The following is a 50,784-nucleotide window of genomic DNA, read 5'->3' as shown; positions in this document are numbered from 1 at the left end:
CCGGGAATCCGATCCGTACCGATTCTCAGGCCGCGGCGACGGTCGGGCTCAGCTTCGTCGAAGCGAGGAGGGCTTTCGTCGCGTGCGGCGGGACCGGCGTGCGGCGCAGGGGATAGGCGCGTTTGCTCCGGAGAGTGGGAGGATTGCGATGCGTATGATGTTACCGGCCGTGCTCGGCCTTGCCTTCGTTGTGGCGAGCGTGCCGGCGTCGGGCCACCCCGCCGACGGGGCGCTCAACCATCTCTACGAGACGATCGCCGCCGGCGTTGCCGTCAATTCCGGCGAGCAGGTGACCGGCGCCTTTGCCGCCGATGCGATGGTGCTCGATCCTCGGCCTGGGCCTCCGGCGAGCGGCGACGCGTTTCGCACGGGGATCGCCAGGATGGCCGAGCGGCTGAAGGCGGACGGAGCCGAGGTAAAAGCGGATTACCGCATCGTCCGCCGCATGGTGACGGGCGATGTCGCGGTCGACGTCGGCTACCGCAGGCAGAGCATGGCCGTCACCAGGCCGGGCGGACCGATGCCCGGCACGCAATATCAGAAATTCCTGGTCGTCGCGCAGCACCAGGCGGACGGCGGGTGGAAGATCGTCCGCGACGCCAGCCTGCCCGCCTCCAAGGAGGCATGGGACGCGGCGGAGCGGACGGAGGGTTTGAAGTACGACCTTTGAGGAAGCCCTAGCCGGCGACGGCGTCCGACATCGACGCGTTGGCGGCGGCCTTTTCGGCTTCGGCGCGGGCGCGGTTGGTGTCGCTGCGGAGCGCCCGGGCGGCCATGGTTTCCCAGGCCTCGGCGGCGCGCAGGCAGCGCTCGCGGACGTTCGAGAGGCTGGTCGCCGCGGCCTCCTTCTGCGCCTCCTGGGCGCGGGCGCGGTAGAACTCATACTGGCTGGACATCGGCAGGCTTTCGTTACGTGTCAGGAGCGAGTCGGCGCCTAGCACGGCTCTCGCTTTTCCGCGAATCCGCCGGATGCCTCGGAGGGGTGGGCTTTTGCCGCCGCAGCGCCTATTTCGCCGGCGCGATGGACCTCGATTTCGACCTTGGAAAGCCGGCCGCACAGGCGCGGATCGTCGTCGCCATGTCCGGCGGCGTCGACAGCTCGGTGGTGGCCGCGCTGGCCGCCCGCTCCGGGGCGGAGGTGATCGGCGTGACGCTGCAGCTCTACGACCACGGCGCCGCCAGCGGGCGGGCCAAGGCCTGCTGCGCGGGGCGGGACATCGCCGACGCGCAGGCGGTCGCCGCGAAGCTCGGCTTCGCCCACTACGTGTTCGATTACGAGAGCCGCTTCCGCGACAGCGTCATCGAGCGGTTCGCCGACGAATATGCCAAGGGGCGCACGCCGATCCCGTGTGTGTCGTGCAACCAGGGGGTGAAGTTCACCGATTTGCTGAGCCTCGCCCGCGACCTCGGCGCCGACTGCCTCGCCACCGGCCATTACGTCCGCCGGGTGATGGGCCCGAACGGCGCCGAGGTCCACCGCGCCGCCGACGCCGCGCGCGACCAGAGCTATTTCCTGTTCGCAACGACCCGCGACCAGCTCGATTATCTCCGCTTCCCCCTCGGCGGCCTCCCCAAGCCTTTGGTCCGCGAGATCGCCCGCGACCTCGGGCTCGGCGTGGCGGCGAAGCCCGACAGCCAGGACATCTGCTTCGTCCCCAACGGCGACTACGCGTCCGTGGTGAAGAAGGTGCGGCCGGAGGCGGCGCAGCCGGGCGAGATCGTCGACCGGGACGGACGAGTGCTCGGCGCCCATAGGGGCCTCATTCATTACACGGTCGGGCAGCGGCGCGGGCTGGAGATTGGCGGGCAGGCGGAGCCGCTCTACGTCGTGCGGCTCGAGCCGCAGGCGCGGCGGGTGGTGGTCGGGCCCAAGGCGGCGCTGGCGGTGCGCGCGGCGCGGCTCTCAGGGCTGAATTGGCTCGGCGAGGGGCAGCGGGACGGGCTCAGCGCCAAGGTCCGCTCGATGGCGAAGCCGGCCCCGGCGCGCTTCGACGGCGCGGCGATCCATTTCGAATCGCCGGAATATGGCGTCGCGCCGGGCCAGGCCGCCGTGCTGTACGACGGCGACCGCGTTCTCGGCGGCGGCTGGATCGAAGAAACCGTACCCGCCGAACTGGAGCTTGCATGACCGACGATCGAAGCAATCTCATGAAAGACATCGTCTCGAAGGTGCCGGCGGTGACGCTCGGCTTCTGGATCATCAAGATCCTGGCCACGACGCTGGGCGAGACCGGCGGCGACACGGTTACGATGACCTGGCTCGGCGAGACGACGTCGGAGGCCAACCCCAACGGCTATCTGATCGGAACGGCTTTGTTCGGCGTGCTGCTCGTCGTGCTGGTCGCGGTGCAGATCAGGGCGCGGCGGTTCAACGCCTGGCTCTATTGGGCGACGATCGTTGCCTCGACCACCTGCGGGACCACCCTCGCCGACTTCGCCGACCGGTCGCTGGGCATCGGCTATACGGGCGGCTCGGCGCTGCTCCTCGCCTGCGTGCTCGCGTCGCTCGGCGCGTGGTACGCGACGACCGGATCGATCCGCGTGGAGACGGTCGCCACGCCGAAGACCGAAGCCTTCTACTGGCTGACCATCACCTTCTCGCAGACGCTTGGCACGGCGCTCGGCGACTGGGCGGCGGACGATGGCGGCCTCGGCTTCGGCGGCGGCGCTTTGCTGTTCGGCGCCGCGTTGGCCGTGCTCGCCGCCCTCTATTATTGGACGAAGGTCAGCCGCGTCTTCCTGTTCTGGACGGCGTTCATCCTCACCCGGCCGCTCGGCGCGACGGTCGGCGACCTGTTCGACAAGCCGCACGACAAAGGCGGCCTCGATGTCAGCCGGCCGGTGGCGAGCCTGATCCTGTTCGCGGTGATCGTCGGGTTGATCCTGATCCTGCCGCAACGACCCGGACAGCATCCCGCCGCCGAAGCGGAGGCCTGAGCGTCTCTTCCTCCGGGTTGATGTACGTCAGTAAGGCTGGGTGTTCCCATTGCCCCCGAAGCTGTTAGGCTCATTGCGGGGAAATGGAGGGGGATCTGAGAAGGCTGATTTCCATCGACCTGCCGCGTCGGCTGTCGCCGCGCGTCCCGAGGCTTGCGACCGAGGTGGCGACCGCCGCCGCGATCACGGCGGCGATGGTGCTGATCCGCGCGTCGCTGCGGCCGCTGCTCGGCGATGCCGTCCCCTTCTCCTTCACCTTCCTCTCGGTGGTGCTGGCGACGTTGGTCGCAGGCTGGCGTAGCGGCCTCGTCGCGCTCCTCGTCGGCGAGCTGCTCGTCTGGTATTTCGTGCTGCCCATCCATGGCAGCTTTGCTTTCGCCGATCCGAAGATGGCGTCCTGGCTGATCGTGGTTGGGCTCACCCAGCTCCTGATGGTCGGCGCGATGGGCCTGTACCAGAGCGAGGTGCGGCGCGGGCAAATGGAGCGGACGCGGCGGATCAACTTCCTCGGCCATGCCCTGCGGGAGATGGACCACCGCACCCGCAACAATTTCCAGATCGTCACCAGCCTCCTCCAGCTCCAGTCGAACCGCTCGGCAAGCGAGGAGGTGAAGGCGGCGCTCAGGGAGGCGAGCGAGCGGCTGCAGGCGGTCTCGGCGGTCTACGCCGCACTGGCGCCGAGCAGCCAGAACCTCGCCGCTATCCGCCTCCAGGACCAGCTCGAGGAGATGTGCGGGCAGATCCGCCGCGGCATCCTTCCCGAAGGCATCAGCCTCACCACCGAGCTGGAGCCGATCCTCGTCCCGCACGAGACGGCGGTGGCGATCGGCATCATCGTCAACGAGCTCGTCACCAACGCCTGCAAGCACGCCTTTCCCGACGGCCGTGGCAGCATCGTCGTGCGCACCAGCAAGGGGCCGGACGGCGCCGTCATCGAAGTCGCCGACGACGGCCGCGGGTTGGCGAAGGGGCCTGAGAAAAAGGGGCTCGGCACGCGCCTGGTCGCCGCGTTCGTGCAGCGGGTGCGGGGGACGAGCGACGTGCGCTCGTCCGAGGCTGGGACTGTCCACATCGTCACGGTGCCGCTGCCCGCGTGAGGAACGTCAGCGCCGGCATCCTCCTTTATCGCCGCGTGGAGGGCGGGATCGAGGTGCTCCTGATCCGGCCGGGCGGTCCCTTCTGGCGCGGGCGCGACGAGGGGGCGTGGATGATCCCCAAGGGCGGCATCGACGCGGGCGAGACGGCGCTGGAGGCGGCGATCCGCGAGTTCGAGGAGGAGATGGGCAGCGCTCCCGCCGGAACGCCGGTGCCACTCTGCACGGTGCGGCAGAAAGGCGGCAAGTGGGTCGAGGCCTTCGCGCTGGAGGGGGAGTTCGACCCCGCCGCGCTCTCGAGCAACAGCTTCACCCTCGAATATCCGCCGCGCTCCGGCCAGTATCGCGACTTTCCCGAGGTCGAGGAAGCGCGGTGGTTCGGGCTGGAGGAGGCGCGGGCGAAGATGCTGGCGAGCCAGCTGCCGATCCTGGACGCGCTCGCCGAGCGCCTCAGCCGTCGAACAGATGCGGGTACTGGCGGGGCTGGCAGCGCAGATACTGGTTCGCCGCCTTGACCTTGGCGCCGAGATGGGCGGCGGCGTGCCAGGGCCAGCGCGGGTCGTAGAGGAGGCCGCGGGCGAGCGCGATCGCGTCGGCGTCGCCGGTTGAGACGATCGCCTCGGCCTGGTCGAAGCCCGTGATGAGGCCGACCGCCACGACCGGGATGCCCACCGCCTGCTTGACCGCCCGGGCGAGCGGGACCTGGTAGGAGGGGCCGACGGGGATCTTCTGCGCCGGCGTCAGGCCGCCCGAGGAGACGTGGATCGCCGCGCAGCCGCGCGCCTCCAGCGCCTGGGCGAACGCGACGGTCTGGGCGATGTCCCAGCCGCCCTCTGCCCAGTCGGTGCCGGAGACGCGCATCGACACCGGCTTCTCCGCCGGGAAAACGGCGCGGACGGCGTCGAAGATTTCGAGTGGGAAGCGCATGCGCTTTTCGAGGCTGCCGCCATAATCGTCGTCGCGGCGGTTGGAGAGCGGCGAGAGGAATTGGTGGAGGAGATAGCCGTGGGCGCCGTGGAGCTGGATGGCGTCGAGCCCGAGCCGCGCCGCCCGCTCCGCCGCCGCGACGAAGCCGTCGCGGATGCGGGCGAGGCCGCCCTGGTCGAGGGCCTCGGGCGGGTGCTCGCTGTCGAGGAAGGGGAGGGCGGACGGCGCGACGGTCTGCCATCCCGCCGGTGCGCCGGGGGCGATCTGGGCGCCGCCTTCCCAGGGCACGCGGGTCGAGGCCTTGCGGCCGGCATGGCCGAGCTGGATGCCGATCGGCATGTCCGACCAGCGCCGCACGCTCTCCAGCACCTTGGCAAGCGCCGCCTCGTTGGCGTCCGACCAGAGGCCGAGATCGTCGGGCGAGATGCGGCCCTCGGCGGTGACGGCGGTCGCTTCGAGCATCAGCAGCGCCGCGCCGGACAAAGCGAGGTTGCCGAGGTGGATGAGGTGCCAGTCGGTGGCGCTGCCTTCCCCATCGGCCGAATATTGGCACATCGGCGCGACGACGATGCGGTTCGAAAGGGTGAGGCCGCCGACGGCGAGGGGGGAGAAGAGGGCGCTGGTCATCGGCGGCAAGTAGGGCCGGGGACGCCGCTTACAAGTGGAACTTGCCCTCGATCACGGTGACGCACGTGCCGCCGAGGATGACGCGCTCGCCTTCGCGGCGGCACTCGAGGAGGCCGCCGCGGCGGCTGGCCTGCCAGGCAGTGAAGCTGTCGCGGCCCAAGCGCTCGCACCAGAAGGGGGCGAGGGCGGCGTGGGCGGAGCCGGTAACCGGATCCTCGTCGACGCCCCAGGCGGGAACGAAGACGCGGCTGACGACGTCGTGCTGGCCGTCGCCCTTCGCGGTGACGATGGCCATCAGGTCGATGCCGCGCAAAGCCGCCATGTCCGGCGCGCAGGCCCGCACCGCCGCGGCGTCGGGGAGGAGGATGATCGCCGTCCCCTCCGGCCCCTTGTAGCTGATGAACACTTCGCCGGCCGGGGTTCCGAGCGCTTCGAGCAGGCGGGCATGATCCTGCCGCCGCACGAGCGTCTCGGGAAGATCGAGTGTGAGCGCGTCGCCGTCGCGGCCGACGACGAGCACGCCGGCCTTGCGGGTGCGGAAGCGGACATGCTCGCCTTCGATGAGAACGTGGCCGCTCGCCAGGGTCGCGTGGCCGCACAGCGCCACTTCCGTGGTTGGGGTGAACCAGCGCAATTCGTAGTCCGCTTCGCCGTCCGCGCACGGCACAGTGAAGGCGGTTTCGGAAAGGTTGTTCTCCTCGGCTATGGCCTGCATCGTCGCGTCGGGCAGCCACCCCTCGAGCGGCACGACGGCAGCCGGATTGCCGGTGAAGGGGCGGTCGGCGAAGGCGTCGACCTGGACGATGCGATAGGCGGTCATGGCTCTTCCTGGACTTCCTGGATGACGTCGGTCTCGACAAGGGCATTGCCGGGATGGTCGACATGGCCCTCCGGATCCGGGTGGATCAGCACTTCGCAGCCGGGGAATTCGGCCTCCAGCTTGTGCTCGACCTCGTCCATTACCTTGTGGACTTCGGCAACCGTCATGTGCGGATCGACCCAGACGTGGAACTGGACGAAATCGTGCATGCCGCTGGAGCGGGTCCTGAGGTCGTGGATGCCCTTCAATTCGGGATGGCGGGCAGCGACGTCGATGAAGCGGCGGCGCTTCTCCTCGGGCCATTCCTTGTCCATCAGCTGGTCGATGGCGTGGGCCGAGGCGCGCCACGCGCTCCAGATCAGCCAGGCCGCAATGGCGAGGCCGAGGATCGGATCGGCGCTGCGGAAGCCGAGATACTGGTCAAGGAGCAAGGCGACGATGACCGAGCCGTTCAGCAGCAGGTCGCTGCTGTAATGGGCGTAGTCGGTCTTGATCGCGACCGAGCCGGTGCGGGCGATGACGCGGCGCTGGTAGAGGACGAGGGCAAGGGTCGCGGCGATCGCCACGAGCGACGCGGCGATGCCATATTCGGCGTGGGCGGTGGTATCGCCATGGGCGAGCCGCTGCACCGCCCGCCAGGCGATGCCGAAGGCGGAGAAGGTGATGATGCCGACCTGGAAGAGCGCGGCGATCGCCTCTGCCTTGCCGTGGCCGAAGCGGTGGTCGCGGTCGGCCGGCATCGCGGCGAGGCGGACGCCGTAGAGGGTGATGAGCGAGGTGACGAGATCGAGCGCCGTGTCGGCGAGGCTGCCGAGCATCGCCACCGATCCGGTCGCCCAGGCGGCATAGCCCTTGAGGAGGAGCAGGCACGCCGCCATCGACACGCTCGCCGTGGCGGCGCGGGCGGTGAGGTCGCCATGGGCCTGGTGCTCGGGGTGGATGTCGCTCACGGGTAGAGCAGGCCTTCGGACCAGGTGCCGTCCGGGGCGCGGGTGAAGAGGCGGCGCTCGTGGAGGCGGTGCGGGCGGTCGGACCAGAATTCGATTCGCTCGGGGACGACGCGCCAGCCCGACCAGCGCGGCGGGCGGGGCACCTCGCCGCCGTCGAAGCGGGCGCGGACCTCCTCGTAGCGGGCCTCGAACGTGGTGCGGGCATCGAGGGGGCGGGACTGGTCGGAGGCCCAGGCCCCGAGCTGCGAATCGCGCGAGCGGCTGGCGAAATAGGCGTCCGCCTCGGCCTCGCTCACGGCTTCCGCGCGGCCCTCGATGCGGACCTGGCGGCGCAGCGACTTCCAGTGGAAGAGCAGGGCGGCGTCGGGGTTCGCCGCCAGTTCGACGCCCTTGCGGCTGTCCAAGTTGGTGTAGAAGACGAAGCCGCCCGGGTCGTGGCCCTTCATCAGCACCATGCGCACGGAGGGGCGGCCTGCGGTGTCGGCGGTGGCGAGGGCCATCGCCTCCGGATCGTTCGGCTCGGACTCGCGGGCCTCGGCGAGCCAGATTTCGAACAGAGCGTGCGGGTCGTCGGCCATGGCTGCCCTTTGCCGCCGCCCGCCCCGCGGCACAAGCGGTGCCCGCGATGGAGGGTCGCGGTTTGCTCTATGGAGCCTGGTGAGGGGCAAAGGCCGTTCAGATAATGTTCTTGACAATCCGTCGCAGTTCCGCTAATGTTCAACGACTCGAGTCGGTCTTTGACATTGTGAATATCCACTGTTTCCGGGCGGCGCGTCAGGCGCCGAGGCCGCCGTCGATGGCGAGGACGGCGCCGGTGACGAAGGCGGCTTCCTCGGACGCGAGGTAGGCGACGAGTCCGGCGACTTCCTCGGGCCGGCCGTGGCGCGGGATCGCCATGCGGCTGTGGAAGAGGGCGGCATCGGCAGTGTCGGCCGGGTTGCGCTCGGTCTCGATTACCCCGGGCTGGACGAGGTTTACGGTGATGCCCCGCCCGCCGAAATCGCGCGCCAGCCCGCGGGTGAGCCCGCCGAGCGCGGCCTTGCTCGAGGCGTAGAGGCCGGCGCCCGGCCCCAGCGTCATCTCGGCCATGACGCTGCCGATGGTGACGATCCTGCCGCCGTCGCGCAGGATCGGCGCTGCCGCCTGGATGGCGAGGAAGACGGCGCGGACGTTGACGGCGAACTGCCGGTCGAAGGCGTCTGGCGCGAAGCCGGCAAGCGGGCCGACGATGGCGAGGCCGGCATTGTTGACGAGGATATCGAGCCCGGAGAGGCGCTCTGCCGCGTCCGTCACCGCCTGCCGAACCGCCGAGGGATCGGCGCAGTCCGCCTGCAGCGCAAACGCCTCGCCGCCTGCGGCGCGGATCGCCTCCCCATGCGCCTCCGCCTCCTCCGCCCGGGACAGATAGGTGAAGGCGATTCGTGCGCCCTCCGCCGCCAGCCGCGCCGAGATGGCCCCGCCGATCCCGCGGCTGCCACCGGTCACCAGCGCCGTCTTGCCCCTCAGCCGCTGCACCATGTCCTCCCTGCGGGCCGAGGCTAGGCGCAGGAGGGCAGCAGGGGAAGGGCGGGGCAGGGGGTGAGACCGGACAAGCCCCTCCCGTCATCCCGGCGAAAGCCGGGATCTCCAGTCGGAAACGCCATGAGACCCGGCTTTCTACAAACGCCGCAAGGATGCGGCGGGGGTCTCGTGGAGAACCCGGCTTTCGCCGGGATGACGATGTTGCCCTGCGGGGTGACGGATGAGTGTGCCGGAGTAACGGGTTGTTCCGCGGGAGCGAGCGTCCGCCGGCGCTTGCCAATCGCCGGTGCCTTACCCATGTGACACAGTGTTGCCGCGCGGCAATGCTGGACATTTGGAACCGGGTGGAAGAACGAAGCGAGCGATGGCGGATCTTTATTCACAATTGGGCGTGAAGCGCGACGCGAGCGAGACCGAGATCAAGAAGGCTTATCGCAAGCTCGCCAAGGAGCTGCACCCGGACAAGAACAAGGACAACCCCAAGGCGACCGAGCGCTTTTCGAAGGTGACGCAGGCCTACGACCTCCTCACCGACAAGGACAAGCGCGCCCGCTACGACCGCGGCGACATCGACGAGGACGGCAATCCCAAGGCGCCGTTCGGCTTCGGCGGCGGCGGACCCGGCGGCGGCGCGGGTGGCTTCCGAGGCCATCCTGGCAACGGCCCCGGCCAGTTCGGCGGGGCAGCGGAGGAGGTCGACCTCTCCGAGATATTCGGCGACCTGTTCGGCAATGGCGGCGGCGCCCGGCGCGGCGGCGGCGGGCCGTTCGGCGGGTTCGGGGGCTTTGGCGGGTTCGGCGGCGGCGGCCGCGCGGCGCCGCCCGAGAAGGGCGCGGACGTGCTCTACCGGCTCCCCGTCCCGTTCGAGGACGCGGCGGCACTGCGCGAGCAGCGGGTGACGCTCGAAGGCGGCAAGACGGTGTCGATCAAGCTCCCCAAGGGCGTCGAGGAAGGCGCCAAGATCCGCCTCGCCGGCCAGGGGCGACCGGGGCCGGGCGGCAATGGCGATGCGATCGTCACCATCTCGATCGCCCCGCACCGTTTCTACACGCGCGAGGGCGACAATATCCGGCTCGAGCTGCCGGTGCGGATCGACGAGGCCCTGCTCGGCGCCAAGGTGAAGGTGCCGACGGTCGAGGGGCCGGTAATGCTGACGGTGCCGAAGGGCGCGACCTCGGGGAAGACGCTCCGCCTCAAGGGCCGCGGCTTCACCGGCAAGGACGGCGTGCGCGGCGACCAGCTCGTCACCTTGATGGTCGACGTGCCCGCCGACGATGCCGAATTGCAGCGTTTCATCGAAGGCTGGAGCGGCAAAAAAGGAAACCCGCGAAGCACCTTGGGCGTCTAGCAAGGGGCCCGAACCGGGAGCTAAAGAGGTTGTGATGGGATCAAAGCGGGATGATACGGCAGGAGAAGCCGCGAAGGCGTGGCGGCACCACGTCGAGCGGCTTCGACGCACCGGATCGCCCGCTTTGATCCCACCCGCAGGGCAAGGGCAGATTTGGCCCGCCGCAGCGTTGCTCGCTTGCCCGATAGTACCACTATCGGCCGCGCTCGCGCCTCGCGGCGAGCCAAATCTGCCCTTGTCACGACCTCTTTAGCTCCCGGTTCGGACCCCATCATGCTGCCCGAACCGTCTTCCGAATCCCCCGAGGCAAGACGGCAGAGGCTGGTGCGCACCCGCGCGCATTTCGGCCGGTTCCGCGCGAAGATGCGGCCGGGCCAATATCCCTACGAGGTGCTGAAGCGGGTCGCGATCGGCGTCTACACCGACGGCTTCATTCATGCCGGCAACCTCGCCTACCTCGCGTTGGTGACGGTATTTCCGTTCATCATCGTCGCGGCCGCCGTCGCCCATCTGTTCGGGCAAACCGAGGGTGGCGCGCGCGCCGTCGCCTCGCTCCTCCAGACGATGCCTTACAACGTCGCCGAAGTGCTGAGGAAGCCTATCCACGACGTCCTCACCGCGCGCTCGGGGAACCTCCTGTGGCTCGGCGGCCTCGTCGGGTTGTGGACGACGGCGAGCTTCATCGAGACGATCCGCGACATCCTCCGCCGCGCCTACGGGGTGAAGGGCAGCGCCGCCTTCTGGGAATATCGGCTGATGTCGATCGGCCTGATCGTCGCCTCGGTGGTGCTGATGCTGATCGCCTTCGCCGCCTCCATCCTCCTCTCCGGCGCCGAGCAGTTCATCTTGAACCTGGTGCCCCAAGCGAAGGGGCTGGCGGGGCTGCTTGGCCTCCTCCACATCGTGCCGGCGCTGGTCCTGTTCGGCTCGATCTACTTCATCCTCGTCTCCCTGACGCCGCGACGCTACCGGCGGATGGGGTGCCGCAAATGGCCGGGCGCCCTGTTCATCACGATCTGGTGGGTGGCGACGTCGACCCTCCTGCCGGTCGTCCTCAGCCATCTCGGCGGCTACGACCTCACCTATGGCAGCCTCGCCGGCGTCATCATCGCGCTCATTTTCTTCTTCGTGATCGGTTTGGGCGTGGTAATCGGCGCGCAGCTCAACGCGGCGCTGGCGGAACCGCCGGAGCCGACGCTAAAGGAAGTCGCCGAAGCCCGCCGTGACGTAGCGGTAGAGGCGGCTGCGGACGGGGCCGAAGGGGAGACTGCATGACGGGTTTGATGGCGGGCAAGAGGGGGCTGATCATGGGCCTCGCCAACGACAAGTCGCTCGCCTGGGGGATCGCGCAGAAACTGGGCGAGCATGGCGCCGAGATGGCCTTCTCCTACCAGGGCGACGCGCTGAAGAAGCGGGTCGGGCCGCTGGCGGCGCAGGTCGGCTCGGACTTCCTCATCGACTGCGACGTGTCCGACATGGCGGCGCTCGACCACATGTTCGCGGAGCTGAAGGCGCGGTGGGAGACGATCGACTTCCTCGTCCACGCCATCGGCTTTTCGGACAAGAACGAGTTGCGCGGGAAGTATGTCGATACCAGCCTCGACAATTTCCTGATGTCGATGAACATCTCGGTCTACAGCTTCACCGCCGCCGCCCGCCGGGCGCGCGAGATGATGCCGAACGGCGGCAGCCTGCTGACGCTCACCTATTACGGCGCCGAGAAGGTGATCCCCCATTACAACGTCATGGGCCTCGCCAAATCGGCGCTGGAGACCAGCGTCAAATATCTGGCGATGGACCTCGGGCCGGAGAATGTGCGGGTGAACGCCATCTCCGCCGGCCCGATCAAGACGCTGGCGGCCAGCGGCATCGGCGACTTCCGCTACATCCTCAAATGGAACGAATATAATTCCCCGCTCCGCCGCAACGTGACGATCGAGGACGTCGGCGGCGCCGGCCTCTACCTCCTTTCCGACCTGGCCTCGGGCGTGACGGGCGAAATCCACCATGTCGACGCCGGCTACAACGTCATCGGCATGAAGGCCGAGGACGCGCCGGATATCAGCGTTGCCTGACGCGGTTGGTTTGGCAGCCGGGCAGGTCGTCGCGGTAGCCGGCGCAGCGATCGTGACTGCCTGCTGCTTCCTCGCGTCGCGTAAGCCACAGTTGTGCAATTCGGATCGTTGGGGTCGCGCCTATCAGGCAGGTTGGTGCGCCTGGCTGTTTCTGGCGCTGTGCAGTCCGGCTTTGTGGGTGTCGATGAGGCTCCACGACAGCCCAGCTCTCGCCTTTGGTGTGCCGATGGCTGCCGTCCTGCTGGCGAGCTACGCCAGCTCCAGGACGCAATGGCGGGTACGGCGCTGGGTACAGGCGCGAATCGACCGCCGATGAGCTTCAACACGTTCGGCCGCGTCTTCCGGTTCACGACCTGGGGCGAGAGCCATGGCCCGGCGATCGGCGCCGTGGTCGACGGGTGTCCGCCGGGGCTGGGCCTGTCGGAGGACGACATCCAGCCGTGGCTCGACAGGCGGCGGCCGGGGCAGTCGCGGTTTACGACGCAGCGGCGGGAGCCGGATGCGGTGCGGATACTCTCGGGGGTCTTCGAGGGGCTGACGACCGGGGCGCCGATCAGCCTCGTCATCGACAATGTCGATGCCCGCACGAAGGATTATGGCGAGAGCGCGCCGCCTTACCGGCCCGGCCACGCCGATTATGCCTATGACATGAAATACGGCCATCGCGACTGGCGCGGCGGCGGGCGGGCCTCGGCGCGGGAGACGGCGATGCGGGTCGCCGCCGGCGCCGTGGCGCGGCTGGTGGTGCCGGAGGTGACGATCCGCGGCTACCTCGTCGAGCTTGGCGGCGACCGGATCGACGGGTTCGATGCCGACGAGATCGGGCGCAATCCCTTCTTCTGCCCGGACGCGGCGGCGGCGGCGCGCTGGGAGGGGCTGGTCGATGCGGCGCGCAAGGCGGGGAGCTCGCTGGGCGCGGTCGCCGAATGCGTTGCGACGGGCGTGCCGGCGGGGTGGGGCGCGCCCGTCTACGGCAAGCTCGACGCCGATCTCGCCGCGGCGGGCATGTCGATCAACGCGGTAAAGGGTGTCGAGATCGGCGCCGGCTTCGGCGCGGCGCGGCTGTCGGGCGAGGAGAATGGCGACGCGATGCGGCCGTCGCCGCACGGGGGGGCGCCCGAATTCCTGTCGAACCATGCCGGGGGAGTGGCGGGCGGGATTTCGACCGGGCAGCCCGTGGTGGTGCGGATCGCGTTCAAGCCGACTTCGTCGATCCTGACGCCGGTCGAGACGATCGACGCTGCGGGCAATGCCGCCGAGGCGGTGACGAAGGGCCGCCACGATCCCTGCGTCGGCATTCGCGGCGTGCCGGTGCTGGAGGCGATGGTGGCGCTGGTGCTCGCCGACCACAAGCTCCTCCACCGCGCCCAATGCGGCTGAACCTCTAGCCGCGCGGCGGGTTGACAGGCGCGGACGCCGGGAGGAATGGTAGCGCTACCAATAGTCGTGGGCAAGTGCCGTGGAAAGACAGGCGGAGAGGGTGGAACAGGCTTTTTCGGCGGCGATGCTGCCGGTCGATCTCGACGACGCGATTCTTGCGGGCCGGCTCCAGCTCGAAGCGGGGCCGACGCCGGTGCTCGTGCGCGGCGGCGAAGTGTTCGACGTCTCCCGCAGTGCCGCAACCGTCTCGGACCTTCTCGACTTTTCCGATCCCGCCTCCGTAGATGGCGAGCGGCTGTTCTCGACGGACGAGATGACCGCCCGCGTCGTCGCGTCCGAACCCGGCGCCTTCCTGCTCTCGCCGGTCGACCTCCAGGTCGTGAAGGCGGCGGGGGTGACGTTTGCCGTCTCCGCGGTCGAGCGGGTGATCGAGGAGCGGGCGCGGGGCGATTCCGACAAGGCGGCCGGCATCCGCGCGATGCTCGAAGAGCGGATCGGCGGCGGCATCCGCGCGGTGGTGCCGGGCTCCGACGAGGCGATGCGGCTCAAGGCGGCGTTGCTCGAAGAGGGGATGTGGTCGCAATATCTCGAGGTCGCGATCGGGCCCGACGCGGAGATCTTCACGAAATCGTCGGTGCTCTCGACCGTCGGCTGGGGCGGCGAGATTGGGGTGCGATCCGACTCGACCTGGAACAACCCGGAGCCCGAGGTGGTGCTGATCGCCGACAGCCAAGGCCGCGCGAAGGGCGCGACGCTCGGCAACGACGTCAACTTGCGCGACTTCGAGGGGCGGAGCGCCTTGCTGCTCTCCAAGGCCAAGGACAACAATGCCTCGTGCGCGATCGGGCCGTTCATCCGGCTGTTCGCGGGCGGCTTCTCGATGGACGACGTGCGCGGCGCGGAGGTCGAATTGGTGGTCGAGGGGCGGGACAATTTCCGGCTCGAGGGGCGTAGCGAGATGCGCCAGATCAGCCGCGATCCCGAAGAGCTGCTCCGCCAGGCGATGAGCGAGCATCATTTTCCCGATGGCTTCACCCTGTTCCTCGGCACGCTCTTCGCGCCGGTGCAGGACCGCGACGAGCCGGGGCGGGGCTTCACCCACAAGGAAGGCGACGTGGTGCGGATCGCGGCCTCGCGGATCGGCGTGCTGCAGAACAAGGTGACGACGTCGAAGGCGGCGCCGCCGTGGACCTTCGGGGTGCGCGCGCTTATGCGCAACCTCGCCGCGCGCGGCCTCCTCTGACGCTTACGAAAAACAGAAGAAAAACAGACGAACAGGGATTGGGAGCGGACGTGAGCGAAGCGAGCGACAAGAGGGCGATCTATCCGAGCCTCGAGGGCAAGAGGGTGCTGATCACCGGCGGCGGATCCGGGATCGGCGCGGGCCTCGTCGAGGCGTTCGTCCGCCAGGGCAGCGACGTCATCTTCTTCGACATTGCCGATGAGGATTCGAACGCTTTGGTCACTGGGCTGGGCGTAGGAAACTTGCGCTACGAGCATGTCGATCTGACCGACATTGCGGGGACCCAGGCGACGATCCGCCGGCTCACGGAGGAGGGCGGCGGGTTCGACGTGCTCGTCAACAATGCCGGCAATGACGACCGCCACGATTGGGAGCAGGTCACCGAGGACTATTGGGACCGTCGGATGGCGGTGAACCTGAAGCACCTCTTCTTCTGTAGTCAGGCGGTGGCGCCCGCGATGAAGGCGAAGGGCGCCGGGGTGATCGTCAATTTCGGCTCGATCTCCTGGCACCTCGGCATCCCCGAGCTCGCCGTCTACCAGACCGCCAAGGCGGCGATCGAGGGCATGACCCGCGCCCTGGCCCGCGAGCTGGGGCCGGACGGCATCCGGGTGAATTGCGTGGTGCCGGGGAATGTGCGGACGCCCCGCCAGCTCCAATGGTATACGCCCGAGGGCGAGGCGGAGATCGTCTCGGCGCAGGCGCTGAAGGGGCGGCTGGCGCCGGAGGACATCGCTTCGCTGGTGGTGTTCCTCGCATCGGACGACGCGCGGCTGATGACGGGGCATGAGATTTTCATCGACGCGGGATGGCGATGAGATGAGCGAGCCGAGCAACGTCTGGGACCTCCATTGCGAGCTTGGCGAGGGGCCGGTCTGGGTCGGTGGGGCGCTGTGGTTCGTCGACATCAAGAAGCAGCACGTCCACCGCTACGACCCGGCGACGGGCGCCAAGCGGAGCTGGGACGCGCCGGAGCAGGTCGGCTTCATCGTGCCGGAAGAGGGCGGGGCGTTCGTCGCCGGGCTGCAGAGCGGCCTCCACCGCTTCACGCCCGAGACGGGCGCCTTCGACCTGATCGCCGAAATGGAGCCGGAGCGGCCGGACAATCGGCTGAACGACGGCGTGTCGGACCCGGCCGGGCGGCTGTGGTTCGGGACGATGGACAATAAGGAGCGGGAGAAGAGCGGCGCCTTCTACCGCTACGAGCGCGGCGCGGTGGTGCGCACCCACATTGAGGGGATCGCCATCACCAACGGGCCAGCCGTCTCGCCGGACGGGCGCATCCTCTATTTCGTCGACACGCTGGCGGGCACGATCGAGGCGGCCGATATCGACCGGCACGGGGCGCTCGGGCCGCGGCGGCCGTTCGTGCGGATCGATCCGAAGGAGGGGCATCCCGACGGGCCGACGATCGATGCCGAAGGGTGCGTGTGGATCAGCCTCTATGCCGGCTGGGAGACGCGGCGCTACTCGCCGGCGGGCGAGCTTCTCCAGCGGGTGCGGTTCCCGGCGGCGAACATCACCAAGATCGCGTTCGGCGGCGACGATTTGCGCACCGTGTGGGCGACGACGGCGCGGCAGCTTTTGAAGCCGGAGGAGATCGAGCGGCAGCCGGAGGCAGGCGACCTGTTCGAGTTCCGGGTCGACGTGCCGGGCGTGCAATGCCCGCTGGTGGCCCGGTGAGGTTCGCCGCGGCAGCGCTCGCGGCCCTGCTCCTTGGAACCGCGGCGGGGGCGGCGCCGACCTTCCACCCGCTCTTCTCGGATCACGCCGTCCTCCAACGCGACCGGCCGATCCATGTCTGGGGCAAGGCCGATCCCGGCGAGCGGCTGGTCGTGACGTTCGGCCAGGGACGCACCGCCACTGTCGCGGGCGCGGACGGGGTGTGGCGGGCCGAGCTGCCGGCGATGGCGGCGGGAGGACCTTACCGGCTCGAGGCGACCGGCGCCAATGGCGCGCGGGCGGGGGCGGATGATGTGCTGGTCGGCGACGTCTGGCTCTGCTCGGGCCAGTCGAACATGGAGCTGCCGCTGACGCGGGTGCTCAACAACGACAGCGAGATATCCGGGGCCAGGGACCCGGAGCTGCGCATCCTCACCGTGCCGAAGAAGACGGCGGTCTCGCCGGCCTACGGATTCGGCGGGCCGGTGACGTGGACGGCGGTGACGCCGCAGTCGGTGCCGGGCTTCTCGGCCGCCTGCTATTTCATGGCGAAGGAATTGCGCGGATCGCAGCACGTCCCGATCGGCGCGATCAACGCCAGCTGGGGCGGGACGGCGATCCGCTCCTGGCTCGACGAGAGCGCCAGCCGCGCGGTGGGCGGTGCGGACGTCGACCTGCTGGCCTTGTACCGGCATGATCCCGTCGCCGCGAACCGGCAGTTCGGGACTCGTTGGCAGGGCTGGTGGGAAGCCCATGCCCACCAGGCGCCGTGGCTCGACGCCGCGTCGCTGGCGTGGAAGCCGATGCCGAAGATCGCTTATTGGGAGACGTGGGGCGACCCCGCCTTCGCCAAGTTCGACGGTATCGTCTGGGCGCGCAAGCGGGTGACGCTGACCGCCGAGGAGGCGGCGCGGGCCCAAACCCTGTCCTTGGGCGTCATCGACGAGATCGACGAGACCTTCGTCAACGGGGTGCCGGTCGGCAACAGCTTCGGCTGGGATGTCGACCGCGATTACACATTGCCCAAGGGGCTGCTCCACGCCGGCGAGAATGTCATCCTCGTCAACCTGCTCGACGCCTACGGCTTCGGCGGCTTCCAGGGCCCGGCGGAGAAGCTGCGGCTCGGGCTTGCCGGAGGCGGCGTGACACCGCTCGGCGACGGCTGGGAGTATTCGGTGGTGCCGGCCGGCATCGGCGATCCGCCGCGCCCGCCCTGGGACGCGGCGGCGGGGCTGTCGCTGATCTACGACGGCATGATCGCGCCGCTCGGCGCCTACGGCTTCAAGGGGGCGGCATGGTATCAGGGAGAGACCGACGCCGGTTCGCCCGCCGGGTATGCCGACAAGCTCCAGGCGATGATGGCCGGCTGGCGGCGGCAGTTTGCCGCGCCGGCCATGCCGTTCCTGATCGTCAGCCTTGCCAATTACGGCGGGCCACAGGTCGGGCCGCATGCCAGCGGCTGGGCTGAGATCCGCGAGGCGCAGCGCGCTGCGACGGTGCGCGACGGCCATGCGGCGATCGTGGTGGCGATGGACCTCGGCGACCGGCTCGATATCCATCCGGCCAACAAGCAGGAGGTCGGGCGGCGTCTGGCCCAGGCCGCGCGGGCGCTGGCCTATGGCGCCACCGTGCCGCCGTCGGGCCCGGAGATCGTCTCGGCACGGCGCACGGCGGACGGGATCGTGCTCAGCTTCCGCGGCGTGAAGGGCGCGCTCCACGCCTGGAGCGGCGCGCGGCCGCTCGGTTTCGAGCTCTGCGCCGAGACCCAGGACAGCTGTCGCTACGCCGAAGCCACGGCCGCCGGTGCAACGGTCCGCCTCGCCGACGACGGCGGTCCCGCGACCCGAGTCCGCTACGCCTGGGCCGACGCGCCGGTGGTCAACCTGTACGACGAGGCGCCGCTGCCGGCGGGGCCGTTCGAGGTGCCGCTCCGGTAGCGAGGGAACGGCCGCGGAGCTCCGACAGCTTAATTCGGGCCGCCACGCAGCTGTGCGATGACCTTGAGGACCGTGCCGCGGATCGCCGCGCGAACTCCGGGAGGCACGTGCGTCGTGGGAGGTGCGCCCTTGGGAGCCACGGCGGTCATCGCCGCGACCATGCCCCGCTCCCCTTGGAGGCAAGGGGCGAACGCGCGGTCGGCGACCCTTTCGGCGGAGTCGGCCCCGCTTGCCTCCCGCCGCGCCTCGCCCAAAAGGCAATCCACCCATGCCTGGGCGGCCCCGTCGAGTGCCGGATCGCGACTGGAGCCGGCCGAGATTCGCCAGGTGATCTTCTGCGCGTAGGTGTCGCGCACCGGGCGGCCGCGCCGGTTGTGCGCCGGCGTGAAATGCGCCCGCTCGATCATCAGCCGGCAGGTACTGGTGTCGAGGCTGTCGGAGCCGCTCGAAGTGGTTACGGTGCAGGAGGAAACATTGCCCTTGGGATCGACCTCCAGCGCGACGGCGACCGTGCCCTGCTCCTCGTTGCGGAGAGCCGCATTGGGATAGTCCTCAGTGGTGATGAGGCTGACGAGGCTCCCGGCGACCGGTGCGGCCCGATGTGCCGGCGGCGCATGCGGCGCGGCGGCGAGAAGAAGCGAAAGGCCGGTCGCGGCGAGGGTGGCGTGCATGGGCGTGGTCTAGCCTGGCGCATGCACGATGGCGATCCGTCAAAGACTGGATGCGTCGCCGCGGCCGAGCTGACCGCGTTCTGGTCAGCCCTCTATCCGCAACACCACGACGCCGTGCGGCTGGACTGCAGTGGAGAAGGTGCCGGCGCGGCGGGGGAGGTTCTTGTGCTGCCAGAGGTCGCGGATGCGCGTCTTGAGGCGGGCGGGGTAGCCGATCTCATCCCAGCCGAAGCCGATCTCCGCCGGGGCGGCGCCGCGGTTGAGGAGGAGGATGGCGCGGGCGCCGCCGGCGAGGGGCTTCACCCACACTTCCTTGTCGCCGTCCTTGCGGACGCGGCGGCCCTGGACGCCGAGCCGGTCCTGGTCGACGGCGATCACCTCCTTGTTCAACAGGATGGCGCGGGTGGCGTCGGACATGTTCGCCACGTCGTTTCCGGCGATGAGGGGTGCGGCCATCATCGCCCACAGGCTGAAATGGGCGCGATATTCGGCGTCAGTCATGCCGCCATTGCCGACCTCGAGCATATCGGGGTCGTTCCAGTGGCCGGGGCCGGCATAGGGCCAGAGCGGCTCGTTCCTGTCGACGATGTCGAGCATGCCGAGCGAATAGGTGCGCGGGCCCTGCCAATGATCGTAAATGTCGCCGGTGGTGCGCCAGAGGTTTCCGACGTTCGCCGCCCACAGCCAGGGCTTGGAATTGCCCCATTCGCACAGGCTGAAGACGATGGGGCGGCCGCTCGCCTTCAAGGCGTCCGACATCAGGGCATAGGCTTCCTCGGCGTTGCGGGTGCCGGTGTTGCACCAATCGTACTTCAGATAGTCGACGCCCCAGGCAGCGTAGGTGAGGGCGTCCTGATATTCGTGGCCCTGGCTCCCCGGGCGATCGCCGCAGGTGCGCCGGCCGGCGTCCGAATAGAGGCCGAACTTGAGGCCTTTGGAATGGATGTAATCGGCAAGCGCCTTGATGCCGCCGGGGAAGCGCTTGGCGTCGGCGGTGATGAAGCCTTGGGCGTCGCGGGGGCCGTGCCAGCAATCGTCGATGACGACATAGAAATAGCCGGCGTCCCGCACGCCGGTCGAGACCATCGCGTCGGCGGTGCGGCGGACGGTCTCCTCATTGACGTCGCAGCCGAACTTGTTCCAGCTGTTCCAGCCCATCGGCGGGCTTTGGGCGAGGCCCTTGGCGGTCCGCGCCGGGATAAGCTTGTTCGGATCGCTGCTCGCGTCCTGCGCGAGCGCCGGCTGCCCGAGGAGCAGGGCCGCGAGGAGCGCGAGCAGCCGCATCAATGGTTGTGCCGGGGCGTCTTCTGGGACGTGCCGCGGTAGCGGAGCGCGAAGTCGAGGGTGCCGCCGTCGGCGAGCTGGCCGGTCTTCTCGCGATAGAGCTGCTCCCAGGGCGTGTTGCTCTCCGGCAGGTCCGGCGGGCCGGCGGCAATGCGGCGGGCGATCTCGTCCTTGTCGACGAGGGCGTCGCAGCTGCCGGCGTTGAGGTCGATACGGATCCTGTCGCCGGTGCGGAGCCAGGCCAGGCCGCCGCCCGCGGCGCTTTCGGGGGAGGCGTTGAGGATCGAGGGGCTGTCCGAGGTGCCGGATTGGCGGCCGTCGCCCAAGGTCGGAAGGCTCTGGATGCCGCGCTGGAGGAGGTGGTCGGGCGGCTGCATGTTGACGACCTCGGCCGAGCCGGGCCAGCCCAGGGGGCCGGCGCCGCGGATGACGAGGATGCAATTCTCGTCGATGCCGAGCGCCGGGTCGTTGATGCGGTGGTGGTAATCGTCGGAGCCGTCGAAGACGATGGCGCGGGCTTCGAATATGCCTTCCTGGCCTTCCTGGCTGAGGTAGCGGCGGCGGAAATCCTCCGAGATGACGCTCGTCTTCATGATTGCGAAGTCGAAGAGATTGCCCTTGAGGACGAGGAAGCCGGCGCGCTCCTTGAGCGGGTTGGCATAGGGGCGGATGACCTCGCGGTCGGTTGCTTCGCGGCCTTCCAGATTCTCGGCGATGGTGCGGCCGGTGACGGTCAGCTCGCCGCCGTCGAGCTTGCCGGCCTGGAGCAGCTCCCAGAGCACCGCGGGCACGCCGCCGGCGCGGTGGAAGCGTTCGGAGAGGAAGCGGCCGGCGGGCTGCATGTCGACCAGCAGAGGGAGGTCGTAGCCGTGCGCCATCCAGTCGGCATGGCGGATGTCGACGCCGGCATGGGCGGCCATGGCGGCGATGTGCGGCTGCGCGTTGGACGAGCCGCCGATGGCGGTGACGAGGCGGATGGCATTGAGGAAGGAGTTGCGGGTGAGGATCTTCGACGGGCGCAGATCCTCATACGCCATGTCGACGATGCGGCGGCCGGTCTCGTAGGCGATCTGACCCCGCTCGCGGTAGGGTGCGGGGATAGCGGCCTGGCCGGGGAGGGAAAGGCCGAGCGCCTCCGAAACCGCGTTCATCGTGGAGGCGGTGCCCATCGTGTTGCAATGGCCGGCGGAGGGGGCGGAGTCCGTCGCGCGGCGGAGGAATTCCTCCTCGTCGATTTCGCCGGCGCCAAGCAGGCGGCGCGAGCGCCAGATGACCGTGCCGGAGCCGACGAGCTCACCCTCGTGCCAGCCGTCGAGCATCGGGCCGCCGTTCAAGGTGATCGCTGGGATGTCGACCGTCGAAGCGGCCATGATCGAGGCGGGCGTGGTCTTGTCGCAGCCGGTGGTGAGGACGACGGCGTCGATCGGGTAACCGTTCAATATTTCGACGAGGCCGAGATAGGCGAGGTTGCGGTCGAGCGCCGCCGTCGGGCGGCGGCAATTCTCGAAGATCGGGTGGAGCGGGAATTCCATCGGGATGCCGCCGGCGTCGCGAATGCCGGCGCGGATGCGGTGGGCGAGTTCCAAATGTATGCGGTTGCACGGCGCGAGGTCGGAGCCCGACTGGGCGATGCCGATTAACGGCTTGCCGCAGCGCAGCTCGTCCGGCGTGATGCCGTAATTCATGAACCGCTCGAGATAGAGCGCGGCCATGTCGCTGCGCCCGGGCGCCGCGAACCAGTCGCGGGAGCGGAACCGGCGGGCGGGGGTGCGGGTGGTCATGACGGGCTCCTTCTTGCCTCCCCGTCCGCGAAGCGGAGGGGAGGGGGACCGCCGAAGGCGGTGGAGGGGTAACTGGCGCGGAGCTAAACGGTTCTCGCGAGACTCTCTGACTCCTCGGCAGGTCACCCCTCCACCAGCTTCGCTGGTCCCCCTCCCCATCTTCGATGGGGAGGCAAATCATCACCCCTGCATCTCCTCGAGCTCCTTGCCCTTGGTCTCGCGGATGAACTTCTGGACGAGGAAGAAGCTGATCACCGCGCACACACCGTAGAAGGTGTAGCTGCCGGCGAGGCTCCATTTGGCCATGCGCGGGAAGCTCTGCGCGACGAGGTAGTTCGCGAACCATTGCGCGAAACCGGCGACGGCGAGGGCCGATCCGCGGATCTGGTTCGGGAACATCTCGCCGAGCATCACCCACATGACCGGCCCCCAGCTGACGTTGAAGAAGATGACGTAGAGGTTGGCGGCGACGACGGCGAGCATGCCGAGGTCCTTCGAGAGGACGAGCTTGCCGGCCGGATCGAGCGAGCCGTGGCTGAAGGCGTAGACCATGACGAACAGGGTCACCGCCATGCCGGCGGAGCCGATCAGCAGCAGCGGCTTGCGGCCGATTTTGTCGATCACGAGGATGGTGACGAAGCAGGCGGCGATCGAGACGGCGCCGGAGACGATGTTGATCAGCAGCGCGTCGCTCTCCTTGAAGCCGGCGAGCTGCCACAGGGTCGAGCCGTAATAGAAGATGACGTTGATGCCGACGAGCTGCTGGAACACGGCCAGCATGATGCCGACCCAGACGATCGCCCGCATGCCGAGGAAGCCGCGGCCGCCGGCGGGGGTGAGCACGTCGCGCAGGCGCGGGCGGTGATCGACCGCGAAGCTGCCGCGGATTTCCTCGAGCTTGGCGGCGGCGGCGGCGTGGCCGAAGAGGCTGGCGAGCACGCCGGAGGCCTGTTCGTGGCGTCCCTTGCCGACGAGGTAGCGCGGGCTCTCGGGAATGAAGAACAGGGCGATGAGGAACACGACCGCGGGCAGCGCCTGCAAGAGGTACATCCAGCGCCAGGTCTGGATGCCGAACCAGATGGCGTTGAGCGAGGGCACGTCGTTCGGGTCACCGGGATGCGCGGCGACCTTCGCGAGGAAATAATTTGCGAGGAAGGCGGCGGTGAGCCCGGTGATGATCATCACCTGCTGCACCGTCGTCATGCGGCCGCGGATATCGGCGGGCGCGACCTCGGAGATATAGGCGGGCGAGAGCACGCTCGCCGCCCCCACCGCCATACCGCCGCAGATCCGCGCAATGACGAAGATGGTGTGATCGTGCGTCATGCCCTGAACGAGGGCGCCGGCGAGGAACAGCAGGGCGGCGATCCGCATGACGTTGCGGCGGCCGAAGCTGTCGGCAAGCGTCCCGGCGAAGAACGCGCCGACGAAGCAGCCGATGAGCAGCGATCCGACAGTGAAGCCGAGGCCGTTGTCGTCCAGATGGAAGGCGGCGGTGAGGCCGGGCTGGGTGCCGTTCACGGCGCCGCTGTCATAGCCGAACAGGAAGCCGCCGATCGTCGCCACCGCGACGATGGCGCCGATGAAGCCCATATTGGCGCGGGCAGCGCTCGGTTCGGTCATGTCGAAACCCTCTCCCTTGGCTGCGCTTCGGCAGCGTTTTGTTAGCGGTAACACGGCCCTCAGCCGCGGCGCAACCGCCCTGTCGGCGCGCCGGTCGATTCGCGGACGATGAGGTCGTGCTCGAGCACGCGTTCGGTCTTGTGGCGGGCGCGGCCGGCGCGGCGACCGCGCAGATCGTCGAGGAGCAGCTCGAGCGCCGCCTCGGCCATCGCCGAGATCGGCTGCTTCACGGTGGTGAGCTCCGGCCAGATGGTGGTGGCGAGCGAGGTGTCGTCGAAACCGGCAACGCTGAGGTCCCCCGGGACGGAAAGGTGGCGGCGGTGGGCGACGCTGACTGCGGCGGCGGCCATGTCGTCGTTGGACGCGAAGATGGCCGTCGGCGGCTTCGGCCGCGACAGCAGCCGCTCGGTGGCCGCGAGGCCGGAGCGGTAGGTAAAATAGCCTTGCTCGATCGGCGCATCCTCGGCCGGGATGCCGGCGGCGGCGAGCGCGTCGAGGAAGCCCTGCTCGCGGTCGTGGCTGGCGATGTGGTTGGGGTGGCCCTTGATGAAGCCGATCGAGCGGTGGCCGAGGCCGATCAGATAGCGGGTCATCTCGGCGGCGGCGGCCTGGTCGTCGATCTTGACGTTCAAATCGTCCTCACCCGGCAGGCCCATCGCGACGGTGACGACGGGGATGCCGATGGCGCGCAGCTCGGCCATGATCGGCTGCGATTCGGAGAGCGGCGGCGGCAGGATCACCCCTTCTACATCGCTGGTGGCGAAGCGGCGGGTGACTTCCGCCTGCTCGTCGGCATTTTCCGATTCGCACGATTCGATGACGAGGTGGGAGCCGGCTTTGCGCGCGGCTTCGAGGGCGCCGATGAGGAACTGGCTGAGATAGGCGGCGGACGGGTTGGCGTAGAGTAGGCCGATATGGGTCGCTTCGCCGGCGGCGAGGCTGCGGGCGGCGGTGTTGGGGGCGTAGTTGAGCTTGTCGACCGCTTCCAAAACGGCGGCGCGGGTCGATTCGCGGACGTTGCGGCCGCCGTTCACCACGCGCGACACAGTCATCGCCGATACGCCGGCGGCGCGCGCCACGTCCTCGATGGTGATGGTGCCGCGGCGTCTGCGGCTCGGCTTGTGCATTGTCCCGCCCCTTCTTCGCCGCCGACCCTATGAGGCGCCGCGCGCCGATGCAACGCGTTGACCGCCGCTGGCGCGCGCGCCTATTGGTAGCGCTACCACAAGCAGAAGATCAAACGGAGAGGCGTGGACATGGCGGGCAGGCGCATCGCGGGGCGGCGGATCGGCCGCGCGCTCATCCTTTCGGCCCTCGGCGCGGCGGCCCTGACGGGCGCGGCGCCGGAGCGGCCTCTCTACAAGGACCCGTCGCAGCCGGTCGAGCGCCGGGTCGAGGATCTGCTCGGACGGATGACGCTGGAGGAGAAGGTCGCGCAGATGCTCTCGCTGTGGGAGCATAAGGACCGCATCCAGACGACCGCCGGCGATTTCTCCGCCGACAAGGCGAGCCAGGCTTTCCCGAACGGCCTCGGCCAGATCGCGCGGCCTTCGGATCGCCGCGGCGTGGCGGCGCAGACCAACGGCGCGGCGGGCGCGGCGGCGGGCTCGGTCGGCCGCGACGCGCGGGAGACCGCCGAGTATATCAATGCCGCGCAGCATTGGGCGGTCGAGCGGACGCGCCTCGGCATCCCGCTCATCCTCCACGAGGAATCGCTGCACGGGTACGTCGCCCGCGGCGCGACGAGCTTCCCGCAGTCGATCGGCCTCGCCTCGACCTGGGACCCGCAGCTGCTCACCCGGATCTTCTCGGTCGCCGCGCGCGAGATGCGGGCGCGCGGCGCCAACCTCGCGCTGGCGCCGGTCGTCGACGTCGCCCGCGATCCGCGCTGGGGGCGGATCGAGGAAACGTATGGCGAGGATCCCTATCTGGTCGGCGAGATGGGCCTCGCCGCCATCCGCGGCTTACAGGGCACGACCCTGCCGCTGGCGCCCGACAAGGTCTATGTCACCCTGAAGCACCTCACCGGCCACGGCCAGCCGGAGAACGGCACCAATGTCGGCCCCGCCAATCTCGGCGAGCGCGAGCTTCGCACCGATTTCTTCCCACCGTTCCAGAAGGCGGTGACGCAGCTGCCGATCCGCTCGGTCATGGCCTCCTATAACGAGATCGACGGCATCCCCAGCCATGCCAACAAATGGCTGCTGACCAACGTGCTGCGCGGCGAATGGGGTTTCCGCGGCGCCGTCGTCAGCGACTATTTCGCGATCAAGGAGCTGGCGGGACGCCACCACATGTTCTCGAACCTCGGCGACGCCGCGGTGCGGGCGCTCGATTCGGGCGTCGATGCGGAGACCCCGGACGGCGAGGCCTATGCGCTGCTCCCCGAGCTGGTGCGCTCGGGCCGGGTGCCGCAGGCCGAGATCGACGAGGCGGTGCGCCGCATCCTGCGCATGAAGTTCGAGGCCGGGTTGTTCGAGCATCCGTTCGTCGACGCGAAGGCGGCGCTCGGCAAGGAGGCGACGCCGGACGCGATCGCCCTCGCCCGCGAGGCGGCGCGCGAGGCGATCGTGCTTTTGAAGAATGACCAGGGCGTGCTCCCGCTCGATGCCGGCAGGATCAAGCGGCTGGCCGTGCTCGGCACACATGCCCGCGACACGCCGATCGGCGGCTATTCGGACGAGCCGCGCCACGTCGTCAGCGTGCTGGAAGGGCTGCAGAACGAAGCGAAGGGCCGGTTCGCGGTCGATTATGCGGAAGGGGTGCGGATTACCGAGAGCCGCTCCTGGACGGCGGACGAAGTGAAATTGGTCCCGGAGGAGGTCAACCGGCGGCTGATCGCCGAGGCGGTCGAGACCGCACGCAAGGCCGACGTGGTGGTGATGGTGCTCGGCGACAATGAGCAGACCAGCCGCGAGGCCTGGGCTGACGCCCATCTCGGCGACCGCTCCTCGCTCGACCTCATCGGCCAGCAGAACGACCTCGCCAGCGCCGTCTTCGCGCTCGGCAAGCCGACGGTGGTGATCCTCCTCAACGGCCGGCCGCTGTCGGTCAATTACCTGGCCCAGAGCGCCCCGGCTTTGATCGAGGGCTGGTATCTCGGCCAGGAGACCGGCAACGCCGTCGCCGACGTCCTGTTCGGGCGCGCCAGCCCGGGCGGCAAGCTGCCCGTGTCGATCGCCCGCAACGTCGGCCAGCTGCCGATCTTCTACAACAGGAAGCCCACCGCGCGGCGCGGCTACCTGTTCGACACGACGGCGCCGCTCTATCCATTCGGATACGGGCTCAGCTACACCAGCTTCGACATGTCGGCGCCGCGGCTGGCGCGCGCGTCGATCCGCAACGGCGAGAGCGTCCGGGTGAGCGTCGACGTCGCCAACACCGGCCGCCGCGCCGGCGACGAGGTGGTGCAGCTCTACATCCGGGACGAGGAAGCCTCGGTGACCCGGCCGGTGATCGAGCTGAAGCATTTCCAGCGCGTCCGCTTGGCGCCGGGCGAGCGCCGCACGGTGACGTTCGACATCGCACCCGATGACCTCGCTTTGTGGAACGTGCAGATGAAGCGGGTGGTGGAGCCCGGTGCCTTCACGATCTCGGCGGGACCCAACTCGGTGGCCCTCAAGAGCGCGACCCTTACGGTCACCGGCTGAGGAACCTCCCGCGCGCCGGGCCATTCCCCCTCCTGCCACGCAAGGAGGCGACGATGGCGGAAGGAAAGGCCGGGCCGCGCAGCCCAAGCGTGCCGACCGGGTGGGGGAGCGATTCCTCGCCCGACGGCTATCGCGAATATTCGAGCTCCGGCCGCGGCGCGACGACCGCGGACGGTGAGCAGGCCGAGGCGGACGTCCCGCCGATCGCGGCGGGGGACGTGCCCGAATTCCCGCCGGAAGGGTGGGGCGAGGCGGGCGAGAACTACCCGCCGACCCAGGGACCGCTCGGCGAGGTGGACGAGGATACAAACCGCGAGGAATAGCGGCCGATCAGGCAGGCGCCGTCGTCCTCCCCGTCCTCTCGAGCTTGCCCCAGCCGACCAGCCCGCCACGCAGCGCCGCGGACACTGCGCGGATCACCACCCAGTACATGATCTGCCGGTAGACGAAGCGCTGAGCGATGAGGAGGAAGGCGGGGAAGTGGCTCTCGCGCGGGTCGAGGCGGTAGGCGATGTAGCCGGCGAGAAGGTCGACGGTAACGAACAGCAGCCAGAACGTCAGCATCTTGAACACGTCGGTATGGGTCTGCGCCCACCCATGGTCGCGCACCCGGCCAATCGTCGTGGCGATCGAGACGATGAGCGCCAGGTCGATCAGCGGCGAGACCAACGAGAAGAGTATCTGGAACAGCCACGCCTGGGGGATGCCGATGCGGGCGAGGCCGCGCGGCTTGCCCTCGCGAAGAATGGCGCGGTGCTTCCACAGGCATTGCAGGGTGCCGAACGCCCAGCGGAAGCGCTGCCGGGCGAGGCCGCGCAGGGTCTGCGGCGATTCGGTCCAGGCTATGGCCTCGATGTCGTTGGCGATCTTCCAGCCGGCGCGCTGGATGGCGATGGTGAGGTCCTGGTCCTCGGCAAGCGTGTCGACCGGATAGCCGCCGACTTCCTCCAGCGCAGCCCGCCGCCATGCGCCGACTGCGCCGGGGACGACCATGATGGCGTCGACGCCAGCCAGCGCGCGGCGTTCCAGATTCTGCGCGGTGACATATTCGACCGCCTGCCAGCGGGTGACGAGGTTTACCTTGTTGCCGACCTTGGCGTTGCCGGCGACGGCGCCGATTGCGGGATCGGCGAACCAGCGGGCGAGGAGGGCGATGGTCTTCGCCTCGAACTGGGTGTCGGCGTCGAGCGCGACGACGACGCGGCCGCTCGCCAGTTCCAGCCCCCGGTTCAGCGCCCGCGCCTTGCCGCCGTTGGGAAGGGTGAGGAGCCGAACGCGCGGCTCGCCGGCGAAGGCGCGGGCGACGATGGCGCTGGTTTCGTCCCTGGAGCCGTCGTCGAGGACGATCACCTCGAGCCGCACCCCCGTGCTGGCGAGGACGCGGTGCACCGACGCCTCGATCACCCGCGCCTCGTTATAGGCGGGGATGAGGACGGAGATGAGCTCGTCCATCGCCGGCGGCGGCACCGCGGGCTTCGCCTTCAGAGCAAGGAAGGTGAGGGTCACGGAGCGGACGAGGCCGACGGCGATGGCGATCATGAAGAGGGCAGAGAGCAGCACGCCGATCGCGGCGAGGCCGAGGAAGATGCCGACGTCGGCGCGGACGGCGATGAGGTCGCTGCCCTCGATCTTCGGCATGACCTGGGCGGGGGTAAGGCCGACCAGGGCCGAGACGGGCACGAAGCCGTAGCCGCGGGCGCGGAGCAGGTCGATGATGTGGGGGAGGGCGGCCACGGTCTGGCTGCGGTCGCCGCCGGCGTCGTGGAGGAGGACGATGTTGCCGGACCGCTCCTCGTCGCCATTCTCGACCTGGTCAAGCGTGCGGCGGACGATCGGAACGACGCCCGGCGTCTTCCAGTCGGCCGGATCGACGTGGAGGCCGACATTGACGTAGCCGCTCTGCTGGGCAGCGAGGGCGGGGCCGAGCTCGTCGGCGGTGGTCGGCTCGGCGTCGCCGAAATAGGGCGCGCGGAAGAGGCGCATGCCGCGGCCGGTATAGGCTTCGACGAGGCGCTCGGTGGCGTTGAGCTCCAGCCGCACGCCGCGCGGTGAGAGCAAGGCCATGTTCGGATGGGTGTAGCTGTGGTTGCCGAGCTCGTGCCCCTCGGCGACGATCCGGTTGAGCAGCTGCGGGTGCGGCAGCGCATTCTCGCCGACGATGAAAAAGGTCGCCGGGACGTGCTTTTCCTTGAGGATGTCGAGGATTTTCGGCGTCCACTCGGCGTCCGGCCCGTCGTCGAAGGTCAAGGCGACCGTCTGCTCGCGGTACCCGGTCCGCTGCACCACATACGGCGTCGGGAGCACCTTATATTGCTCGTCCCGGATCAGGCCGGCCTTGTCGACGACGATCTGCCGCTCGCCGTTGGCCGGCGCCGCGTCGATGCGCAGCACCTCGCCGCTCCCCTCGACGTCCGCGTCGGTCGAGCCGGGAATGATGGAGAGGTCGGGCGGCCGGTCGGCAGCCATGGCGGCAAAGTCCTTCCAAATGCCGGGATCCTCGCTGCCCAGTCGCCAAAGGGCGACGCCACGCACGCCCGCGACATGGGCGGCGCGCAGCTCGTTCCAGGCGCTGGCGGCGTCGAGCATCCAGACATGGTGGACCTTGTCGTTCTCGACATAGTCGAAGGTGGCGTTGCCCGAGACCGGATCGAAGCGGATCGGCGCCTGGCTGTCGTGGCTGGCGAGCCAGGCGTCGCCGGCGGTGAGCGCCGTCGCGCCCTTCGTCCCCTCGGTCCAGTCGTAGCCGTAATTGCCGATGGCGGCGATCGCCTTGTCCGGCCCTACGATCCGCACCGCTTCCTCAAGCCGCGCGACGAACCAGGCCTGCGAGGCGATCGGCCCGGGATCGCCCGCCGCCCAATGCTCGTCGTAAAGCATCAGGAAAACCCGGTCGACGATGCGCGCATAATCGGCGAGCTTCCACGCCTCGTCGCCGACGGGGGCGGTGACGCTGAGCGTCCAGCCCTTGGGCGCAAAGCGGGCATGGGCTTCGGCGAGCAGGCGCTTGTAGAGCGGCTGGTAGGCGGCGGGAAATTCCTCGAAGTCGAAGACGATTCCCGCGGCGTGGCGGGCGCTCAGCATGGCGTCGATCTGGTCGAGGAGGCGGGCGCGCAGCGCAGGGTCCTTGAGCAAGGCGGCGAAGCCGGCGCCGTCCCATTTTCCCCCCGTGGCGTTCTGGACCAGCGGCACCACCCGCGGCGGGCGGGCGGCGCCGGCGATGATCGCGTCGAAGGCCCTGTCGGCGGTGACCCGCAGCTGGTGCGACGGGCCGGTGACGAAGCCGAAGACCGGGATTACCGTGTCGAGTTCCGAGACATGCGCCTGGAGCGAGGCGCGGCTGCTCTCCTCCCACGGCACGTAGAAGCCGGCGACGCGCTGTCGCTCGCTATTGCCGCCCTTGGCCGGCGCCTGGGGTAGCCAGGAGCCGTCCTTCGCCGCAGCGTGCTTGTGCTTGGCGAGGCCGATGCGCTCGGCGAAGGCATGGAGGCTTCCGCTCTCGAACCGCACCGGCAGCGGGCTCGGGATCGGCACATTGACGATGGTCGCCGCGAACAGCCCGGCCGTGACGAGGACGAGCAGCACCATCAGCGCCAGCGAGGACGCCGTCCATCGGCCGCGGCGGCCGGAAGGATCGTGAAAAACCGGTTGTGCCATCATCCCTCGCCCGCCGGGGATATAGGGCCTTAAGGCCTAACGTGCATCAGCTTTGCGCGGTGAAATATTGGGCCTGGCTCAGCGGCTTGGGACGGCTGCGCCGGCGAAGGGATCGGCTGGCGGACGCCGCGGGGCGGGAGGCGGCACAACGGGCCGCGGTGCGGGCGGCGGCGTCGAGTAGGCGACCGGCACCGGCTCGGGCGCGCCGCCCATGTCGACGAGGCCGGAGCGGATCGAGTTGGCGAGGCTCGAGGCGCCGAACAGGATGAAGCAGCCGAGGATCGCCACCATCCCTCGCCGCACCGGCAGCCGCCCGCTCAGCATCAGGAAGCCCAGGGCCGCGATGGCGATGGTGGCGACGACCGTCGCGACCGTTCCGAGCAGCACGCCTTGCACCCACAGCACCGCCGCGAGGATCGGGCTGCTTCCCGGCGGGCTGGCGAGGGACGGGTCCATGGGGTGGTTCTAAGCCTTTGAGAGGGCGCGCGGAAGACTCCTCTCCGGCTTTCCGGGAGGGGCCGGGGTGGGGTCTTCCTGAAGCACGCTGCGCCACAAGAAGGCCCACCCCTCAATCCCCTCCCGGAAAACCGGGAGGGGAGGCACTCACGGAGCCGCCTCCCGCAACGTCTCCGCCAGAAGCCGGAACTCCTTCTCCCGCGGGCTTCCCTTGCGCCAGATGAGGGCGATGCGGCGAAAGGCGTGGGCGGCCTTCAGGGGCCGGGCGACGATGCCGGTATGATCGAGGATGCCCGCCTTGATCGCCATCTCGGGCACCAAAGTCTGGCCGAGGCCGTTGCCGACCATCTGCACGAGGGTGTGGAGCGAGGTGCCCATCATCGCCGCCTCGGCGCGCAGCTCAGGCCGGTTGCAGGCGGCAAGGGCGTGCTCCCTCAGGCAATGGCCGTCTTCCAGCAGCAGCAGGTGCCGCTCGTCGACGGCGTCTGCACCGACCTCCGCCGCCGCGTCTTCGCCGGTACCGGGCGGAAAGGCGAGGTAGAGGCGATCGTCGAACAGCGGCTCGGCCTCGACCTCGCCGCAGCCATAGGGAAGGGCGAGGAGGACGCAGTCGAGCTGGCCGCGGTGGAGGCCGTCGCAGGCGGCCTGGCTGGTCTCCTCCCGAAGGTAGAGCTGGAGGTCGGGAAAGCGAATGCGCAGCTCGGGGAGCAGGCGCGGCAGGAGGAAGGGCGCGATGGTCGGAATGACCCCCATCCTCAGCTCGCCCACCAGCGGCTTGCCTGCCGCGCGGACGAGGTCGCTCAGATCCTCCGCCTCGCGCAGGATGCGGCGCGCCTTGGCCACCACCTTCTCGCCCAGCGGCGTGAAGCGCAGCACACGGCGGGTGCGCTCGACCAGCACGACGCCGATCAGCGCCTCGAGCTCGCGCAGCCCCGCCGAGAGGCTCGACTGGGTGACATAGCAGCTCTCCGCCGCGCGGCCGAAATGGCGGAGGTCGTGCAGCGCGACGAGATATTGCAGCTGCTTCAGCGTCGGCAGGTAGGTGGACATCTATAATCGCCTCAGTCGATCAATCTGCGCGGACTAATCAATTTGTCCACTGACAGGCAATCCCTATATCGGCGGCTCGGCTTTCCCAACCACGCAACAGGAGTCTCTCCCCATGCTCACCGTCGGCGACAAATTTCCCGCCCTCACCGTTCCCGTCCAGCAGGGCAGCGCGCTGCCCGGAGGCGAGACGCTCGACCTCGGCAACGCCAACGGCAAGTGGAAGATCGTCTTCTTCTGGCCCAAGGACTTCACCTTCGTCTGCCCGACGGAGATCATCGGCTATGGCGAGCTCGCCCAGGATTTCGCGGACCGCGACGCCCAGCTGATCGGCGCCTCGACCGACACCGATTTCGTCCACCACGCCTGGCGCAAGGCCGACGAGCGGCTCGCCGCCGCGGACTTCCCGTGGATCGCCGACAACAAGAAGGAGCTGGCCAACGCGCTCGGCATCGTCGCCCCGAACGAGGGCGTCGCCTACCGCGCCACCTTCATCGTCGATCCGGACAACGTCATCCAGCACGTCACGGTGAACGGCCTCAACGTCGGCCGCAACCCGCAGGAGACCCTGCGCATCCTCGACGCGCTGCAGACCGACGAGCTCTGCCCCTGCAACTGGAGCGAAGGAGACGAGGTGCTCAGGCCCGCGGCCTGAGCGGCTCGTCGTGCGGCCGGCGGGAGCGAAGCGGACGCGTAGCGTCCGTGGCGCTCCCGCCGGACTCGCCCGAGCTCGGACGGCGGGTCGGCGTCCGCCGAGCCCGACCGACGGGCCAGGCCGCCCTGGCCCTTCTCCGGGGCCCCCTCCACCACGCCCTGGCGGGCGCGGTCCCCCTCCCCGTCCCGGGGAGGAGCTAAGGAAACGACCATGTCCCTCAAGCAATTCGCCGACGTCCTGCCCGATTACGCCAAGGACCTGCGCCTGAACCTCGGCTCGATGCTGTCCGACCAGACGCTCGGGGACCAGCGCAAGTACGGGCTGCTGCTCGCCTGCGCGCACGGCACCGGCTACCGGCCGATCGTCGCCGCCGCCGAAGCGGAGGTCGAGGGCAAGCTCAGCGCCGAAGCCGCCAATGCGGCGCGCGCTGCCGCCGCCATCATGGCGATGAACAACGTCTACTACCGCTTCGTCCACCTCGCCTCGAACCCCGAATATGCGACGCTCCCGGCGAAACTGCGGATGAACGTCATCGGCAATCCGGGCATCGAGAAGGACGATTTCGAACTGTTCAGCCTCGCCGTCAGCGCCATGAACGGCTGCGGCATGTGCATCGACAGCCACGAACGCGTCCTCCAGCAGCACGGCGTCAAGGCGGAGACGATCCAGGCCGCCGCCCGTATTGGCGCCGTGGTGAAGGCGGTCGCGACCGTCCACGCGACGCTGTGACGTTTCTTGCCTCCCCATCCGCAGGATGGGGAGGGGGACCAAGCTCTGCTTGGTGGAGGGGTATTCCCACCGTTCAGCTCTTCGAAAATACCCCTCCACCACCTACGGTGGTCCCGCTCCCCATCTGGCGATGGTGAGGCAGAAACGTTTCCCCCACGAGGCGCGTTCGCACAGAATGCGCGTGTTCGTCGATTTCGAAGCTTCGTCGCTGAAGAAGAACGGCTTCCCTGTCGAGGTCGGCTGGGTGTTCGAGGATGGGGCCGCCGAAGGGCATTTGATCCGCCCCGCCCCCGGCTGGACCGATTGGGACGCCTCCGCCGAAGCGATCCATCATTTGAGCCGGGAGCAGCTCGAGCGCGAGGGGGTGCCGCACGACGTGGTGGCGCGGCGGATGGTCGAGGCGCTCGGCGGGCACGACCTCTTCGCCAGCGCGCCGTCCTGGGACGGCAAATGGCTGAGCCTGCTGCTGCGTGCCGCGGGTTTCCCGCGCCACACGCTGCGCCTTCGCGACACGGAAATTGCTCAGGCGGAGAGCGCGGGCGAAGTGCTCGACGGACTCCTCACGCCCGGCGAAGCGGCGGGGGCTATCGCAGACATCGTCGCCGCCGTGCGCACGGAGGCGGAGCGTCACACGCCCCGGCACCGTGCCGTGGACGACGCGCAGGGCGAGCGGCAGCGCTGGCTGGCGGTGCGGCGTCGGGCCCAGGAGAAGGCGGCGGCGCTGCGGGCCCCGTAACACGCCGGCATACAACATTGCTCGTCACCCCGGACTTGATCCGGGGTCCACCTTCTTCCTGCGCTCCGGGCAACGAGGAGGTGGATGCCGGATCAAGTCCGGCATGACGACGCGAGGGGCTGGCTGCTGAACCCTTGATCGCAGCAGTCCATTGCACACCGCGCCGGCCCTGCTACGGCTCGCTTCGATGCAACCGGCCGAGCCGCTTCCCGCGCCGATCCTCCAGCCGCTCCGCCGCTCGCTCGGCGTCGTCGGCATCCTGTTCCTGACCCTCTCCGCCATCACGCCCGCATCCTCGGTGTTCATCATCGTGCCCGAGATGCTGAAGGATGCCGGCACCGGCGCTTTGTGGGCGATGCTGATCGCGGGCGTGGTCTGCGTCGCCACCGCTTACCTCTACGCGGAATTGTCGTCCGCCTGGCCGGTCGCGGGCGGGGAATATGTGATGGTGGCGCACACGCTCGGGCCGCTCGCGGGGTTCGTCATCCTCGGCGTCAACACCATCAACAATTTCATCTTTCCGGCCGTGGTCGGCCTCGGCCTCAGCGACGTGCTCGCGGCTGTCGTGCCGGGCCTCAAGCCCGTTCCGGTGGCGGTTGCGATGGTCATTGCCTGCACCCTCGTCAGCGTGCTGCGCATCCGGTTCAACGCGTGGCTGACCGGCCTCTTCCTCGCCGTCGAGCTCGCCGCGCTCCTCACCCTCTTCCTGCTCGGCGCGCTGGAGCCGGTACGCCCGCTCGCGCCGATGCTCCTCCACCCGGCGGGCCTCACCGGCGCCGCAACGGCGGGCGGGATCGGGCTCGCCACGACCGTCGCCATCTTCGCGCTGAACGGCTACGGCAACGCGGTCTATCTCGCGGAGGAAATGCACCAGCCTGCCAAGCGGATCGCGCGCGTCATCCTCCTCGCTCTGGTCCTCACCCTGCTGGTCGAAATCGCCCCGCTGGCGGCAGTCCTCGCCGGCGCGCCCGATCTCGACGCGCTGTTCCGGAGCGCCGATCCGTTCGGCCTGTTCGTGACGCTGCGTGGCGGATCAACGCTCTCCGCATGGGTGTCGCTCGGCGTGGCGGTGGCGATCGTCAACGCCGCCATCGCCTGCATCATTTCCTTCGCGCGATTCTTCTATTCGACCGGCCGCGACAGCGCCTGGGGGTCACCGTTGGACGCTTGGGCGACCGCCGTCCACCCGCGCTTCGGGACGCCCTGGATCGCCACCCTCGCCGTGGGTGCGGTCGGCACCGCCGCCTGCTTCGCGCCGCTCCCTTTGCTCCTCGTGCTGAGCGGTGCCGGCATCGGCGTCACCTATCTCGCCATGGCCTTCGCAGCGCTCGCTGGGCGGTGGAGCGGCGCCGCCGCCCACGCCCCTTACCGCATGCCGATCTTCCCACTCGCGCCACTCGTGACCATCATAGCCCTGCTCTATGTTTTCTGGACCAACTGGTGGGACCTCGACACCGGTCGGCGCGGCTTGATCGCCACCGCGGCGCAGATGCTGGTCGCCGCCGCTTATTACATTCTGGTCGTGAAACGACGCGGCCCCTGGATCGTTCGCGATCCGGTTGATGACGATTTTGCGCCCGCGGCGGTTCCGCGCGGCGCGTTGGAAAGGACGACATGATGGCTGCACGCGGACCGGCGCTTCTCGCTCTTCTCGCCGGATCGGCTCTTCTCGCCGCGGCCCCCGCTGCCGCGGCGCCTCCTTACAACGAGATGCCCGAATCGGTGAATTCGGTCACATCGAGCTTCGATTATGAGCGGCGCGAAGTGATGGTGCCGATGCGCGACGGGGTGAAGCTCCACACCGTCATCCTGCTCCCGCGCAACGCCAGGCGGGCGCCGATCCTCCTTACCCGCACGCCCTATAATGCCGACGAGCAGACCAGCCACAATCCCTCGAGCCGGATGGAATCGGCGCTCACCGGCTACGACAATCCGGCCGACGTGGTGGTCGAGGGCGGCTACATCCGCGTCGTCCAGGACGTGCGCGGCAAATATGGCTCGGAAGGGTCGTATGTGATGAACCGGCCGCTCGCCGGCTCGCAGTACAATCCGACGAACGTCGACGATTCCACCGACGCCTACGACACGATCGACTGGCTGGTTAAGCATGTGCCGGAAAGCAACGGCCGCGTCGGCATCCTCGGCATCTCCTATGACGGCTTCACCCCGCTGATGGCCCTCGTCAATCCGCACCCGGCGCTCAAGGTTGCGGTGCCGCAGCATCCGATGGTCGATGGCTGGATGGGCGACGACTGGTTCCACAACGGCGCCTTCCGCCAGCAGAACATGCCGTACATTTACGAGCAGGAGGGGACGCGCGCGAACAGCGCCAAATGGTGGATCGACACCAATGACGATTACGATCTCTACATGCGCGAGGGCTCGGCAGGCGAGCTTGGCCGCAAGCGCGGGCTGGAGCAGATGGGCTTCTGGAACCGCATCCTCGAGCATCCCGCATACGACAGCTTCTGGAAGAGCCAGGCGATGGACAAGATCCTCGCCCGCCAGCCCCTGAAGGTGCCGACCCTGCTCGTCCACGGCCTGTGGGACGCGGAGGACATTTACGGCGACATCGCCGTTTACAAGGCGCTCGAGCCCAAGGACACGAACAACGACATGGTCTACCTCGCCATCGGCCCGTGGAACCATGGCCAGGAGATCGAGGAAGGATCGGCCCTCGGCGCGCTCAGGTTCGGCCAGGACACGTCCCTGTGGTTCCGCAAGAAGGTGCTGGCGCCGTTCCTCGCCCACTTCCTCAAAGACGAGGCGCCGCCGATGGACGTGGCGCCGGTCACCGCCTTCCAGTCAGGCACCAACGAATGGCTGCGGCTCTCCGCCTGGCCCTCGACCTGCGCGACTGGCTGCGCGCCGGTGCCGACGCGGCTCTATCTCGGCCCGGACTCGAAGGTCGGCTTCGCGCCCACCGACGGCCGCCCGCAATTCGCCGAATATGTCTCCGATCCGAGCAAGCCGGTGCCGAACCGGACGCGGCCGGTGCCGACGGCGGGCTACGATACGTGCGAGCAATGGGCTTGCTGGCTGGTCGACGACCAGCGCAATCCTTCCGGGCGGCCGGACGTGCTGACCTTCACGACGCCGGTGCTGAACCAGCCGGTGACGATCAGCGGCGAGCCGGTCGTGCACCTCACCGCCTCGACCAGCGGCACGGACTCCGATTGGGTGGTGAAGCTGATCGACGTCTATCCGGACGAATATCCCGCCCAATCCAAGCTCGGCGGCTATCAGCTGCCGGTGGCGATGGACATCTTCCGCGGCCGCTACCGCGAAGGGTTCGAGACCGCCAAGCCGCTCCGTCCCAACGCGCCGCTCGGCTACAGCTTCGGCCTGCCGACGGCGAACCACGTCTTCCGCCCCGGCCACCGGATCATGGTGCAGGTCCAGTCGAGCTGGTTCCCGCTCTACGACCGGAACCCGCAGAAGTTCGTGGCGAACATCTTCTGGGCCAAGCCCGCGGACTTCCAGAAGGCGACGCAGCGCGTAGTGGTGGCGGGGCGGCAGCAGAGCTTCATCGAGCTGCCAATCGTCCCCGCACAGGGACCCACCGGCACTGCGCGGACGGCGGCGCGGTAGCCTGATGGCCGGCGGGGCCGATCCGGCCGCCTCGGGCCCGAAGCCGATCCCCGGCACGGCAAAAAAGGGCGGCGAGCCGAGTTACAAGAAGCCCAGGCTCCCGCCCAAGCCGGAAATCCTCGCTTATTATGCCGCGATGGCGCCGCACCTCCTCGTCCACGCTGGGCGGCGGCCCCTCAACCTGTTCCGCTGCACCGCCGGCTATTGCTTCTACCAGCGCAACCGCAACCATCCCGCCTCAGGCGACGCGTTCGGGCCGCCGGTGCGCTTCGTGCCGATCACGCAAAAGAACGGGCGGACCGAGGAGTATCTCTGGGTCGAGGATGCCGAAGGGGTGCTCGCCTGCGTGCTCGCCGACGGGATCGAGTTCCACGGCTGGGGCAGCCGCGTCGAGCAGGTGGAGAAGCCTGATCGCATCGCGCTCGACCTCGACCCGGGGGAGGGGACGGACTTCGAGAGCGTCAAGGCGGCAGCCTTGACCATGCGCGCCCTGCTCGACGCGGTGGGGCTGGAAAGCTTGCCGATGCTGTCCGGCGGCAAGGGCATCCACGTCGTCGTGCCGATCCGCCCGGAGCTGGAATGGGACGGCGTCCGCGCCTTCGCCCGCCGTCTCTGCGCAGCGCTGGCCGAGGCGGAGCCGCAGCGTTTCACCATCGCCTTGCCGAAGGCGGAGCGGAAGGGGCGCATCTTCCTCGATTTCCTCCGCAACCAGCGCACCGCCACCGCCATCCTCCCCTGGTCGCTGCGGGCGCGGCCCGGCGCGCCCGTGGCGGCGCCGGTAACGTGGAAGGAGCTGCCGGACCTAGACCGCGCCAGCCGCTTCACCATCGCCGATGCCGGCCTGCTCCTGCGCCGCGCCCGCAGCCGCGCGCTCAAGGGCTGGGGCGAGGCGGAGCAGTCGCTGCCGAGACTCGCTTAAGACATCTCCTCTGATACAATTTGCGACAGCTTCCGCCGCGCGCGGCAAAGCTCTGGGACATATGCCTCCCATTGGGGAGAGCGCGCGCCGCACAGGCGCCGCTCAGGGAGACCAGAGAGATGAGACCGACCATTATCCTGCTCGCCGCCGGCGCGGCGATGATCCATGGACCAGGGCTGCTGGCCCAGCCCCCCGGCCCGCCGCCGCACGATCCGATGGCGATGTTCGACGCCGACCGCGACGGCAATATCAGCCTGGCCGAGCTGCGCGACGGCTCCGCGAAGCTGTTCCGCGCCATCGATTTGAACGGCGACGGCCGCGTCACCCTCGACGAGATGCGCGCCCATCACGAGAAGCTGATGGCTGCGCATGGTGGCGCGCATATGGGAGCACCGCCGGGCGGCCATGGCGGCCCGCCTCCCGGTGGTCCGCCCCCCGGTGGTCCGCATGGCCCGCCGCGGTTCGACGAGCTCGACAGCGACCATGACGGCGCGGTCACTCTCGCCGAGTTCCAGTCGCATCTCGAACAGCATTTCGCGATGCTCGACGCCAACAAGGACGGCGTTCTCAGCCACGACGAACTCGAGGCGACGCACCGCATGATGCACCCGCCGCGGTCCTGAGCCGCGCAGGGGCGGCCGGTGTTTCGCGCCGGCCGCCCTTGACGCGCGCCCTTAAGCCGACGGAACATCCGCCATGGCAAGTGCCGCAGAGCCCCACATCCTGCTCGTCGACGACGAACGCTCGATCCGCGATCCGCTGGCGCAGTATCTCGGCCGCAACGGCCTGCGTGTCACCAAGGCCGCCGACGCCGCATCGGCGCGTCAGGCGCTCGCTGGCTACGGCGTCGATCTCATCCTCCTCGACGTGATGATGCCGGGCGAAGACGGCCTGTCGCTCTGCGCGCACGTGAGGGCGACCAGCGGCATCCCCGTTATCCTCCTTACCGCCCGGGCGGAAGAAACCGACCGCATCGTCGGCCTCGAGATCGGCGCGGACGATTATGTGGTGAAGCCGTTCAGCCCACGGGAGCTGTTGGCCCGCATCAAGGTCGTGCTGCGGCGGGTCGGCGAGCGGCCATCGCGGAGCGGGGCAGTCGGCCCCGAGTCGTACGCGTTCGGGCCTTGGGTGCTGCGGACAGGGGAGCGCGAGCTTGTCGATGCCGAGGGGGTGGCGGCGCCGCTCTCGACCGGCGAGTACAACCTCCTCCTGGCTCTGGTGACCCACGCGCGGCGGGTCCTCACCCGCGACCAGCTTCTCGACCTCGCGCAGGGCCGCGAGCTCGCCGCCTTCGAGCGGAGCATCGACAACGCCGTGTCCCGCCTCCGCCGGAAGATCGAGGCGGATCCGAAGCAGCCGGTCCTGCTCAAGACAGTGTGGGGCGGCGGCTACATGCTCGCCGCCGACGTGACGCGGCTATGAGGCGGCTCATCCCCAGGAGCCTTTTGGGGCAGATGCTGCTGCTGATGGGCGCGGCGCTGCTCGTCGCCCAGCTCGTCAATTTCGCCGCCTTGCTCAACGAGCAGCAGAAGCTGAGCCTCGCCCAGAACGAGGGGCCGGCGATCTTCCGCTTCGCCCAGATCGCCGCAACCGTCGCCGAAGCGCCGCCCGCGGAGCGGGCGATCGTGCTCAGGAACCAGCCCGCCGGACCGGGAATGATCTTTCGCCTCGGACGGGACGACGTCGTCGCCAGGGCCGGCCTCACACGCGATCGGGAGGTGGAACGGCGGCTCGACGGTGCGCTGCGCGATCTCGGCCGCCCGCTCGGCGCGGTCCGCGGCGCAGTGCGGGTCGAGATCGGCGGGCCGCCGCCGCAGCCAGGCCCGCACCGGCCTCCTTTCCCCGGCCCGGATCAGCGCAAGATCGTCTTCCTCTCCGCAGATTTGGGGGACGGGACCTGGCTCAACGGCCGCCTCCCCGCGCCGCAGTTCGATCATTGGCTCGTCCACCGCCTGCTGGTCGCCACCTGTTTCCTGTTCCTGCTCGTCTTCGCGGCAGTGTTCTGGATCGCCCGTCGCCTAGCCGCGCCGCTGAGAGACCTGACGGCGGCTGCGGAAGGCTTTGACGGCGCCGACGGCCCGCCGGTGACCGAGCGCGGGCCGTCGGACATCCGGGCCGCGATCGCCGCGTTCAACGCGATGCGCCGCCGCACCCTCGGCCTCCTCGACGAGAAGGACCGGATGCTCGGCGCCATCGGCCACGATCTGCGCACCCCGCTCGCCTCGATCCGTATCCGGGCCGAAAATATGGGGCCGGAGGAGGAGCGGGAGCGGCTCGTCGCCACACTCGAGGAAATGCACGCGACGCTCGAGGACATTCTCGTCCTCGCGCGCACCGGCCGCTCCGCCGAGCCGGCGCGGCCGATGGACGTGGCCGCCCTCGCCGACTCGATCGTCGAGGAGCTGCGCGATCTCGGCCGCCTCGCTGCGTTCGAACCCTCTCCGCGCACGGTGCTGGCGGTACGGCCCAACCTGCTCCGCCGGGCGCTGCGCAACCTCGCCGACAACGCCATCGCGTACGGCGGAGGCGCGACGCTACGGGTCGAGGACGATCGCGAGGCCGTGCGTCTCGTCGTCGAGGACCAGGGGCCGGGCATTCCGTCGGAGCGGTTGGCCGAGGTGCTGGAGCCGTTCCGGCGCCTCGAAACCTCGCGGAACCGGGAAAGCGGCGGCGCCGGCCTCGGCCTTGCCATCGCGCAGGCGGTAGCCGCGGCGCATGGCGGTCGCCTGGAGCTCGTCAATCGCGAGGGCGGCGGGCTCCGCGCCGTTCTGATCCTTCCGCGAGGCTAGCGTGAAGCGGAGGCGTCCCGGAGCGGGGCAGGCGTAGCCAGCGTCTTGAAACGGGACGGGAAAAGGGGCTGAGATGGGGCCGTGACCGGCGCCCGCCTCAGCCTCTTGCTCCTCGCCGCGCTCGCCGCCTGCGGGCGTTCGCCCGACTCGGCGCCGCCGCACCGGGAAGCGCGACCTCTGGCGGGAGCGGCCCTGCCGCCGGTGGAGGTCGGCGCGGAGATCGCCGCTTTCTACGCAGCGCACAGCAATCGGCCGCTCTGGGTCACCCGCGGCGCCGTTCGGCCGGGCGCCGAGCGCGCCGCCGCCCTGCTCGCAGGCGCCGCGGACCACGGTCTGGACCCGGCCCGCTACGGCGCCGCGGACCTGCAGGCGGCGGTGGCGTCCGCCCGCACGGGAGACGCAGTGGCCCTCGCGCGCTTCGAGCTGCTCCTCTCCCGCGGCTTCACGGCTTATGTCGAGGACCTGCGGGCACCCGCCGCGAATCCCATGCTGCAGGTGGAGGAGGGGCTTGCGCCCGCACCGCCGTCCCCACGCGCGCTGCTCGAAAGTCTCGCCGCCGCACCGTCGCTGAGCGAGGGTGTCGCCGGTGCGACGCGCATGAACCCGCTCTACGGCGCTTTGCAGCGCGGTTACGCCCGCTGGCGCCTGCGCCCGCACCGCCCGGAGGAGGAGGCACAGGCCCGCCTCAACCTCGACCGCGTCCGCGCCATTCCCGCCGAAGCGCCGCGCTACGTCGTCGTCGACCTCGCCTCGGCGCGGCTGTGGATGGTCGATCACGGCAAGGTCGACGGGCCCATGCGGGTCATCGTCGGCAAGACGAACATGAAGACGCCGCTGATGGCGAGCCGGCTGCGCTATGCCGTCCTCAATCCCTATTGGAACATGCCGCCCGACCTCGCCCGCGATCGCGCGAAGCGGGTGCTGAAGCAGGGCCCTGCCTTCCTCGCGGCCGGCGCTTTCCAGATCCTCTCCGACTGGGGCGAGGCGGCGCGGCCGATCCCGGCCTCGGCGGTGAACTGGCGCGCCGCCGCGTCCGGCGCCGAGTCGCTGCGCATCCGCCAGCTTCCCGGCGGCGCAAACGTCATGGGCCGGATCAAGTTCATGATGCCGAACCGGCTCGGCATCTACCTCCACGATTTCCCCGACAAGTCGCTCTTCGCGCGCGAGGACCGCCGCCTCAGCTCCGGCTGCGTCCGCCTCTCCGACGCGCCGCGGCTGGCGCGGTGGCTGTTCCGAGGCGCGGCGCCGGCTCCGGACGGTGCCACGCCCGAACAGCGCGCCGACCTGCCGGAAGCCGTGCCGGTCTATCTCACCTACGTCACCGCGCTGCCGGGCTCAGGCGGCCTCGACTTGAGGGCGGACCCCTACGGCCTGGACCGAGTCCAGCTCGCCTCAGGAGCCCGCCCACAGAAACATCGTTCGGGCTAGCTCAGCCCGCCCCGCCTTCCTCCTCCTCGAAGGTCACCGCGTTGGCGCCGGTGGCGGAGAGGCGGACTTTGTCGCCCTCGACTTCGGCGACGAGGCCGAGCGAGATGTAGTGGTGGTGGCCCTCGTGCGAGCCCTGGCCGCTGTCGGCCTTGGTGAGCTTGATGCGGTCGCCATCGACATGGTCGACCGTGCCGACATGGACGCCGTCGGCGCCGATTACTTCCATATGCTCACGGATGTCGCCTGCGTTCGCCATGGGATGTGCTCCTTGAGTGGGGGGTCAGGCGGGGCGCTTAGCACGCTCGTGAAACGATCGCACGGCGGTTGCTGGTATTTTAAGAACGGCCTGCCTATCTTCGCGGCAAGAGAGACTGCGGGACCGCGTTGAATGCTGAACGGGCTGACGGCCTATCTCGACTCGATCAAGGCGCGCGACCCCGCACCCCATTCGCGTTGGGAGGTTATCCTGTATCCGGGCCTGTGGGCGCTGGGCTTCCACCGCGTTGCGCACTGGCTGTATCGCGGCGACCTCTATTTCCTCGCCCGTTTGATCAACCATATCGGCCGCTTCTTCACCGCGATCGACATTCATCCGGGCGCGGTGATCGGCAGCAACTTCTTCATCGACCACGGCTTCGTCGTCATCGGCGAGACCGCGGAGATCGGCGACGACGTCACCATCTACCAGCAGGTGACTCTGGGCGGGACCAATCCGACGGGCGGCGAACCCGGCAAGCGGCACCCGACGATCGGCAACGGCGTCATCATCGGCTCGGGCGCGCAGGTGCTGGGCCCCATCCATGTCGGCAGCCGGGCGCGCATCGGCGCCAATGCGGTGGTGACGAAGGACGTGCCGGAAGGGGCGACCATGGTCGGCATTCCCGCCCGTTCGACGCTCGTCTCCGCGGAGAACAGCGCCGGCCATTTCCTTCCCTACGGCACGCCGTGCAGCGAGATGTTCGATCCGGCAACGCAGAAGCTCGAAATCCTCCAGTGCGAGGTGGAGCGCCTGCGCGCCCAGATCGCGGCGCTCGCCGCCGAGCGCCAGGCGCCTCCCGCGGCCCGCAAAGGAAAGGAGCGCGACCGCGCCTGATGGGTACCGTCCACCCTTTTCCGGGAGGCTCCTCCCCGCAGATCGGCTTTACTCGCGCCGAACTGTCGCGGATCATCGATCTGTACGGCCGCATGGTCGCTGCGGGGATGTGGAAGGATTATGCCGTCGAGTTCGGGCGCGACCACGCCGCCTTCTGGGCCTTCCGCCGCTCGGCCGAACGGCCCGAATACAAGGTCGAGAAGCGCCCGGCGCTGCGCTCGAAGCAGGGCATGTGGGCGCTGGTCAACGAGAGCGGCACCGTCGTGCGCCGCGGCCATGAGCTCGGCCCGATCCTCGCGCCCCTCGAGCGCCGCCTTCTGAAGGTCGTCGAGAAATAAGTTGCCTCCCCACCCGTGCGGATGGGGAGGCAGGAGATTACGCGGCAGGCACCACCGCCCGGTCGAGCACCGGGAGCTTGGCCCGGATGCCCTCGGGAAGCGGCTTCACCACCATCGCCCGTGCGCTGTGCCAGAAGGCCGAGAGCAGGAGCAGGGCGGAGCCGATCACCAGAGCGGTCAGCGCCAGGCTGAGCTCGACCGCGCCGGCCTGTTCGAACAGGCGGCTCAGCGCGAACAGCACGTAAGCCAAGGCCGAGACGAGCAGCGCGCGCCGATCGATGGCGAGGGCGGTCAGGCCGAAGATCGCATAGACCACCAGCACCACCACCGCGCCGCCGGCCGATGCGCCGCCGTCGGCGAGGCCGAGCAGGCGGAAGATCGGGTGGACCATCATGGGCGCCGCCAGCAGGTGGAGCCAGAAGGCGACGTCGGAGCGCCGCGTCTCGCGGCGCGGGTCCGAAGCGTCCCAGGCCATGGCGAACAGGAACACGCCGATCCCGAGCAGCAACAGGAAGCCGAGGAACACAGGATCGCGCGGACCTGTGTCCAGCCCCGAGGCGATCAGCGCCATGACCAGGCCCGCGACCGAAGCGGCGCCCGCGGCGACCGTGATCGGCACCCGGAAACGCCGCCAGTGCAGCCAGGCCGCTCCGGCACCCACCGCGCCCGCGGCGGCGGCGCTGAACCCACCCGCCATCTTGTTATGCTCCACAAGCTCCGGCCCGACCCCGAGAACGAGGCCGAAGCCGGCCGTCGCCACCACGCCGCCGACGAAGGCGAGGAGGAGGAGGATGCTCGGCAGCGCCATGCGCCGCTTGCGGGTAAAGAATTCCGCGAGGCCCCAGGCGGCGCCGGCCACGAGCAAGCCGCTGGTGGGCGAGGGGCCGCCCTCGATGCGCGGGCCGATCGACCATCCGATATAGCCCAATGCGAAGAGCAGGATCGCCGCCGCGACGGCGACGAAGATGTCGTTGAAGCCGGTGATCAGCCGGAAATGCTCCTCGTCCACCGCCGGGCTCGCGCTCCTTGTGGCGACATAGGCGCGAAGCGACGCCGCGGCTTCGGGCGTCATCGCCCCCGCCGCCACCGCCGCTTCCAGATCGCTTTCGCTATACATGTGCATTCCTCCCTAACCGGAGGGTCCATAACACAGGTGTGTTGGTGTATCAACACGGTAAGCTTGCACGCCTGCCGGCGAGACTATTGCCCCAGCGAGGTCTTCAGGATCAGCATCGCCTGCTCGGTGCCGGACTGCGGGACGATCTCGCTCTCACGGCTGACGATCCTGTCCCAATTGGCGGCGACTTCCTCGACGGTCCGGTGGCCCTCAGGGAGCGCGTAGCCGGGGGTGAGGGTGACATAAGCCGCTTGGACCACGCCGGCGCCCGCGCCGATTATCACGTTCGACGGCGCCTGCTCGGACACGAGATAGAGCGCCGCCGGCGCGACATTCTCCGGGCTGAAGCGGGCCAGCATCTCCGGCGGGAAAATGTCCTGCGTCATCCGCGTCGTCGCCGTCGGCGCGATGGTGTTGACGCGGATGCCGTGCTTGGCGCCCTCGATGCTCAGCGTCTTGGCGAGGCCGGCGACGGCCAGCTTGGCGGCGCCGTAATTGGCCTGCCCGAAATTGCCGTAGAGGCCGGTGGAGCTCGCCGTCATCAGGATGCGGCCGTAATTCTGCGCCCGCATCGTCTCCCACACCGCCTTTGTGCAATTGGCCGAGCCGATCAGGTGGACGTCCACCACGGCGCGGAAATCGGCCATGTCCATCTTGGCGAAGCTCTTGTCGCGTAGGATCCCGGCATTGTTGATGAGGATGTCGACGCGGCCCCACGCCTCGACGGCGGCGGCGACCATCGCCTCGACCTGGTCCAGTTCGATGACGCTGGCGCCGTTCGCCATCGCGGTGCCGCCGGCAGCCTCGATCTCGGCGACCACCGCGGCCGCTGCATCCGAATGCCCGGTGCCGTCGCGGGCGGCGCCGAGGTCGTTCACCACCACTTTCGCGCCGCGCCGGGCGAGCTCCAGCGCATAGGCCCGGCCGAGCCCGCCGCCCGCGCCGGTGACGATCGCTACCCGATTTTCGAAGCTGATGGTCATGCCTTCGCCTGCTCCTCGTCCGGCCTGAATGGGAGGAGCCGGGCGCGCACGAACCAGGCTCCGGCGCCCGCGAGGGAGCGCCGGAAGCTCATGGCAGAGAAAGGCGGGCCGGACCAGTCCGCCTCGCGCGCCGCCCATGGGTTTGGGGGCGCGTCGGCCGCGCCTTATTTGTGGCGGCGGGTGGTGCGACGGTGGGTCGTCTTCTTCGTCGTCGTCGTGGTGGTGTCACCGCCGGCGTCCGCCGTCGCTGTCATGTCGCTGCCGCCGCCCGCGGCCGTCGAGCTGCCGCCGGCCGGGCCGTGGTTGCGCTCATAGGTCTGGGTGCAATGGTCGGTCATCTTGCGGGTGCAGGGCGGCAGCGGGCCGGCCGGCGCCATCGTCGCGCCGCCGCTCGCGGGCGCGCCGGTGCCGCCGACGCTCGGTGGCTGGTTGTACCCCGCGGGCGCTTCGGCCGGCGCGGAGATCACGGCGACGCCGCGCGCGTCCCGCTCGGGGGCCGCATTGCTGGGGGCGACGGTGCCGCCGCCGCCGCCCGTGGCGGTGGTGCCGCCCTGGCCGGTCGTGTCCTGCGCATAGGCGGCAGTGCCGACCATCAGCGCGGCCGCGAACAAAAGAGTCTTCATCAGGTGATCCTCCTTGGGATGACAGCCGCCCCTACTCTGGCGACCCGCCACCCCAACGCCCCCGAAACGATTTTTCTCCGCCGCCGTTCATGAAAGCAAATTTAGGTTTTTTCCGCCCGAGCCCGTCCCGCGCCGGGACGCGCGAAAGCCGCCCCTTTCCTCAAAGGCTTGCGGCCTTTACCCTTGCGAAAGGCGGCAGGCATAAGGCGGTGCGGATGAGCGAGCCCGGTACAGAGCGCGGAGCGGACGGCGGCAGCCTGGTGCCGAGCCGGCGGACCGTGCTCGCGCTCGGCGCCGCCGCGGCCTCGACCGTGGTGACGATCCGGCCGGCGCTGGCGCAGACCGCGGGCTCGGTGATGCACTGCCAGATCCCGATTCCGACGCCGCAAAATGCCGGGAGCTACATCGCCCCCGACGGCAGCGTCGTCCCGCCCGGGACCGCCGGCGCCTTCCCGCCGCCGCCGCGGCCGCTGACCGGGGAGGAGGCCAAGGCGCTGATCAACCACGGCCCCACGCCCGCCGGCGTCGATCCGGAGGCGGCGCAGGCCTATGTCAATTACATACGCCGTCTGCAGGCGGGGATGAGTGGCTTCACCTGCTACGCCTCGCTGCAGCTGCCCCGCTGACCCGAGCCGCCGCCGGCATGGCCGGTTCCACCTACATCGCCGACGCCGACATCCTCGCCGCAGCCGCCGAGCTGGAGGGGCTGACCTTCCTGTTCGACGCGCGCTCCGGCCAGACCCATATCCTCGCCCCGCCCGCGCCGCAGATCCTCGAGGCGCTCGCCGGGCAGGCCGGGGATGCGGAGGACATCCTCCGACGCATCGGCGACCGGTTCGACGTGCCCGCCGAGGGCGCCGCGGCGGCCCTGGCCGCCCGCCTCGCCGAGCTTGAGGCCGCCGGCCTCGTGCGCCGGCCGTGAGGCATCAGCTTCGCCTGCAGGTGGGGCCGGTGGCGTTTCGCATCGGATCCGAGTGGGCGAGGCCGATTGCCGAGCTCCGCCGCCTCTACGCCCGCTATCCCGAACCGGAGGGCGTGTGCGACTTCACTGTGCGCCTGGAGGCGGAGAAGCCATGGCGGCGGTTCGTCCGCCCCTCGGTCGCCATCCGTGGCGATTACGTCCTGCCCGATGCCGCGCCGCTGCCGCTCGCGCTCGGCCTGCTTGCCGCCGAAATGGGGATGAACCTCCAGATGGCCCTCGGCCAGCGGCGGTTCCTCCTCCTCCACGCGGGGGCCGCCGAGCGGGACGGGCGGGCGCTGCTCCTCACCGGCGAGTCGGGGGCGGGCAAGTCGACCCTTTCGGCTTTGCTCGGCGAGCGGGGCTGGCGCTTCATGGGCGACGAATTCGCGCTGCTCGACCTGGACGACGGCCGCCTACACCCCTTTCCCCGCGCCGTGAGCCTCAAGAACGAGGCGGCGGAACTGTTCGCAGGCGTGGCGCCGGACCGGCTCGGACCGGTCCTGGAGGGGACGCCCAAGGGCAGGATCCGGCACCTGCGGCCCAATGCGTCGGCGATTGCAGGAATGGGCGAGGCCGCGGTGCCGGCGCTGATCCTGTTCCCGCGCTTCGGCGCTGATCTTGCCGCGACCGTGCGCCCGGTCGGCGCGGCCGAGCTGTTCATGCGGCTCACCCAGGCGTCGACCAACTACGTCGCGCTCGGCCGCCGCGGCTTCGACAGCCTCCTGCGCCTGTGCCGCGACACGCCCGCGCGGGCCATCGACTATGCGTCCAGCGAGGAAGCGGTGGCGCTGGTCGAGCAGCTCTGGGAGGCGCGGCAATGAGCGGCGTCGCGCTTCAGCTCACCCGCCTGCTCGCGGACCCGGCCACGCCGCCGGACGTCAGGGACTGGACCGCCATCCTCTCTTGCGCCCGCGCCGAGTCCCTCGGCGGAACGCTGGCGTTCAGGCTGCAGGGACAGGCGCTGCCCGCCGAAGTCGAGCGGCTGATGGAGGATGCGCGCCGCGCCTCCGGCACCGTCCGCACCGAGGCACTCTGGGAGGCCGAAATGGCCCGCCGCGCCCTCGCGCCCCTCGGCCTTCCCGTCATCCTCCTTAAGGGCACGGCCTATGCCGCCGCCAGCCTCGATGCCGCGCAGGGCCGCTCGATCGGCGATCTCGACATCCTCGTCCCTCGCGCCGCCCTGCCGAAGGTCGAGCAGGCCCTGCTCGCCGCCGCCTGGGAGTGGGTGAAGGAGGATGCCTACGATGACGCCTATTACCGCCGATGGATGCACGAGCTGCCGCCGCTCATCCACCGCGCCCGCGACAAGATGATCGACGTCCACCACACGATCCTGCCGCTGACCGCCCGGCCGAAGCCGGACGCGGAAGCGCTGATCGCCGACAGCATGCCGCTGGAGGACGGCCTGCGCATGCTTTCCCCGGCGGATATGGTGATCCACGCCGCCGCGCATCTGCTCGCCGACGGCGATCTCGCCGGCGGGCTTCGCAACCTCTGGGACATCGACCGGCTGCTGCGCCAGTTCGCCGCCGCGGACGCGGCCTTCTGGCAGGCGCTGCACGCGCGTGCCAAGCGGCACCATCTCCTCCCCGCCCTCCACCGCGCGGGCCGGCTCGCGAACGACCTTTACGCCACCCCGGTGCCGGAAAGCTGGCGCGTCTGGGACGGCGCCGATCCGTTGTTCAAGGCACGGCTGCTAGCGCGCGACGGCTGGGGCAGGGCGACGCGCCGCCCGCTGCGCTTCGGCTTCTACGTCCGCTCCCACGCGCTGCGCATGCCGCTGCCGATGCTCGCCAGGCACCTCTGGACGAAGGCGCGGCGCTAGACCATGGGTCGGCCTGCCGCAGCGCGTTGCGGCAGCCATCTTTCCGAAGCGGACCTTCTATGACCCCCGATTTGCGCGCCGCCATTGCGGCCGTCTGCATCAGCGATACGTGCGGTTCCGCCGTCTATTCCCTTTATGACCATGATGCAGGCTCCCGCCTCAACGTCGAGGCGCAGGTGGGCGGCGGCCGCGCGGTGAGCTGCGACCGCGACAGCGGGCACAGCTTCGGCGGCGACCTGCCGGAGCTCTGGTATGCCCCGGCCGAAGCATGGGTCCATCTCGGCGCGCGCGGCGGCGGCGTCTATGAGGG

At 69.5% G+C, this 50,784-nt stretch carries 50 protein-coding genes (1 of these 50 cut by a window edge); 32 read left to right on the top strand and 18 right to left on the bottom strand.

The genetic code is table 11. The features are described 5' to 3' along the window. Window positions 1-148: 148 nt before the first annotated feature. Window positions 149-670, top strand: a complete 522-nt coding sequence (locus VGC56_RS09355; RefSeq protein ID WP_464124624.1) for a YybH family protein — start codon at window positions 149-151, stop codon at window positions 668-670. A gap of 7 nt (window positions 671-677) precedes the next feature. Here VGC56_RS09355 and VGC56_RS09350 read toward each other — a convergent pair whose 3' ends face one another. Continuing rightward, entirely contained in the window at window positions 678-896 is a 219-nt protein-coding gene (locus VGC56_RS09350) for a hypothetical protein (protein ID WP_464124623.1), read from the bottom strand. A 125-nt stretch (window positions 897-1,021) separates the two neighbouring features. On the opposite strand from VGC56_RS09350, the gene mnmA reads away from it, so the two are divergent. The 4 genes from mnmA to VGC56_RS09330 all read left to right on the top strand — a co-directional run bounded on the left by mnmA (window position 1,022) and on the right by VGC56_RS09330 (window position 4,546). Next, window positions 1,022-2,128, top strand: coding sequence for a tRNA 2-thiouridine(34) synthase MnmA (gene mnmA / locus VGC56_RS09345; RefSeq protein WP_464124629.1), 1,107 nt, complete (start codon window positions 1,022-1,024; stop codon window positions 2,126-2,128). Further along, window positions 2,125-2,937, top strand: a complete 813-nt coding sequence (locus tag VGC56_RS09340; protein WP_464124622.1) for a COG4705 family protein — start codon at window positions 2,125-2,127, stop codon at window positions 2,935-2,937. Before mnmA ends, VGC56_RS09340 begins: the two co-directional genes overlap by 4 nt. Window positions 2,938-3,020: 83 nt before the next feature. Next, complete coding sequence (locus VGC56_RS09335) at window positions 3,021-4,034, top strand: sensor histidine kinase (protein ID WP_464124621.1); 1,014 nt, start codon at window positions 3,021-3,023, stop codon at window positions 4,032-4,034. Then, window positions 4,031-4,546 carry an NUDIX hydrolase gene (locus VGC56_RS09330; RefSeq protein WP_464124620.1) on the top strand — a complete coding sequence of 172 codons (516 nt, stop codon included), beginning with the start codon at window positions 4,031-4,033 and terminating at the stop codon, window positions 4,544-4,546. The genes VGC56_RS09335 and VGC56_RS09330 overlap by 4 nt, the downstream gene beginning before the upstream one ends. On the opposite strand, the gene VGC56_RS09325 is transcribed toward VGC56_RS09330, so the two are convergent. The 5 genes from VGC56_RS09325 to VGC56_RS09305 form a co-directional block, all read right to left on the bottom strand. Further along, complete coding sequence (locus tag VGC56_RS09325) at window positions 4,482-5,585, bottom strand: NADH:flavin oxidoreductase/NADH oxidase (protein WP_464124619.1); 1,104 nt, start codon at window positions 5,583-5,585, stop codon at window positions 4,482-4,484. The two genes, VGC56_RS09330 and VGC56_RS09325, sit on opposite strands and share 65 nt — an antisense overlap. A 28-nt stretch (window positions 5,586-5,613) precedes the next feature. Beyond that, the gene (locus tag VGC56_RS09320; protein WP_464124618.1) at window positions 5,614-6,405 is read right to left on the bottom strand and encodes a PhzF family phenazine biosynthesis protein; all 792 of its coding nucleotides are present in this window, start codon (window positions 6,403-6,405) and stop codon (window positions 5,614-5,616) included. Beyond that, window positions 6,402-7,346 carry a cation diffusion facilitator family transporter gene (locus VGC56_RS09315; RefSeq protein ID WP_464124628.1) on the bottom strand — a complete coding sequence of 315 codons (945 nt, stop codon included), beginning with the start codon at window positions 7,344-7,346 and terminating at the stop codon, window positions 6,402-6,404. Before VGC56_RS09315 ends, VGC56_RS09320 begins: the two co-directional genes overlap by 4 nt. A 5-nt stretch (window positions 7,347-7,351) precedes the next feature. Further along, window positions 7,352-7,933: a pyridoxamine 5'-phosphate oxidase gene (gene pdxH, locus VGC56_RS09310; protein ID WP_464124617.1), complete on the bottom strand. Its 582-nt coding sequence runs from the start codon at window positions 7,931-7,933 to the stop codon at window positions 7,352-7,354. Between the two features lie 196 nt (window positions 7,934-8,129). Beyond that, window positions 8,130-8,873: an SDR family oxidoreductase gene (locus VGC56_RS09305; RefSeq protein WP_464124616.1), complete on the bottom strand. Its 744-nt coding sequence runs from the start codon at window positions 8,871-8,873 to the stop codon at window positions 8,130-8,132. A gap of 367 nt (window positions 8,874-9,240) precedes the next feature. Here VGC56_RS09305 and VGC56_RS09300 point away from each other — a divergent pair, with 367 nt between their 5' ends. From VGC56_RS09300 to VGC56_RS09265, 8 genes are all read left to right on the top strand, one after another. After that, the gene (locus VGC56_RS09300) at window positions 9,241-10,224 is read left to right on the top strand and encodes a DnaJ C-terminal domain-containing protein (RefSeq protein WP_464124615.1); all 984 of its coding nucleotides are present in this window, start codon (window positions 9,241-9,243) and stop codon (window positions 10,222-10,224) included. A 276-nt stretch (window positions 10,225-10,500) separates the two neighbouring features. Next, the gene (locus tag VGC56_RS09295) at window positions 10,501-11,499 is read left to right on the top strand and encodes a YihY/virulence factor BrkB family protein (protein ID WP_464124627.1); all 999 of its coding nucleotides are present in this window, start codon (window positions 10,501-10,503) and stop codon (window positions 11,497-11,499) included. Beyond that, window positions 11,496-12,299, top strand: coding sequence for an enoyl-ACP reductase FabI (gene fabI, locus VGC56_RS09290; protein WP_464124614.1), 804 nt, complete (start codon window positions 11,496-11,498; stop codon window positions 12,297-12,299). The genes VGC56_RS09295 and fabI overlap by 4 nt, the downstream gene beginning before the upstream one ends. Window positions 12,300-12,611: 312 nt before the next feature. After that, the gene (gene aroC, locus VGC56_RS09285) at window positions 12,612-13,679 is read left to right on the top strand and encodes a chorismate synthase (RefSeq protein WP_464124613.1); all 1,068 of its coding nucleotides are present in this window, start codon (window positions 12,612-12,614) and stop codon (window positions 13,677-13,679) included. 124 nt (window positions 13,680-13,803) lie between these two features. Next, window positions 13,804-14,922 (top strand): fumarylacetoacetate hydrolase family protein, encoded by a 1,119-nt coding sequence (locus tag VGC56_RS09280; RefSeq protein WP_464124626.1) that lies wholly within the window; start codon window positions 13,804-13,806, stop codon window positions 14,920-14,922. Window positions 14,923-14,972: 50 nt separating this feature from the next. Further along, window positions 14,973-15,740: an SDR family NAD(P)-dependent oxidoreductase gene (locus tag VGC56_RS09275; protein ID WP_464124612.1), complete on the top strand. Its 768-nt coding sequence runs from the start codon at window positions 14,973-14,975 to the stop codon at window positions 15,738-15,740. Window position 15,741: 1 nt separating this feature from the next. Further along, window positions 15,742-16,605 (top strand): SMP-30/gluconolactonase/LRE family protein, encoded by an 864-nt coding sequence (locus VGC56_RS09270; RefSeq protein WP_464124611.1) that lies wholly within the window; start codon window positions 15,742-15,744, stop codon window positions 16,603-16,605. Continuing rightward, a complete protein-coding gene (locus VGC56_RS09265) occupies window positions 16,602-18,521 on the top strand; it encodes a sialate O-acetylesterase (protein ID WP_464124610.1) in 1,920 nt (639 codons plus the stop codon). The genes VGC56_RS09270 and VGC56_RS09265 overlap by 4 nt, the downstream gene beginning before the upstream one ends. A 29-nt stretch (window positions 18,522-18,550) precedes the next feature. On the opposite strand, the gene VGC56_RS09260 is transcribed toward VGC56_RS09265, so the two are convergent. The 5 genes from VGC56_RS09260 to VGC56_RS09240 all read right to left on the bottom strand — a co-directional run bounded on the left by VGC56_RS09260 (window position 18,551) and on the right by VGC56_RS09240 (window position 25,007). Further along, window positions 18,551-19,192 (bottom strand): energy transducer TonB, encoded by a 642-nt coding sequence (locus tag VGC56_RS09260; protein ID WP_464124609.1) that lies wholly within the window; start codon window positions 19,190-19,192, stop codon window positions 18,551-18,553. 84 nt (window positions 19,193-19,276) lie between these two features. Further along, entirely contained in the window at window positions 19,277-20,476 is a 1,200-nt protein-coding gene (locus VGC56_RS09255) for a glycoside hydrolase family 27 protein (protein ID WP_464124608.1), read from the bottom strand. Then, entirely contained in the window at window positions 20,476-22,257 is a 1,782-nt protein-coding gene (locus tag VGC56_RS09250) for an IlvD/Edd family dehydratase (protein ID WP_464124607.1), read from the bottom strand. Before VGC56_RS09250 ends, VGC56_RS09255 begins: the two co-directional genes overlap by 1 nt. Before the next feature lie 180 nt (window positions 22,258-22,437). Next, window positions 22,438-23,880: a sugar porter family MFS transporter gene (locus VGC56_RS09245; protein WP_464124606.1), complete on the bottom strand. Its 1,443-nt coding sequence runs from the start codon at window positions 23,878-23,880 to the stop codon at window positions 22,438-22,440. A 59-nt stretch (window positions 23,881-23,939) separates the two neighbouring features. Continuing rightward, window positions 23,940-25,007 (bottom strand): LacI family DNA-binding transcriptional regulator, encoded by a 1,068-nt coding sequence (locus VGC56_RS09240; protein WP_464124605.1) that lies wholly within the window; start codon window positions 25,005-25,007, stop codon window positions 23,940-23,942. Between the two features lie 129 nt (window positions 25,008-25,136). Between VGC56_RS09240 and VGC56_RS09235 the strand changes: the two genes are divergently transcribed. Then, window positions 25,137-27,530: a glycoside hydrolase family 3 N-terminal domain-containing protein gene (locus VGC56_RS09235; RefSeq protein WP_464124604.1), complete on the top strand. Its 2,394-nt coding sequence runs from the start codon at window positions 25,137-25,139 to the stop codon at window positions 27,528-27,530. A gap of 53 nt (window positions 27,531-27,583) precedes the next feature. Beyond that, on the top strand, window positions 27,584-27,853 hold the full coding sequence (locus VGC56_RS09230) for a hypothetical protein (protein WP_464124603.1): 270 nt from the start codon (window positions 27,584-27,586) through the stop codon (window positions 27,851-27,853). Between the two features lie 7 nt (window positions 27,854-27,860). Here VGC56_RS09230 and VGC56_RS09225 read toward each other — a convergent pair whose 3' ends face one another. The 3 genes from VGC56_RS09225 to VGC56_RS09215 all read right to left on the bottom strand — a co-directional run bounded on the left by VGC56_RS09225 (window position 27,861) and on the right by VGC56_RS09215 (window position 32,690). Continuing rightward, complete coding sequence (locus VGC56_RS09225) at window positions 27,861-31,184, bottom strand: polysaccharide deacetylase family protein (RefSeq protein ID WP_464124602.1); 3,324 nt, start codon at window positions 31,182-31,184, stop codon at window positions 27,861-27,863. A 78-nt stretch (window positions 31,185-31,262) separates the two neighbouring features. Continuing rightward, window positions 31,263-31,640: a TrbC/VirB2 family type IV secretion system protein gene (locus VGC56_RS09220; RefSeq protein ID WP_464124601.1), complete on the bottom strand. Its 378-nt coding sequence runs from the start codon at window positions 31,638-31,640 to the stop codon at window positions 31,263-31,265. A gap of 147 nt (window positions 31,641-31,787) precedes the next feature. After that, window positions 31,788-32,690 carry a hydrogen peroxide-inducible genes activator gene (locus VGC56_RS09215; protein WP_464124600.1) on the bottom strand — a complete coding sequence of 301 codons (903 nt, stop codon included), beginning with the start codon at window positions 32,688-32,690 and terminating at the stop codon, window positions 31,788-31,790. A 112-nt stretch (window positions 32,691-32,802) separates the two neighbouring features. On the opposite strand from VGC56_RS09215, the gene VGC56_RS09210 reads away from it, so the two are divergent. From VGC56_RS09210 to VGC56_RS09165, 10 genes are all read left to right on the top strand, one after another. Beyond that, window positions 32,803-33,342, top strand: a complete 540-nt coding sequence (locus tag VGC56_RS09210) for a peroxiredoxin (protein WP_464124599.1) — start codon at window positions 32,803-32,805, stop codon at window positions 33,340-33,342. 210 nt (window positions 33,343-33,552) lie between these two features. Then, entirely contained in the window at window positions 33,553-34,071 is a 519-nt protein-coding gene (gene ahpD, locus VGC56_RS09205) for an alkylhydroperoxidase, AhpD family (RefSeq protein WP_464124598.1), read from the top strand. A gap of 175 nt (window positions 34,072-34,246) precedes the next feature. Further along, on the top strand, window positions 34,247-34,807 hold the full coding sequence (locus VGC56_RS09200; RefSeq protein ID WP_464124597.1) for a 3'-5' exonuclease family protein: 561 nt from the start codon (window positions 34,247-34,249) through the stop codon (window positions 34,805-34,807). 187 nt (window positions 34,808-34,994) lie between these two features. Beyond that, entirely contained in the window at window positions 34,995-36,425 is a 1,431-nt protein-coding gene (locus tag VGC56_RS09195; protein ID WP_464124596.1) for an APC family permease, read from the top strand. Continuing rightward, window positions 36,425-38,398, top strand: a complete 1,974-nt coding sequence (locus VGC56_RS09190; RefSeq protein WP_464124595.1) for a CocE/NonD family hydrolase — start codon at window positions 36,425-36,427, stop codon at window positions 38,396-38,398. Before VGC56_RS09195 ends, VGC56_RS09190 begins: the two co-directional genes overlap by 1 nt. A gap of 4 nt (window positions 38,399-38,402) precedes the next feature. Beyond that, a complete protein-coding gene (gene ligD / locus VGC56_RS09185) occupies window positions 38,403-39,317 on the top strand; it encodes a non-homologous end-joining DNA ligase (protein ID WP_464124594.1) in 915 nt (304 codons plus the stop codon). A gap of 119 nt (window positions 39,318-39,436) precedes the next feature. Continuing rightward, complete coding sequence (locus VGC56_RS09180) at window positions 39,437-39,940, top strand: EF-hand domain-containing protein (protein WP_464124593.1); 504 nt, start codon at window positions 39,437-39,439, stop codon at window positions 39,938-39,940. A gap of 73 nt (window positions 39,941-40,013) precedes the next feature. Next, window positions 40,014-40,739 carry a response regulator gene (locus VGC56_RS09175; RefSeq protein WP_464124592.1) on the top strand — a complete coding sequence of 242 codons (726 nt, stop codon included), beginning with the start codon at window positions 40,014-40,016 and terminating at the stop codon, window positions 40,737-40,739. Window positions 40,740-40,771: 32 nt separating this feature from the next. Further along, on the top strand, window positions 40,772-42,106 hold the full coding sequence (locus tag VGC56_RS09170) for an ATP-binding protein (protein ID WP_464124591.1): 1,335 nt from the start codon (window positions 40,772-40,774) through the stop codon (window positions 42,104-42,106). A gap of 81 nt (window positions 42,107-42,187) precedes the next feature. Next, the gene (locus tag VGC56_RS09165) at window positions 42,188-43,534 is read left to right on the top strand and encodes a L,D-transpeptidase scaffold domain-containing protein (protein ID WP_464124590.1); all 1,347 of its coding nucleotides are present in this window, start codon (window positions 42,188-42,190) and stop codon (window positions 43,532-43,534) included. A gap of 1 nt (window position 43,535) precedes the next feature. On the opposite strand, the gene VGC56_RS09160 is transcribed toward VGC56_RS09165, so the two are convergent. Further along, the gene (locus tag VGC56_RS09160; protein WP_464124589.1) at window positions 43,536-43,790 is read right to left on the bottom strand and encodes a DUF2171 domain-containing protein; all 255 of its coding nucleotides are present in this window, start codon (window positions 43,788-43,790) and stop codon (window positions 43,536-43,538) included. A 132-nt stretch (window positions 43,791-43,922) separates the two neighbouring features. Between VGC56_RS09160 and epsC the strand changes: the two genes are divergently transcribed. Further along, window positions 43,923-44,627 (top strand): serine O-acetyltransferase EpsC, encoded by a 705-nt coding sequence (epsC, locus tag VGC56_RS09155; protein WP_464124588.1) that lies wholly within the window; start codon window positions 43,923-43,925, stop codon window positions 44,625-44,627. Further along, entirely contained in the window at window positions 44,627-44,965 is a 339-nt protein-coding gene (locus VGC56_RS09150) for a DUF2794 domain-containing protein (RefSeq protein ID WP_464124587.1), read from the top strand. The genes epsC and VGC56_RS09150 overlap by 1 nt, the downstream gene beginning before the upstream one ends. A 37-nt stretch (window positions 44,966-45,002) precedes the next feature. On the opposite strand, the gene VGC56_RS09145 is transcribed toward VGC56_RS09150, so the two are convergent. The 3 genes from VGC56_RS09145 to VGC56_RS09135 form a co-directional block, all read right to left on the bottom strand. Further along, a complete protein-coding gene (locus VGC56_RS09145) occupies window positions 45,003-46,082 on the bottom strand; it encodes a hypothetical protein (protein WP_464124586.1) in 1,080 nt (359 codons plus the stop codon). Between the two features lie 83 nt (window positions 46,083-46,165). Next, window positions 46,166-47,065, bottom strand: coding sequence for an SDR family NAD(P)-dependent oxidoreductase (locus tag VGC56_RS09140; protein ID WP_464124585.1), 900 nt, complete (start codon window positions 47,063-47,065; stop codon window positions 46,166-46,168). A gap of 164 nt (window positions 47,066-47,229) precedes the next feature. After that, entirely contained in the window at window positions 47,230-47,688 is a 459-nt protein-coding gene (locus VGC56_RS09135) for a hypothetical protein (RefSeq protein WP_464124584.1), read from the bottom strand. A gap of 215 nt (window positions 47,689-47,903) precedes the next feature. Between VGC56_RS09135 and VGC56_RS09130 the strand changes: the two genes are divergently transcribed. The 5 genes in view from VGC56_RS09130 to VGC56_RS09110 are tightly spaced (at most 59 nt apart) and all read left to right on the top strand, a layout consistent with a single transcriptional unit that may run on beyond the window. Beyond that, window positions 47,904-48,314 carry a hypothetical protein gene (locus VGC56_RS09130; RefSeq protein ID WP_464124583.1) on the top strand — a complete coding sequence of 137 codons (411 nt, stop codon included), beginning with the start codon at window positions 47,904-47,906 and terminating at the stop codon, window positions 48,312-48,314. Between the two features lie 17 nt (window positions 48,315-48,331). Beyond that, on the top strand, window positions 48,332-48,610 hold the full coding sequence (locus tag VGC56_RS09125) for an HPr-rel-A system PqqD family peptide chaperone (RefSeq protein ID WP_464124582.1): 279 nt from the start codon (window positions 48,332-48,334) through the stop codon (window positions 48,608-48,610). After that, window positions 48,607-49,470 (top strand): HprK-related kinase A, encoded by an 864-nt coding sequence (locus tag VGC56_RS09120; protein WP_464124581.1) that lies wholly within the window; start codon window positions 48,607-48,609, stop codon window positions 49,468-49,470. Before VGC56_RS09125 ends, VGC56_RS09120 begins: the two co-directional genes overlap by 4 nt. Then, on the top strand, window positions 49,467-50,474 hold the full coding sequence (locus VGC56_RS09115; RefSeq protein WP_464124580.1) for a nucleotidyltransferase domain-containing protein: 1,008 nt from the start codon (window positions 49,467-49,469) through the stop codon (window positions 50,472-50,474). Before VGC56_RS09120 ends, VGC56_RS09115 begins: the two co-directional genes overlap by 4 nt. Window positions 50,475-50,533: 59 nt before the next feature. After that, a protein-coding gene (locus VGC56_RS09110) for a hypothetical protein (RefSeq protein WP_464124579.1) crosses the window boundary here: on the top strand, window positions 50,534-50,784 show its 5' portion. 124 nt of this gene lie beyond the right edge of the window; 251 of the gene's 375 nt are visible here — the first part of the coding sequence; it begins with the start codon at window positions 50,534-50,536; the stop codon falls past the right edge of the window.

This window comes from Allosphingosinicella sp. (assembly GCF_036403745.1).
Classification (GTDB): domain Bacteria; phylum Pseudomonadota; class Alphaproteobacteria; order Sphingomonadales; family Sphingomonadaceae; genus Allosphingosinicella.
This window is presented reverse-complemented; position numbering and strand designations above follow the sequence as displayed.

Excerpts from the sequence above, each read along its gene's own strand:
- VGC56_RS09220 (WP_464124601.1), bottom strand. The coding sequence starts at position 31,640 with ATGGACCCGTCCCTCGCCAGCCCGCCGGGAAGCAGCCCGATCCTCGCG.
- VGC56_RS09325 (WP_464124619.1), bottom strand. The coding sequence starts at position 5,585 with ATGACCAGCGCCCTCTTCTCCCCCCTCGCCGTCGGCGGCCTCACCCTT.
- epsC (WP_464124588.1), top strand. The coding sequence starts at position 43,923 with ATGCTGAACGGGCTGACGGCCTATCTCGACTCGATCAAGGCGCGCGAC.
- VGC56_RS09350 (WP_464124623.1), bottom strand. The coding sequence starts at position 896 with ATGTCCAGCCAGTATGAGTTCTACCGCGCCCGCGCCCAGGAGGCGCAG.
- VGC56_RS09240 (WP_464124605.1), bottom strand. The coding sequence starts at position 25,007 with ATGCACAAGCCGAGCCGCAGACGCCGCGGCACCATCACCATCGAGGAC.
- pdxH (WP_464124617.1), bottom strand. The coding sequence starts at position 7,933 with ATGGCCGACGACCCGCACGCTCTGTTCGAAATCTGGCTCGCCGAGGCC.
- VGC56_RS09150 (WP_464124587.1), top strand. The coding sequence starts at position 44,627 with ATGGGTACCGTCCACCCTTTTCCGGGAGGCTCCTCCCCGCAGATCGGC.
- aroC (WP_464124613.1), top strand. The coding sequence starts at position 12,612 with ATGAGCTTCAACACGTTCGGCCGCGTCTTCCGGTTCACGACCTGGGGC.
- VGC56_RS09320 (WP_464124618.1), bottom strand. The coding sequence starts at position 6,405 with ATGACCGCCTATCGCATCGTCCAGGTCGACGCCTTCGCCGACCGCCCC.
- VGC56_RS09280 (WP_464124626.1), top strand. The coding sequence starts at position 13,804 with ATGCTGCCGGTCGATCTCGACGACGCGATTCTTGCGGGCCGGCTCCAG.
- VGC56_RS09190 (WP_464124595.1), top strand. The coding sequence starts at position 36,425 with ATGGCTGCACGCGGACCGGCGCTTCTCGCTCTTCTCGCCGGATCGGCT.
- VGC56_RS09340 (WP_464124622.1), top strand. The coding sequence starts at position 2,125 with ATGACCGACGATCGAAGCAATCTCATGAAAGACATCGTCTCGAAGGTG.
- VGC56_RS09170 (WP_464124591.1), top strand. The coding sequence starts at position 40,772 with ATGCTGCTGCTGATGGGCGCGGCGCTGCTCGTCGCCCAGCTCGTCAAT.
- VGC56_RS09130 (WP_464124583.1), top strand. The coding sequence starts at position 47,904 with ATGAGCGAGCCCGGTACAGAGCGCGGAGCGGACGGCGGCAGCCTGGTG.
- fabI (WP_464124614.1), top strand. The coding sequence starts at position 11,496 with ATGACGGGTTTGATGGCGGGCAAGAGGGGGCTGATCATGGGCCTCGCC.
- VGC56_RS09210 (WP_464124599.1), top strand. The coding sequence starts at position 32,803 with ATGCTCACCGTCGGCGACAAATTTCCCGCCCTCACCGTTCCCGTCCAG.
- VGC56_RS09135 (WP_464124584.1), bottom strand. The coding sequence starts at position 47,688 with ATGAAGACTCTTTTGTTCGCGGCCGCGCTGATGGTCGGCACTGCCGCC.
- VGC56_RS09335 (WP_464124621.1), top strand. The coding sequence starts at position 3,021 with ATGGAGGGGGATCTGAGAAGGCTGATTTCCATCGACCTGCCGCGTCGG.
- VGC56_RS09355 (WP_464124624.1), top strand. The coding sequence starts at position 149 with ATGCGTATGATGTTACCGGCCGTGCTCGGCCTTGCCTTCGTTGTGGCG.
- VGC56_RS09195 (WP_464124596.1), top strand. The coding sequence starts at position 34,995 with ATGCAACCGGCCGAGCCGCTTCCCGCGCCGATCCTCCAGCCGCTCCGC.
- VGC56_RS09115 (WP_464124580.1), top strand. The coding sequence starts at position 49,467 with ATGAGCGGCGTCGCGCTTCAGCTCACCCGCCTGCTCGCGGACCCGGCC.
- VGC56_RS09215 (WP_464124600.1), bottom strand. The coding sequence starts at position 32,690 with ATGTCCACCTACCTGCCGACGCTGAAGCAGCTGCAATATCTCGTCGCG.
- VGC56_RS09305 (WP_464124616.1), bottom strand. The coding sequence starts at position 8,873 with ATGGTGCAGCGGCTGAGGGGCAAGACGGCGCTGGTGACCGGTGGCAGC.
- VGC56_RS09270 (WP_464124611.1), top strand. The coding sequence starts at position 15,742 with ATGAGCGAGCCGAGCAACGTCTGGGACCTCCATTGCGAGCTTGGCGAG.
- ligD (WP_464124594.1), top strand. The coding sequence starts at position 38,403 with ATGGCCGGCGGGGCCGATCCGGCCGCCTCGGGCCCGAAGCCGATCCCC.
- VGC56_RS09180 (WP_464124593.1), top strand. The coding sequence starts at position 39,437 with ATGAGACCGACCATTATCCTGCTCGCCGCCGGCGCGGCGATGATCCAT.
- VGC56_RS09235 (WP_464124604.1), top strand. The coding sequence starts at position 25,137 with ATGGCGGGCAGGCGCATCGCGGGGCGGCGGATCGGCCGCGCGCTCATC.
- mnmA (WP_464124629.1), top strand. The coding sequence starts at position 1,022 with ATGGACCTCGATTTCGACCTTGGAAAGCCGGCCGCACAGGCGCGGATC.
- VGC56_RS09140 (WP_464124585.1), bottom strand. The coding sequence starts at position 47,065 with ATGACCATCAGCTTCGAAAATCGGGTAGCGATCGTCACCGGCGCGGGC.
- VGC56_RS09245 (WP_464124606.1), bottom strand. The coding sequence starts at position 23,880 with ATGACCGAACCGAGCGCTGCCCGCGCCAATATGGGCTTCATCGGCGCC.
- VGC56_RS09230 (WP_464124603.1), top strand. The coding sequence starts at position 27,584 with ATGGCGGAAGGAAAGGCCGGGCCGCGCAGCCCAAGCGTGCCGACCGGG.
- VGC56_RS09145 (WP_464124586.1), bottom strand. The coding sequence starts at position 46,082 with ATGTATAGCGAAAGCGATCTGGAAGCGGCGGTGGCGGCGGGGGCGATG.
- VGC56_RS09125 (WP_464124582.1), top strand. The coding sequence starts at position 48,332 with ATGGCCGGTTCCACCTACATCGCCGACGCCGACATCCTCGCCGCAGCC.
- VGC56_RS09200 (WP_464124597.1), top strand. The coding sequence starts at position 34,247 with ATGCGCGTGTTCGTCGATTTCGAAGCTTCGTCGCTGAAGAAGAACGGC.
- VGC56_RS09255 (WP_464124608.1), bottom strand. The coding sequence starts at position 20,476 with ATGCGGCTGCTCGCGCTCCTCGCGGCCCTGCTCCTCGGGCAGCCGGCG.
- VGC56_RS09175 (WP_464124592.1), top strand. The coding sequence starts at position 40,014 with ATGGCAAGTGCCGCAGAGCCCCACATCCTGCTCGTCGACGACGAACGC.
- ahpD (WP_464124598.1), top strand. The coding sequence starts at position 33,553 with ATGTCCCTCAAGCAATTCGCCGACGTCCTGCCCGATTACGCCAAGGAC.
- VGC56_RS09225 (WP_464124602.1), bottom strand. The coding sequence starts at position 31,184 with ATGGCACAACCGGTTTTTCACGATCCTTCCGGCCGCCGCGGCCGATGG.
- VGC56_RS09250 (WP_464124607.1), bottom strand. The coding sequence starts at position 22,257 with ATGACCACCCGCACCCCCGCCCGCCGGTTCCGCTCCCGCGACTGGTTC.
- VGC56_RS09260 (WP_464124609.1), bottom strand. The coding sequence starts at position 19,192 with ATGCACGCCACCCTCGCCGCGACCGGCCTTTCGCTTCTTCTCGCCGCC.
- VGC56_RS09160 (WP_464124589.1), bottom strand. The coding sequence starts at position 43,790 with ATGGCGAACGCAGGCGACATCCGTGAGCATATGGAAGTAATCGGCGCC.
- VGC56_RS09300 (WP_464124615.1), top strand. The coding sequence starts at position 9,241 with ATGGCGGATCTTTATTCACAATTGGGCGTGAAGCGCGACGCGAGCGAG.